Source organism: Mycobacterium sp. 1164985.4 (assembly GCF_001668575.1).
In the GTDB taxonomy this organism is placed as follows: domain Bacteria; phylum Actinomycetota; class Actinomycetes; order Mycobacteriales; family Mycobacteriaceae; genus Mycobacterium.
Genome location: NZ_LZMD01000053.1, coordinates 1 through 57,671, shown reverse-complemented (window position 1 = coordinate 57,671; position 57,671 = coordinate 1). Strand labels below are relative to the sequence as shown.

Here is a 57,671-nt window from a genome sequence, read left to right as displayed (position 1 = left end):
TCGGCCTCCGCGGTTTCGCCCTCGGCGATCTCCCCGACGTCGTGGCGCACCGCGTCGAGGAACGCCTCCTCGAACCGGCCGCGAAGGTGCAGCAGAGCGGGGTTCCACTCCCAGCGGGCACTGACGCCGGCGAAGCCGCGGTAGTGCAGCTCGTAGCAGATGTAGAGGGCGAGCTGGAGGTCGAGACCGTACGGGTCGGCGTCGAACATCGGCACATCGATCGGCCGTAACGGCAACGAGGGGCGGCCTCGCTGAAGGAGGTCGATGACGGTCGCGGAAAGCGGTCCGACGGCCTTCGGCAGGGCAGGCTCGACTAGCGTCGACGGAAGAGTCACGCCCTCATCATTACCCGGCATACGCACCGGTCAAACAGATGTTCGGCTGACGACACCCGCCCACGGTCGATCTGAAGCCGATGCCTTCTTGTCGGGGTGGCGGGATTTGAACCCACGACCTCTTCGTCCCGAACGAAGCGCGCTACCAAGCTGCGCCACACCCCGCGTGAAGCCACGACAGCGTATCGCACCGGCGGGCCGCTAAGCCAAACGCCTACGGTGCGACGCCTCCCCGTTCGCGAGAGCTACACCAGGGCCGTGATTCGACACCGGATTGCGACCGTGGTGTACGCCTCGCGACGGCGATAGACGCGCCGCCGATAGGCGCCCAGCCGAAGTCGTGATTCGCGACACGCCGCGGGAAGCAAAGAGTTGTCGGTGGCGTTGTTCATCATTGAAAGCAAACGACGAAGCGAGGACGAGATGACTGGGCTAGGCGCATCCATCTACCTGGGTTTCTTCGTGCTCGCCGCGGTGTGGCTGTTCCTGACTTCCGACGGCCCGCTGATCGGCGGGGCGGACGATCAGGGCCAGCGGCCGGAGCGTTCGAATTCGGCCAACACCGACGCGAACTCCGAGGGGTCCAACCCCTGGCTGGTCAGCCACTCGTCGCAGAAGTAGGTGTCCGCGTAGCGATCGCCGCTGTCGGCGAGCAACGTGACCACCGATCCGCTTCGTCCCTCCGCGCTCATCTCGGCCAGGAGGCCGAACGCCCCCCACAGATTCGTTCCGGTCGATGGACCCACTCGACGGCCCAACACCCCGCTGGCGTGCTGCGCGGCGGCGACCGAGGCGGCGTCGGGCACGACCACCATCCGGTCGACGACGCCCGGCAGGAACGACGGCTCCACTCGCGGCCGCCCGATGCCCTCGATCCGCGACGACATACCCGTCACCACATCGCCGCGGCCCTGCGCGTAGGACGGAAAGAACGCCGAGTTCTCCGGGTCCACCACACACAACCGCGTGGCGTAGCGCCGGTAGCGGATGTAGCGGCCGATGGTGGCGCTCGTCCCTCCGGTACCGGCCCCGACCACGATCCAGTCGGGCACCGGGTGCGCCTCGTCACGCATCTGCTCGAAGATCGACTCGGCGATGTTGTTGTTGCCGCGCCAGTCGGTGGCCCGCTCGGCGTTGGTGAACTGATCGATGTAATGGCCGCCAGTGTCCGCAGCGAGCCGTTCGGCCTCCGCGTACACCTGGCTCGACTCGGCGACGAAATGGCAACGGCCGCCCTGGGATTCGATCAAGGCGATCTTGCTGGCGCTCGTCGACGACGGCACCACGGCGATGAACGGCAGGCCCAACAGCGCTGCGAAGTACGCCTCGGACACCGCCGTGGATCCCGACGACGCCTCGATGATTGTGGTGTTCTCGTCGATCCACCCATTGCACAGGGCGTAGAGGAACAGCGACCGCGCCAGCCGGTGTTTGAGGCTGCCGGTGATGTGGGTCGTCTCGTCCTTGAGGTACAGCTGCAGATCGCAACCGTCGCACCACGCCGACGGCAGTGGATACCGCAACAGGTGGGTGTCGGCGCTGCGGCGGGCGTCGGCCTCGATCAACCGCACCGCTTCGTCCGCCCACGCGCGTGAGCCGCTACGACTTGCTGTGAGTGCCTTGTCGGTCACCGCACCGAGACACTCGGATGGGACGTACCCTCCCGAGCGCCCGCGTCCCGCCCGCCGATCGGCGCCGCGACCAGTGTCAGCAGCGTCGCCTCGGGGCGGCAGCAGAACCGCAGCGGCGCGTACGGCGAGGTGCCGATGCCCGCCGAAACGTGCAGCTGGGTGCGTGCACCCCAACGCGACGGGCCCTTGACCCGCGAACGGTCCAGGCCGCAGTTGGTGACGAGCGCTCCGTAGAACGGCAGGCACAGCTGCCCACCGTGCGTGTGCCCCGCCATCACCAGCTGGTAGCCGTCGGCGGCGAAGCGGTCGAGGACCCGCGGCTCCGGGGAATGCGTCAGCCCCAGCGTCAGGTTGGCGGCGGGACTCGCCGGGCCGGCGATGGTGTCGTAACGGTCGCGCGACAGGTGGGGGTCGTCGACGCCGGCCGCCGCGATTGTCAGGCCGCGAACCTCGAGCTCGCGGCGGGTGTGGGTGAGATCCAGCCAGCCGCGCTCGGTGAACGCCGCCCGCAGGTCCTGCCAGGGCAGCGGCTCACCGTGAATGCGATGGCTCGGCCGGGTGACGTAATTCAAGGGGTTCTTCGCCCGCGGTGCGAAGTAGTCGTTGCTGCCGAATACGAACACGCCGGGAACCGAGAGCAACTCCGAGAGCGACTGCACCACGGCGGGCACGGCCTTCGGGTGCGCGAGGTTGTCGCCGGTGTTGACCACCAGATCGGGCTTCAGCGTCACCAGGTCACGCAGCCACGCCTGCTTGCGGCGCTGGCCCGGACGCATGTGGATGTCGCTGATGTGCAGCACCTTCAGCGGCGATGACCCGGGCGAGAGCACCGGCATCGTCACTTCCCGCACCACGAAGGCGTTTCGCTCGATCACCGATGCGTAGCCGATGCCGGCGACCAGCGCGCCAGCCGACGCCGCGGCGGAGTTCTTCAGGATCGTCGTCGAACGAGCGGACATGCTGCAGAGCCTACTGCCAGAGCCGCCGACTCAGCGTCCTCGCCCGGCCGGGCGTGGGCAAACGCACAGCATCACGGCGGCGGCGGTGGAGCCGGCGGCGGCGGGCCGAGCACGGGCACCGTGATCGGCGGAAGTCCGGGGATCTCGACCACCGTCTGGCCGACGGGCGCGGGAAGCCCGGGTATCGCGCCGGGCGGAGGCGGCGGCGGTGCCGGCGGGATGCCGTTGGAGACCTGGATTGTGATGATCGAGCCCGGCACCGTCTGCCCGGCGGGCGACGTGCCGACCACGGAGCCGCGGGGTGCGTTGCTGTTCACCGAAGATGCCTGGTCAGCGACCTGGAAGCCGCCGTCGCGCAGACGCTGGCGGGCGGTGCTCTCCGTCATGCCCGACACGCTGGGCACACGCGAGCCGGGGCCGCCATCGACGTAGCGTGGATCCGTCGGCGGCAGCCGGACCTCGCCGAAGTTGGTGGCGATCGGCTTGATCGCGGCGAACCACGTCCGGGCCGGCTCGTTACCGCCATACAGATTGCCGGATCCGCACTTGCGCAGCGGGAACGAACACAGCTCGCCGGGGGCGGTGGAGTCGTCGTAGATGTAGTTCCCGGCGGCGAGCGTATTGGTGAATCCGAGGAACGCCGACGAGCGGTGGGCCTCGGTGGTACCGGTCTTACCCGCCATCGGCAGGTCCCAGCCGACCGAACCGGCCGCCGCGGCCGCGGTGCCCGCACCCTCGTGGTCCTTGCTCATCGCGGTGGCCATCGTGTTGGCCAGGCCCTCAGGTACCACCTGTTCGCAGGTCTCGGTGGTGACGGAGACCTCCTCGCCGTTGCGGTCGATGACCTGGGCGATCGGGTTCGGCGGGCACCACACGCCGCCGGAGGCCAGCGTCGCGCCGACATTGGCGAACTCGAGCGCGTTGACCTCGATCGGGCCCAGCACGAAGGAGCCGAGGTTCTGCCGTTTGACGAAGTCGGCGAGGCTCTCGTTGCTGTTTGGGTCGTAGTCGCGCGCGGTGCCCGGCAGCGCGTAGGACCGCAGCCCCAACCGCACCGCCATGTCGACGCTGCGCTGCACACCGACTTGCGAGATCAGCTTGGCGAAGGCGGTGTTCGGCGACGTCGCCAAAGCGTCGGTGATGTTCATCGTGCCGCGGTAGCCGCCGGCGTTCTTCACACACCACGTCGCCTCCGGACAGCCCGGGGTGTCGCTGCTGCCGAGGCCCTTCGCCTGGAACTGCGCGGGCACGTCGAGCTGTGCGTTGATGCCCATGCCCATCTCCATCGCCGCGGCCGTCGTGAACAGCTTGAACGTCGACCCAGCGCCGTCGCCGACCAGGGAGAACGGCTGGGGTTGCATGGTCTCGCCGGCCTCGGAATTCAGGCCGTAAGTGCGGCTGCTGGCCATCGCCAGCACCGGGTGCGACTCCTTACCCGGTTTGATCACGTTCATCACGCTGGCGACGCCGTTGAGGTCAGGGCTGGCGAACTGATTGACCGCCGCCTTCACGGGCCCTTGGACGTCGGGGTCGAGCGTCGTCCTGATCAAATATCCGCCCCTGGCGACCTGCTCCTTGCTGATCCCGGCGCGCGCCAGGTACTCGAGCACGTAGTCGCAGAAGAACGCCCGATCACCCGCGGCGATGCAGCCGCGCGGCAGCTCCTTGGGCTGCGGAAGAACGCCGAGGGGCTGCTCCTTGGCGGCACGAAGCGCCTCCGCCTCCTCGGGAATGTTTTGGATCATGGTGTCCAGCACCAGGTTTCGCCGAGCCAGCGCCCCCTCGGGATTGGTGTAGGGATTCAGCGTGCTGGTCGACTGCACCATGCCCGCCAACAGGGCCGCCTGCTGCCAGTTCAACTCGGAGGCGTTGACACCGAAGTAGGTCTGCGCGGCGTCCTGTACACCGAATGCGCCGTTGCCGAACGACACCAGGTTCAGATAGCGGGTCAGGATCTCGGACTTGGTGAATGTCTTGTCCAGCGTCAACGCCATCCGGATCTCGCGCAGCTTGCGGGCCGGTGTGGTCTCGATCGCGGCCCGCTTCTCGGCGTCAGTCTGGGCGATCACCAGCAGTTGGTAGTTCTTGACGTACTGCTGCTCGATCGTCGAGCCGCCGCGGGTGTCGAGGTTGCCGGACAGATAGCCGGACAGGCCGGTCAACGTGCCCTGCCAGTCGACTCCGTTGTGTTCGGCGAACCGCTTGTCCTCGATCGAGACGATCGCCAGCTTCATCGTGTTGGCGATCTGATCGCTGGGCACCTCGAAGCGACGCTGGTTGTAGAGCCAGGCGATGACGTTGCCCTTGGCGTCGACCATCGTCGACACCTGCGGCACCTCACCCTCTACGAGCTGCGCCGAACCGTTGGCCACCACATCGGAGGCCCGGTTGGACACCAGGCCGAACCCGCCGACCACGGGGAACAGCAACGCCGCGGTGATCACGCTGGCAAGCAGAACGCACCACGCGAGCTTGATCACCGTGACCGTCCGCGGAGGCACAGTCGGCGATGAACTCGGCGGGCTCTCCGGCATGACCTACAGACTAACGACGTCGCAAAACGGCGACATCCCGCGGTAGACCACAGAGCTGAAACGGCCGCCTCGACCGGCGTGGACGTCAATTCTGCCCCCTGGCGGCACGGGCGTCCCAAAAAAGAGGGTTTCCATGTATTGCGCAGACCGGCTTTGACCATCTAATTTGGTCGGACAGTGCGATACAGGTCACACTGACCCCTCGCAATGTGGCGTAGATCGCATCAGCGTTCTACTACCAGGGAGTGCGCCGCACCGGAGGTTGCCGGAGGCGGTTGGAACGGAGGGAACTCTGGTGTCAGCTACCAAGCCTGCGGCGCGCAGGACCGCGATGACGTCCTCGGCACACACTGTTGTGCACGGCGCCGAGGCCGAAGCACGCATCGCCTGGGTCTCGCAAGCCCGATGCCGCCAGACCGATCCTGATGAGCTGTTCGTCCGGGGGGCCGCACAGCGCAAAGCCGCGGTGATCTGCCGGCATTGCCCGGTGATCCTCGAGTGCGGGGCCGATGCGCTCGACAACCGCGTGGAGTTCGGAGTCTGGGGTGGGATGACCGAGCGGCAACGTCGCGCTCTGCTCAAGCAGCATCCCGAGGTCGTCTCCTGGGCGGAGTTCTTCAACGCCCAGCGCAAGCACCGCAACGCGGTCTAATCCGCGCAGACAAAGTCCGCGTCACCTGCCGCCGCTAAGCGGCGGTCTCGCCGGTGATCTGATCGGCGATGGCCCGCAGCGCCTCTAGGTCCGAGACGTCGAACGGCAGCGAGGGCACTCCCACGATCGACACGTGCGGGTTGGCGCCGGTGAACCGCGACAGCAGCCGGATCTCACGTTTGGCGGTCATCGCCCGGTCGGCGTGAATCCGCAACACCGCGGCCGTCACCGACTCCGGATCGTTCTTCTCGATGGTCTCGGCGGCCTCCTCCGCCTTCTCCGCGTGCAGATCACAGAGGATCGGGTGCGTGCGGTTGAGGATCAGGCCGGCCAACGGCATGTGCTCCTCCGAGAGCCGGTCGACGAAGAAGGACGCCTCGCGAAGCGCGTCCGGTTCGGCCGCCGACACCACCACGAATTGCGTCCCGCGCCGCTTGAGCAATTCGTAGGTGCGATCGGCCTTCTCGCGAAACCCGCCGAACGTCGAATCGAGTGACTGCACGAAAGACGCTGCATCCGAGAGCATTTGCGAGCCCAGGACCGTCGACAGCGCCTTCATCGCCAGCCCCATCGCGCCGGTGACCAACCGGCCGATGCCCCGGCCCGGACCCAGCAGCAGCTTCCAGAGCCGGCTGTCCATGAAGCCGCCCAACCGCTTCGGCGCGTCCAGGAAGTCCAACGCGTTACGCGACGGCGGGGTGTCGACGACGACCAGGTCCCACCGGTCCTCGGCGAGCAGCTGGCCGAGCTTCTCCATGGCCATGTACTCCTGCGTGCCCGCCAGAGACGTGGCCACCGTCTGATAGAACTGGTTGTCCAAAATCTCTTGTGCCCGTTGGGTTCCCGAGTACTGGATGACCATCTCGTCGAACGTGCGGCGCATGTCGAGCATCATCGCGTGCAGTTCGCCCGGCACCTCGGGGGCCAGCGGAACCCGCTGCGGGGTGTTGCCGAGTGTCTTGATGCCCAGCGCCTGGGCGAGCCGCTTGGCGGGGTCGATGGTCAGCACCACGACCGTCCGGCCGTACTCCGCCGCGCGCAGCGCCATCGCCGCCGCGGTGGTGGTCTTGCCGACACCTCCTGCGCCGCAGCACACCACGACGCGGTTCGACGTGTCCTTGAGGATCGTGCCCATGTCGAGGGTCGGTGGAGTGGTGCTCATCGGAGCCGACCCTTCTTCGCGCGAGCGTTCATCAGCGCACCCCCTGCCGTTCGAGTTCTTCGGCGAGTTCGTAGAGGCTGCCGAGGTCGACGCCGTCCACGATCTGCGGCAACTGCAGCCGCGCCACGTCCAGCGCGTCGAGTTGTTCCGCGCTCTCGGCCCGCGCCTGGATCCGGGTCGCGTGCTGGATGGTCTCGGTCAACAGCCCGGCGAAGTCGGAGTCGGACAACGTGATTCCGACCTCGGTAAGCCCGGCGCGCACGGTGTCGGCGTCGATGTCGCCCTCGGCGGCCTTGGCCAGCGCATCGGTGGGTAGGTACGCGGGGATGTTGCGGTTGACGATGACGCTGCCGATCGGCAGGTCGAGTTCCTTGAGTTCCTCGATGGCCTCCAGCGTCTCCTGGATCGGCAGCGCTTCGAGCAGCGTGACCAGATGGATCGCGGTCATATCGGAGTGCAGCACCTTGACCACGCTCTCGGCCTGCCCGTGCACCGGGCCGCCCTTGGCCAGATCCGACACCGCCTTGGTGACATCGAGGAAGCGCGCGATGCGGCCCGTGGGGGGCGAATCGACGACGACCGCGTCGTAAAGCGGCTGCTTGCCCTTCTCGGCGCGGGTCACGATCTCGCGGATCTTGCCGGTCAGCAGCACATCGCGCAGGCCCGGGGCGATCGTTGTCGCGAACTCGACGGCGCCGATCCTGCGCATCGCGCGGCCGGCCAGGCCCAGGTTGTAGAACATCTCGAGGTACTCGAGAAACGCGGCCTCGGTGTCGATCGCCAGCGCGTTGACCTGACCGCCGCCCTCGGCGGTCGCGATCTTGACCTCCTGATAGGGCAGGGGAGGGACGTCGAAAAGCTGCGCGATGCCTTGGCGCCCTTCGACTTCCACCAGCAGGACCTTGCGGCCGCCCGCCGCCAGCGCCAGCGCCAGCGATGCGGCGATCGTGGATTTGCCGGTGCCACCCTTGCCGGTGACGAAGTGCAGGCGAGCTTTGCTCAGCCGGGACGGCCAGCCGACGGATCTACCGCCATTGGTAGTGGAAGCCACTCGTGCATGCTAGCCAACGGGTTCTCGGCGTCCGCAGGTCCGCGGCCCCGAATCGGCCCGGAGATAAGCTCGGCCCATGAGTGAATCCACCCGGTGGGAATACGCCACCGTCCCGCTGCTGACACACGCGACCAAGCAGATCCTCGACCAGTGGGGTGAGGACGGCTGGGAGTTGGTGTCCGTACTGCCGGGCCCCACGGGTGAACAGCACGTCGCATACCTCAAGCGCCCGAAATGACGGCGTCCGCGCGGCTGGCCGAACTGGGCATCGAGTTGCCACCGGTGGTGGCGCCGCTGGCGGCGTACGTGCCGGCGGTGCGCACGGGCAACGTCGTCTACACCGCGGGCCAGTTGCCCATCCGCGACGGCGAGCTGCTGCAGACCGGCAAGGTGGGCGCCGGCGTCAATCCCGAACAGGCCCACGGCCTGGCCCGGGTGTGCGCGCTCAACGCGCTCGCCGCGGTGCACTCGCTGGTCGGCATCGACTCGGTCACCCGGGTGGTCAAGGTGGTCGGATTCGTCGCCTCGGCGCCCGGATTCCACGGCCAGCCGGGTGTGATCAACGGTGCGTCTGAACTGTTCAGTGAGGTGTTCGGGGACGCCGGGGCGCATGCCCGCTCCGCCGTCGGCGTCTCGGAGTTGCCGAGGGACGCCCCGGTCGAGGTCGAAGTGATCGTGGAGGTCGCGTGACGCCGGAGCATCCGGCATACGGGCGGTTGCGCCCGGTCACCGACACCGCCTCCGTGTTGTTGTGCGACAACCCCGGCCTGATGACGCTGGAGGGCACGAACACATGGGTGCTGCGGGGTCCCGGGAGCGACGAGATGGTCGTCGTCGACCCCGGCCCCGAGGACGACGCGCACATCGAGAAGATCCTTGAGCTGGGCACCATCCCGCTCGTGCTGATCAGCCACAAGCACGAGGATCACACCGGCGCCATCGACAAGATCGTCGACAGCACGGGCGCGGTGGTGCGATCGGTGGGCAGCGGATTCCTGCGGGGCCTCGGCGGGCCGCTCACCGACGGGGAGGTCATCGATGCGGCGGGGCTGCGCATCACCGTGATGGCCACACCGGGGCACACCGCCGACTCGGTGTCGTTCCTGCTCGACAACGCCGTGTTGACCGCCGACACCGTGCTTGGCCGCGGGACGACCGTCATCGACAAAGAAGACGGCAGCCTCACCGACTACCTGGAGTCGCTGCGACGACTGCGTGGCCTAGGACGGCGCACCGTGTTGCCGGGGCACGGACCCGATCTCGACGACCTCGAAGCCGTCAGCGACATGTACCTGGCCCACCGCAACGAACGGCTCGAACAGGTGCGTGCGGCGTTGCGGGTGCTCGGCGACGACGCCAGCGCCCGCCAGATCGTTGAACACGTCTACACCGACGTCGACGAGAAGCTGTGGGACGTAGCGGAATGGAGTGTGCAGGCGCAGCTGGACTACCTGCGCTAGCGTTACCTCGCTCGGTACCGGATGCTCGCTCGTTACCTCGCTCGGTGCCGGATGCTCGCTCGTTACCTCGCTCGGTGCCGGATGCTCGCTCGTTACCTCGCTCGGCGGGCCAGTCGCTCCGAATCCGAGATCAGAACGCTCTTGCCCTCCAAGCGAATCCAGCCGCGGTGGGCGAAATCGGCAAGCGCCTTATTGACGGTCTCGCGCGAGGCGCCGACGAGTTGGGCGATCTCCTCCTGGGTGAGGTCGTGCGTCACCCGCAGCGCGCCACCCTCCTGGGTGCCGAAGCGCTGCGCCAGCTGCAGCAGCTGCTTGGCGACGCGGCCGGGCACGTCGGTGAAGATCAGGTCGGCGAGGTTGTTGTTGGTGCGGCGCAGCCGGCGGGCCAGCACCCGCAGCAGCTGCTCGGCGATCTCCGGCCGGTCGGCGATCCACGCGCGCAACGCGTCACGGTCCATCGACACCGCGCGGACCTCGGTGATGGTGGTCGCGCTCGACGTCCGCGGACCCGGGTCGAAGATGGAGAGCTCGCCGAACATGTCCGACGGACCCATGATGGTGAGCAGATTCTCGCGACCGTCCGGCGACCGGCGGCCGATCTTGACCTTGCCCGAGATGATGATGTAGAGCCGATCCCCGGGCTCACCCTCGGCGAACACGGTGTGTCCACGGGGGAAGTCGACTGGCTGCAATTGCTTGGTCAGCGCGGTGACGGCGCTGGGTTCGACCCCCTGGAAGATTCCGGCCCGCGCCAGGATCTCGTCCACGTTGCCCCTCTTAAGCTGTTAGGTGAAGCCGACCTCTATCGGTAAGCGAGATAAGTCTAGAGGTACCCGATTTCGTGACCAGCCCACGCTACACACGATCGGCATGTCGGGTCTGCTGAAATTCCGGATTCATCCGGGGCTGGGCATACGCCCGAACCGGCAGATCCGCGGCCCGAAAATGCGCGGTTGATCCGTTGGCGATCGGATGCTCGACGTGCTGCCGTTGGCGCATACCGTCCAGCGCCCGGCTCATCCCATCCCGCGCGAGCCTGTCGACATCGGACGGTTCGGCCCGCTCGAAGAATTTCGCCACGTCGGTGGCCGAGACCGTATCGGGGTTCAGGCCGGCCTCGAGCCGCTGCAGCCCGAGCGTCGCCGCCATCAGCAACCCCGGAATCAGGCCAACGAGCAACCACGACACAACGCAGAAGTAAACACGCCCAAGGTCTCAGCGGGATCACGAATCGTCACCGGTCCGCACCAGTTCGCGATGGCGGCTGCCACGACCTTTTCGGTGGCTTTGTCTGAGCGTCTCAGTACGCTGGCAGTCGTGACCGTAAGCGAGGCGTCGGCAAAGAAGGCGGGCATGCTCAAGCGTGCCAAGAAGCGCGACGGCGAGACGCGCACCGGGCTCGTTCGCCGCGCGCGACGCATGAATCGCACGCTGGCGCAGGCATTTCCGCACGTGTACTGCGAGCTGGACTTCACCAACCCGCTCGAGCTCACCGTCGCGACGATCCTGTCCGCGCAGAGCACCGACAAGCGGGTCAACCTCACTACCCCCGCGTTGTTCAAGAAGTACCGCACCGCCCTGGATTACGCACAGGCCGACCGCACCGAGCTCGAGGAGCTCATCCGGCCCACCGGCTTCTACCGCAACAAGGCGAACTCGCTCATCCGGCTGGGGCAGGAACTCGTCGAGCGGTTCGACGGCGAAGTACCGGCGACCATGGACGAGCTGGTCACCCTTCCCGGTGTCGGGCGCAAGACCGCCAACGTCATCCTCGGCAACGCGTTCGGCGTCCCGGGAATCACCGTCGACACCCACTTCGGCCGGCTCGTGCGCCGCTGGGGCTGGACCACCGAAGAGGACCCCGTCAAGGTCGAGCACGCGGTCGGTGAGCTCATCGAGCGCCGCGAGTGGACCGACCTCAGCCACCGGGTGATCTTCCACGGCCGGCGGGTCTGCCACGCCCGGAAACCGGCGTGCGGCGTATGCGTACTGGCCAACGACTGCCCGTCGTTCGGCATCGGGCCGACCGATCCCGTGACCGCCGCGGCGCTGGTCAAGGGCCCCGAGACCGACCATCTGCTGGCCATGGCCGGTCTGTAGCCCGTGCCGACCGGCTGACCGTGCGTACCTCGACCCGTTGGACCGTCGTGGTGCTCGTGGTCCTCGTGGCGCTCGGGTGGGCCCTGTGGGCGCAGTTGGATCGCGAAAACGGGTCGACCGGGACACCTTCGCAGTCCACCGCACGTGACCGCCGCGCCGCCGACACCGCCGAAGCGCTGGCGGGTCCCCGCGCCGAGGCCGATCTGCCGCCGTGTCCCGGCCCCGGCGCTGGCGCGGGCCCGGAGGCCCTGCGCGGGATCACGCTGGAATGCGCGGGCGACGGGGCGATGGTCGACGTCGCCAAGGCGTTGGCCGGCCGCGTCGTCGTGCTCAACCTGTGGGCGTACTGGTGTGCGCCGTGCACCGCGGAACTTCCGGCGATGGCCGAATATCAGCGGCGCATGGGTACTGCAGTGACCGTGTTGGCCGTGCACCAGGACGAGAACGAGACCGCGGCGCTGTTGCGGCTGGCCGAACTCGGCGTGCGGCTGCCCACGCTGCAGGACGGCAGGCGGCTGATCGCCGCCGCGCTGCGGGTACCCAACGTCATGCCCGCAACCGTGGTGCTGCGGGCGGACGGTACCGTTGCCGACGTCCTGCCGCGCTCCTTCACCAGCGCCGATGAGATCGCCGCGGCGGTGGGGCCGCAGGTCGGCGTGAGGACGGGAGAGCCGAGGTGAGCTGGGTCAGCGAGGGCAGCGGTCTGACGCCCGGCGCCGCCCCGGCCTGGCTGAAGCCGTTGCTGGACAACGCCGGCGACATCAAACGGGCCTATCGCAGGCGGGTGCCGCCCGAGCTGCTGGCGATGGTCACCAGCGAAGGCAAACCCGCACAGGCCGACGCGCGCGAAGCGGCGGTTCTGGTGTTGTTCTCCGGGCCCGCCGACTCCCCGACCGGTGGCGTACCCGACGACGCCGACCTGCTGGTCACGGTGCGCGCGGGCACGCTGCGGCATCACGCCGGTCAGGCCGCGTTTCCCGGCGGCGCCGTCGAGGCCGGCGACCACAGCCCCGTGCAGACGGCGCTGCGTGAGGCCAACGAGGAGACCGGGATCGACGGCGGGCGGCTGCATCCGCTCACCACGATGGAGCGGCTGTTCATCCCCCCGTCGGGATTCCACGTCGTACCGGTGCTCGCCTACTCACCGGACCCGGGTCCGGTCCGCGTCGTCGACGAGGCCGAGACCGCACACGTCGCCCGGGTGCCGGTGCGCGCGTTCATCAATCCCGAAAACCGCATCATGGTGTACCGCAGCGCGAACACCCGCCGCTACGCGGGTCCGGCGTTCCTGCTCAACGAGATGCTGGTGTGGGGTTTCACCGGTCAAGTGATCTCGGCGATGCTCGACGTCGCCGGCTGGGCGCAGCCGTGGAATACCGACGACGTGCGCGAACTGGAGGACGCAATGGCGCTCGTCGGCCGCGGCGCCGGTTACGGTGATGCACAATCATGACTTCGTCACAGTGGGTGGACCTCGTCGTCCTCGGTATCGCCTTCGTCGCGGGCATCTCGGGCTGGCGCTCGGGCGCGCTGGGCTCGATGTTGTCGTTCCTCGGGGTGGTGCTCGGCGCGGTCGCCGGTGTGCTGTTGGCGCCGCACCTGGTGGCCAACATCGAGGGGCCGCGCACCAAGCTGTTCGTCACCCTGTTTCTGATCCTGGCGTTGGTCGTCGTCGGCGAGATCGCGGGCGTCGTACTCGGCCGCGCTGTGCGCAGCGCCATCCGCAACCGATCGCTGCGGGCGGTCGACTCGCTGATCGGCGTCGCGATCCAGATCGTGGCCGTCCTCGTGGCCGCCTGGATGCTGACCTATCCGTTGCAATCGTCGGATCAGCCGAACCTCGCCGCGGCGGTGCGCGGTTCGAAGGTGCTCAAAGAGGTCAACGACGCCGCACCGGGATGGCTGCGGCAGGTGCCGACCCGCCTTTCCGCGCTGTTGGACACCTCGGGCCTGCCGGATGTGCTGCAACCGTTCGGCCGCACGCCGATCGTCGCGGTCGACGCCCCCGACGCCGCGCTCGCCGCCGATCCGGTGGTGGCGGCGGCCCGGCCCAGCGTCGTCAAGATCCGAGGGGTCGCGCCGGGATGCCAGAAGGTGCTCGAGGGCACCGGCTTCGTCGCCGCCAGCAATCGCGTGATCTCGAACGCCCACGTGGTGGCCGGATCGGAGAGCGTCACCGTCGAGGCCGACGGGCAGACCTACGATGCGTTCGTCGTCTCCTACGACCCCCAGGCCGACATCTCGATCCTCGACGTGCCGGACCTGCCGTCGGCACCGCTGTCGTTCGCCGAGATGCCCGCCACCACCGGCACCGACGCGGTGGTGATGGGTTACCCCGGCGGCGGCAACTTCGTCGCCACACCGGCGCGCGTGCGCGAGATCATCGAGCTGAGCGGTCCCGACATCTACCGCACCACCACCGTCGAGCGCGAGGTCTACACCATCAGAGGCAGTGTGCGACAGGGTAATTCGGGTGGTCCGATGATCGACAAGGACGGTCGGGTGCTGGGCGTGGTGTTTGGCGCAGCGGTCGACGATGCCGACACCGGCTTCGTGCTCACCGCCGATGAGGTGTCGCATCAACTCGCCAAGCTCGGCAACAGCGAGCGGGTGCCAACCGGCGCCTGTGTCGCCTAGCCGTAGACCTGCCTCAGGAACCGCGACAGTTGCGCGTTGACCTTCCCCGGCGCTTCCTCGTGTCCGAAATGGCCTGCGCCGTCGATGGATACGTAACGACCGTGCGGTGCGTAGCGCTGGGTGCGGTATACCGGATCGGCGAGCACGTAAGGGTCGACGTCGCCGCGCATGTGCAGCACGGGCACGTTGATCGGCCGCACCATCGAGCGCATGAAACGGCGTCCTTCGCCGCGTAGTTGGCTGCGGACGGCCCAGCGCTGGTATTCCAGTGCCGAGTGCGCGGCGCCGGGTATCTGGATGGCGCGCCGCATGTGTCCGATGGTCTCGGAGAAGTCTTCGGAGGCAAGCCAATTGCTGCCCGCGCGGCTGCGCACGAGGTGCTCCAATTCCTCGGCGTTCTTTCTCGTCAACGTTCGCTCGGGCCACATCGGCACCTGGTAGCGCAGCATCCACGGCAACAGCGCGCGGCCCTGGTCGCGGCGGCGCAGCGCGGACGCCCGCAGCGCCGCCGGATGCGGGGAGCTCACCACTGCGATCGCGTGGACCGCGCGCGGATGCAGCACCGCGGTGGCCCAGCACACCAGGCCGCCGTCGGCGTGCCCGACCAGGGTGGCGGACTTGTGTCCCAGCGCGCGCACCAGGCCGGCGGTGTCACCGGCCAGCGTCCAGCCGTCGTAACCGCGCGGGGGCTTGTCGCTGGCGCCGTAACCACGTAGGTCGACGGCGACCACCCGGGCGCCGGTCAACCCGCGCAACTGGTGGCGCCACGACCACCAGAACGAGCCGAAGCCGTGCAGCAGGATCACCAGCGGCCGTTCGGGACCCGCGGCCGTGTCGGGCTGCGCTTCAACCACGTGGAAGCGAATCCCGTTGGCGTGCACCTCGAGATGGCGCCACGGCCCGTCGATGCGGACGACCGACGGAGCGGGTGGGGGCATTTACCAGCCCGACGGGTCGGACGTCGCCGCCGGCTTTCCGTCGCCCGAGGCGAGCTCCTTGGACTTGTCGTGGCCCGGCGTCAAGGCCTCGGGGATCTCCTTGACCGACTCGATCGTCTTCTGCGGACCGCGAATGCGGCGCACCTTGAGATAACCCAGGAACGCGAAGATCGCGGTCACGACGACCATCAGGCCGAACACGATGAGGTACGCCGCCCACTTGACCAGCCACAGGTCCAGCAGTTCGCCGAGGAAGAAGAAGAAAAAGAATGTCGAGTAGAACAGCACGACCAGCGCGAGGATGAAGAAGACGCTGCCGGTCAGCCCCTTCTTGACGTCGCGGGTGATCTCGGCCTTGGCCAACTCGACCTCGGCACGCACCAGCGTCGACACCTGGGCGGTCGCGTCCTTGACCAGGTCGCCGATCGACGGATCGGCCTTGGGTGCGTGCGGGTCGATCAGCGGTATCGACGTGACGGTGGTCGGCGCGCCATTCCTGCGATCGCTCACGACGGTTCCTCCCGCATCGGCCGGATCACCGGCTGTCCCGGCGTTGGTTCCACTGCCGGCGCTCGCCGGCGATGGACTCGGTCGCGACTCATGTTGCCATGTGGCGTGCGCTCAAACGATCCCGGCCGACGATAGACTGGCCGGATCAGTGGCAGGGCAGGTCGGGGCGCGTCGATAGGGGAAACGTTCACGTGAAGACCAGCGGCCTGTTCCTGTGCCGTCTCGCCGCCGCGGTCGCCGTCGTCGCGACAGCCCTCATATCGACGCCCGGCGTGGGCCAGGCGCAAGAGCCGGTCCCGCTCGGTGGCGGCTCGGGCCTGGTGGTCGACGGCGAGACGCTGTGCACTCTCACGACGATCGGCCACGACAGCCAGGGGCGGCTCATCGGCTTCACGTCCGCGCACTGCGGCGGTCCTGGCGCCAAGGTCAGCGCCGAGGGCGCCGACGCAGCAGGTGTGGTCGGCACGATGGTGGCGGGCAACGACGCGCTGGACTACGCGGTGATCCAGTTCGATCCGCAGAAGGTGCGCCCGGTCAACAACGTCAACGGATTTCAGATCGACGGGTTGGGTCTCGATCCGGTACCGGGTGACATCGCGTGCAAACTCGGCCGCACGACCGGCTACTCCTGCGGCGTCACCTGGGGCCCGGGCAAGGATCCGGGCACCATCGTCAACCAGGTGTGCGGTCAGCCCGGCGACTCGGGCGCGCCCGTGACGGTCAACAACCGCCTCGTCGGCATGATCCACGGTGCGTTCTCCGAGGCCCTGCCGACGTGCGTCATCAAATACATCCCGCTGCATACGCCCGCGGTGACCATGTCGTTCAACACGCAGCTGGCCGACATCACGGCCAAGAACCGACCGGGAACGGGTTTCGTCCCGATCGGTTCGGCCGGCTGAGCCGATCCGCTACTTGCTGGCCCGGATCGCCTCGAACACGCTGGGATCCACCAAGGTCGAGGTGTCGCCGAGCTCGCGGCCCTCGGCCACGTCGCGCAGCAGCCGACGCATGATCTTGCCGCTGCGGGTCTTCGGCAGCTCGGGCACGACGTGAATCTCCCTGGGCCGGGCGATCTTTCCGATTTCGTTGGCCACCTGCTCGCGTAGCTCGGCCACCATGTCGTCGCCGCTGTCCTTGGCGTGCGATTCGAGGATGACGAACGCGCAGATGCCCTGGCCGGTGGTCTCGTCGCTAGCGCCGACGACCGCGGCCTCGGCGACGCCGGAGTGTCCGACCAGCGCCGACTCGACCTCCGCGGTCGAGATGCGATGTCCGGACACGTTCATCACGTCATCGATGCGGCCGAGCACCCAAATGTCGCCGTCGGCGTCGATCCTGGCTCCGTCGCCGGCGAAATACCAACCCTGCTTCTCGAACCGCTTCCAATACGTTTCCCGGTACCGCTCCGGGTCCTTCCAGATACCGCGCAACATCGCCGGCCACGGCTGGTCCAGAACCAGGTAGCCGGTGACGGGCTCGTCGCCATCCGCGGCGGGCGCCAGTTCCTTGCCCTCGTCGTCGACGATTTTGGCTGTGATGCCCGGCAGTGGCGCCATCGCAGCGCCCGGCTTCGCCGCCGTTGCACCGGGTAGCGGGGAGATCATGATCGCTCCGGTCTCGGTCTGCCACCAGGTGTCGACCACCGGCGTCCGATCGCCGCCGATTACCTCGCGGTACCACCGCCAGGCCTCCGGGTTGATCGGCTCGCCCACCGACCCCAACAGACGCAAGCTGGACAGATCGTGGGCCTCGGGGATCTCGCGGCCCCATTTCATGAAGGTCCGGATCAGCGTCGGCGCCGTGTAATAGATTGTCACACCGTATTTTTCGATGATCTCGAAGTGGCGGTGCTCACTCGGGCAGTTCGGGGTGCCCTCGTACACCACCTGGGTGCACCCGTTCGATAGTGGGCCGAACACGATGTAGCTGTGTCCGGTGACCCAGCCGATGTCGGCGGTGCACCAGTACACGTCGGTTTCCGGCTTCGCGTCGAACACGTAGTAGTGGGTGTAGGACGACTGGGTGAGGAAGCCGCCGGAGGTGTGCACGATGCCCTTGGGCTTGCCGGTGGTGCCCGAGGTGTACAGCAGGAACAGCGGATGCTCGGAATCAAACGCCTCGGGGGTGTGTTCGGTGGAGGCGTCTTCGACGACCTCGTGCCACCACACGTCTCGGCCCTCGGTCCACGGCACGTCGATGCCGGTGCGCGCCACCACCAGCACGTGCTCGACGGATGCCTGGCCCTTCACCGCTTCGTCGGCGGCCTCTTTCAACGGCACCGCTTGGCCGCGGCGATACTGCCCGTCGGTGGTGATGACCAACTTGGCCTCGGCGTCCTCGATGCGGGCCGCCAGCGCCGACGAGGAGAATCCGGCGAAGACCACGCTGTGCAACACGCCGAGGCGCGCGCACGCCAGCATCGCGATGATCGCCTCGGGGATCATCGGCATGTAGATGGCGGCCCGATCACCTGTGCGCAGTCCGAGTTCGGTCAGCGCGTTGGCGGCCTTGCAGACCTCGTCTTTGAGCTGCGCATAGGTCAGCGCGTGTGAGTCGCCAACCGGTTCGCCCTCCCAGTACAGGGCCACGCGGTCGCCGTTACCCGCCTCGACGTGGCGGTCGACACAGTTGTACGCGACGTTGAGCGTGCCGCCGACGAACCATTTGGCGAACGGAGCCTCCGACCAGTCGAGCACCTCGCTGAAGGGGGTCTCCCACGACAGGCGGTTGGCCTGCTCCGCCCAGAACGCGAGCCGGTCCTTCTCGGCCTGGCGGTAGAGATCCTCCGTTGCGTTCGCCTGTGCGGCGAACTCGGGAGAAGGGGGATAGACGGACGGACCGTGAGCGTGCTGCGCCGATGTCTCTGCCATGTCTGTGAGGGTAGTCACCTTGGCTGCCGCACATGTTGGCATGCCACATCGGCTTCGCCGACGGCGCGAAGCATCGTGGCTGGGGCGCTCGACGGTCGGCTAGCGTGTGCGCCGTGACCGGTGGCTTCGCGAGAGACCCGTTGGCGCCGCTGGCGGAACTGCCGGGGGTGGCGGAGGCGGCCGAGGAGGCCCGCGAAGCGCTGGGCCGTGCGCACCGGCACCGTTCCAATCTTCGAGGCTGGCCGAAGAGCGCCGCGGAAGCCGCGCTGCGGGCCGCCCGTGCGTCTTCGGTGCTGGACGGGGGTGCACTGCAACTGTCCGACGACGGCACCGCCGACCCGGTGCTGGCCGGGGCGCTGCGGGTGTCCGAGGCGGTCGAGGGTGGGACCACCGCGCTGGTGGGGGTGTGGCAGCGCGCGCCGCTGCAGGCCGTCGCCCGCCTGCACGCGTTGGCGGCCGCGGACCTCGTCGAGGACGAGCGATTGGGTCGTCCGCGCCAGGAACCGGACGTGAGCACGCGACTGACCCTGCTGGCCGACATCCTCACCGGCGGCACCCGGGTGCCCGCGCCTGTACTGGCCGCCGTCGTGCACGGCGAACTGCTCACGCTCGCGCCGTTCGGTGTCGCCGACGGTGTGGTGGCGCGGGCGGCGTCGCGGCTGGTGACGATCACCACCGGGCTCGATCCGCACGGGCTGGGCGTCCCGGAGGTGCACTGGATGCGCAAGTCGAATGACTACACCGCCGCGGCCCGCGGCTTCTCGTCGGGAACGCCCGACGGCCTCACGGCATGGATCCTGTTGAGCTGCCGCGCATTGCACGACGGCGCCCGCGAAGCGCTGTCGATCGCGCAGGCCGCTGTGTCGTCTTAGCTCTGCGTCGTCTTAGAAGTTTTGCTGGAAAACGCGAAGCGGGCGACGCTCCGAACGTGGTTCGGCTCGTCGCCCGCTAGCACGGACACCGGTTACCATGCGTGCTCGTTTGGGTTGCGTGGGTGGCCTCGGCGTCTTGTCGATGCGCTTCGACTGCAACCCCACCCAAAGGGCCGCTATAGCCGTCCGCTCTTCGCAAATACGCAGGCCCGCAACACTTTTGCCTATTCCGCGGCATGTGCTCCGCGTGGGTGCCGGGTTCCGTGCTGGGGAGCCTGAAGCGGGAGTCCGAGCCTTCTCTTCTGACTCGGCCTTGGCCTCTCCAAGCTTCCGTGATTCCTTTGTACCCCGTGACCGCGGTCACATCAAGGGCCAAATCGGCAGTAGTCCGGATCGTTACGAGTGTCGGTAGCTGGCGTGCGAAGAGTGGGCTAGAAACCGAAGCGCCGCAGCAACGAATACGTCAGTGCGCCGGCGGCCAGGGCGCTGATCCCCACTGCCGCAGTAGTGGCGACCGCAGCACCCGACGGCGCCGGGATCCGGTCCCGTAGCGACACCGGATTGGAGAAGTTGAGCACCGGCCAGCCCCGGGCGACGGCCTCTTTGCGCAACGCGCGGTCGGGGTTCACCACGCTCGGATGACCCACAGCCTCGAGCATCGGAAGGTCGGTGATCGAGTCGGAGTAGGCGTAGGAATGCTCGAGCGCATAGCCCTCGCGCGCGGCCAGTTCCCGGATCGCGGCGACCTTGCCCTCGCCGTAGCAGTAGAAGGCGATCTCTCCGGTGTATTTGCCGTCCTCGACGACCATTCGGGTGGCCATCGCGTGCGTGGCGCCCAGCGCCCGGGCGATCGGCGCCACGATCTCCTCGCCCGAAGCCGACACCATGACCACGTCACGGCCGCACAGTTTGTGGTCGGCGATCAACTCCGCCGCCTCGGCGAAGACCAAGGGGTTGACGATGTCATGCAGGGTTTCGCTGACGATCGACTTGACCTGCTCGACGTCCCAACCGGTGCACATGTTCGTCACATAAGCGCGCATACGGTCCATCTGATCGTGGTCAGCCCCGGACATCAAAAACAGGAATTGGGCGTACGTGGACTTCAAGACAGCCCGCCGATTCAAAAGTCCTTGCTCAAAGAAAGGTTTGCTGAAGGCCAGAGTGCTTGATTTCGCGATGACCGTTTTATCGAGGTCGAAGAAGGCGGCGGTTCGGACCGGGGCGTCCGTCGACGCGGCCGTCTGCGGAGCGTCGCCCGCCTCGGCAGTCGGACCAGATGCGCTCACGCCGCAAGCATAGGTGCCCGCATGTGACAAACGCCGGAGGAGTGTACAAAGTGGCAGGTTATGACAGGTGTCGGAGACACCACACTTCTGTGAAACGGCCCGGTTCTGTACAGGTCCAGCACTTGCGCCGAGGCGGACTTGCGTGTGTATAGTGAGCGTTACCCGGCTTATGTCGGGTGTGCATCAGCCCGACCCCCCGGGGCTGATACACGACGACCTCCGCCTCCTCCCCCCCTGGCGGGGGTCGTCCCTTTTTCGGGGCTTTTCGCAATCCGGATATGTATTGCCATTCGCGACGGTTGCGGAATCTCGTTTTCGGTCCGTGATCGCATTGCCGTGCCATCCCCAAGCCCGGGTTGATGCACAGATCAGGCGCCGTCTGTAGCGCCCCCACAACGGCAGGCCGCAGGGTGAAGGCGTGGCTTCGCTCAGTGGATATCTCGTGGTCGTCGCAGATCCCGTCCTGCGGGACGACGTGGACCGGGTGTGCGCCGCGGCGGGCGTATCGGTCGTTCACGCGCCGGAACCGTCAAGCCGCAAAGTCTGGACCGACGCGGCGGCGATAGTGCTCGACACCACGGGCGCCCAGCGATGTGTCGCCCGCGCGCTGCCCCGTCGCACCCGGGTCGTTGTGGTGGGCCGCGGCGAACCGGCGGAAGCGGACTGGCGGGTGGCGATCGCGGTGGGCGCGCAACGGGTGCTGGCCCTGCCCGCTCAGGATGACGAGCTGATGGCCGAGTTGGCCGAGGCCTCCGAGGGATTGCACGACAAGGCGGACCGCGGCGCGGTCGCCGCGGTCATCGCCGGCCGCGGTGGCGCGGGGGCATCGGTCTTCGCGTCGGCGCTCGCACTGGCCGCCCCCGAAGCCTTGCTGATCGACGTCGACCCGTGGAGCGGTGGACTCGATCTGGTGATAGGCGGCGAAGCCGAGTCCGGGCTGCGCTGGCCGGACCTGCAGCTGCAGGGCGGACGGCTGAACTATGCCGCGCTGCGTGAGGCGCTGCCCCGCGTGCAGCGCGTCAGCGTGTTGTCCGGCAGCCGCGGCGGTGCCGATGTCGATCCGAGACCGCTCGGCGCCATGATCGACGCTGGCAGTCGCAGCGGCGCGACGGTCGTGTGCGACGTCCCGAGGCGGTCGACCGCGGCGGCGGAGACCGCACTGGCCGCCGCCGATCTCGCGGTGGTGATGACGCCGGCGGACGTCCGGTCCTGCGCCGCGGCCGACGTCGTGGCACGGTGGGTGTCGACGCTGAATCCGAACGCTGGTGTTGTGGTGCGAGGCCCGGCACCGGGCGGGCTGAGGTCGACGGACGTCGCCGAGATCGTCGGCCTGCCGCTGCTGGCGAGGATGCGGCCGCAACCGGGTATGGCCGTCACCCTCGAGCGCGGTGGACTGCGGGCCGGTCGACGATCACCGCTCGGCCGCGCCGCACGCAAGGTGTTGGCGATTCTGCATCAGCATCCCGCGGTCGTCCCATGAGCGACTCGTTGATCGACCGGGTTCGCGAGCGGCTCGCCGCGGAGACCGTGCCGCTGCGGCCCACGGTGGTCGCCGCCGCGATCCGCGCGGAATCGGGTGGTGTGCTCGGTGACAGTGAAGTGCTCAGCGGGCTGCGACTACTGGAGACGGAGCTGACCGGCGCGGGGGTGCTCGAACCGTTGCTGTGTGCCCACGACACGACGGACGTCCTGGTCACCGCGCCGGACGCGGTATGGGTGGACGACGGAAACGGGTTGCGCCGCACCGGGATCCGGTTCCCTGATGAGAACTCCGTACGGCGGCTCGCCCAGCGGCTCGCGCTGGCGGCGGGGCGACGCCTCGATGAGGCGCAACCGTGGGTCGACGGGCAGTTGACCGGCCTCGGGACCGGGCAGTTCACCGTGCGTCTGCACGCGGTCCTGCCACCGATCGCTCCGGCGGGGACGTGTCTGTCGCTGCGGGTGCTGCGTCCCGCCACCCAGGATCTGGCGTCGTTGTCGGCGGCGGGGGCGATCGAGCCGGCCGCCGCGTCGCTGCTCGACGGCATCGTCCGTGCCCGGCTGGCATTCCTTGTCTCGGGCGGAACCGGCGCGGGCAAGACGACGTTGCTGGCCGCGCTGCTCGGTACGGTCCCCACCGCCGAACGCATCGTCTGCGTCGAGGACGCCCCCGAACTCGCTCCGCGGCATCCGCACCTGGTGAAGCTGGTCGCTCGCTGCGCCAACGTCGAGGGTGCGGGCGAGGTGAGCATGCGCGACCTGGTCCGGCAAGCGCTGCGGATGAGGCCCGACCGCATCATCGTCGGCGAGGTCCGCGGCGCCGAGGTGGTTGATCTGCTCGGGGCGCTCAACACTGGTCACGACGGTGGCGCCGGCACCGTGCACGCCAACAGTCCTACCGAGGTACCCGCCCGTCTGGAGGCTCTGGCGGCGCTCGGCGGCCTCGACCGGGCCGCGTTGCACAGTCAGCTGGCGGCCGCGGTACAGGTGGTGATCCACGTCGACCGCGATCGGCTGGGAGCGCGGCGGCTCAGCGAGATCGCGGTGTTGACGGGGGGTACCGACGGCCGGGTCGGCGCTGCGACGGCGTGGAGCCTCGGGTCCGGCTTCGGCCAGGGAGCGCCGCGCCTGAACGCTCTCATCCGCGAGCGGGGCGGCTCGTGAGCGTCGCGGCGCTGGCCGTCGCACTGGCGCTTCTGGTCGCACCCGGGCGGCGCCGGCGGGGGGTGCCGGAGCCCCGCCGACGCCGGCGTGCCTTCCGGATACCGCTCGGGCTGTGGCTGATCGGAGTCCTCGCCGCGCCGACGGTTGTCGCCCCGCTCGGTGTCGTCGTCGCAGCCGCGATAGCCGCCGGCACTGTCGCAGCACGCACGCGGCGCCGTCGTCGGAGGCGCGAACGGGCCGCGGAGGCGGCGGCGCTGGAGGGCGCGCTCGACGTCCTGGTCGGAGAGTTGCGCATCGGTGCTCATCCGGTGACCGCGTTCGACACCGCGGCAGCGGAGACCGAAGGGACTGCGGCGGCGTCACTTCGGACGGTGGCGGCCAGGGCACGAATGGGAGCCGACGTCGCGGCCGGGCTGCGGAGTGTGGCGGCGCAGTCGGCGTTGCCCGCGTATTGGCGACGGCTCGCGGTCTGCTGGGAGCTGGCGCAGTCCCACGGACTCGCCATCGCGACGCTGGTGCACACGGCCCAACGCGACATCGTTGCGCGGGAGCGGTTCTCGGCACAGGTGAACGCCGGGATGGCGGGCGCTCGCACCACCGCGACCATCCTCGCCGTACTTCCGCTGCTCGGCGTCGGGTTGGGCGAGCTGATCGGAGCACATCCACTGCGCTTCCTGTTCTCGACCGGCCAGTGGTTGTTGGTCATCGGTGTGACGCTGACGTGTACGGGGTTGGCATGGTCGGACCGCATCACCAGCGGGGTCCTCGAATGACGCTCGCCGCAGCGCTTCTCGCGATAGCCGCGCTGGTCGCGGGTACGGATGCGCGAGCGCGGATCCGAAGTACGCAGGACACGGCCCCGCGGCACCAGGAGACTGTCGGGCCGAACGATCCGCTCGCATTCGCTTCCGCGCTCGACGTGCTCGCGGCTTGCCTGCACTCGGGGATGGCGGTGGCCGGCGCCGCCGCGGCGGCGGTTCCGTCGGCACCGCCGCGGGTAGCCCGTGTGCTGGCCCGTGCCGCGGACCTCCTTGCGCTGGGTGCCGACCCGTCGACCGCGTGGGCGAATGCGCCCGACGGCGACCGCAGCGTCGACGCGCTGCTGCGGTTGGCGCGACGATCGGCGGCCTCGGGAACGGCTCTGGCGCAGAGGGTCACTGCGCTGGCGACCCGATCGCGCGACGACGCGGCGGATGCGGCGCGGGCCGCGGCCGAGCGAGCATCGGTGTTGATCGCCGGTCCGCTGGGGGTGTGTTACCTACCGGCGTTCTTCTGTCTGGGCATCATCCCGGTGATCGCCGGTCTGGCCGGAGACGTATTGCGGTCCGGAATTTTGTGAAGGGTAGCGAATGGGGAGGAAAAGTGAGGGTGGACAACAAGATCCGTGCGCTTCAGGCGCGACTGACGCTGCTGATCGTCGCGGACGACGGGATGTCGACCGTCGAGTATGCGATCGGCACGATCGCTGCCGCGGCCTTCGGCGCGATCCTGTATACGGTCGTCACCGGCGACTCGATCGTCAGCGCGTTGACCAACATCATCACCCGCGCGCTGAAGACAAACGTCTAGCCGGTGAGCGTGGTGGCGCCACCGTCGAGGCGGCGTTCGCGGTGGCCGCGCTGGTCAGCATCCTCATCCTGTGCGTGGCCGGTCTCACGGCGGTGTCGATGCACATCCGATGTGTCGACGCCGCACGCGAGGCCGCGCGCCTCGCCGCCCGTGGTGACGACGGTCGCGACACTGCCCGCGGTCTCGCGCCTGATGGAGCCACCGTCGACATCCGTCGCGACGGTCGATTCGTTGTCTCCACCGTCAGTGCGCGCTCGCCGCTGCTGCCCGTACTCACCGTCGAAGCGCGAGCGGTGGCGGCTGTGGAACCGGGTTCGGGCTGACCGAGGTTCGACGAGCCTGATCGGCGCCGTGATGATCGCCGCGGTGGTGACGACCGCCGTCGGTGCGGGTTACCTCGGAGTGGCGGTGACGGCGCGGCACCGCGCCCAGGCGACGGCGGATCTGGCGGCGCTGGCTGCTGCGCACCGTTTTGCGTCGGGAATCGAAGAGGCATGCACATGGGCCGCCGCCGTGGCCGACGCCATGCGGACCGAGATGGTGCAGTGCGAAGCAGACGATCTCGATATCGTTGTCGCAGTCCAGGTTCCGGTAGTCCTGGGCCGATTCGGTGTCGGCACCGCGCGTGCGCTGGCTCGCGCCGGGCCGGCCGGAACCTAGGCCTCGCGTGCTTTTAAGCTAGAGATCTCGGTGGCAATGGGTCGGCGCAGCGTCGCCAGAGCGGCATACACGTCGTCGTCGAGCTCGACGCGATTCACGGTGACATGCACTGGCGCCCACTCGTGGTCGACGCCGGTCATCCTCAGCACCCCGGAGGCGATGCCGGTGGTGAACTCCGTTGCCATCCGCTCCATTTCGGCGCGGTCGTCGGGATGCACCGCGTGCTCACCGGCCAGGCTCACCCGCCAGTCGAAGAACGGAGCGGGGTCATCGAGCCACTTCAGCAAGGTCCAGTTGTTCGGGTCCACCAGCGCGCGGTGCACACCCGGCTGCGCCAAGCCGTTGAGGATCCGCTGGGCGAGGCGATCCTGTTGCGGCGACTCATCTTCGCGCTCGCTGCGCCAGTTCATCGCTCGGCACAGCAACCGATCCGGGCCGTCGTCCTCGTCGGATTCGGCCACCGTCCGCGTGACGAAGCCGACGCTGATCGGTTCGCCGTGATGGTCGGTGACGTTCCAGGTGCTGCAGAACGTCGCGCCCGGTTCGCGTTTGATCGCCATGGTCAACACCCTGGCTTCGCTCGGGTTGAGTTCACGCATCGGCAGATCGTCGGCGAATGTGCGGTTCAGCGTCGGCTCCGGGGGCGAGTCCCAGCCGCTGTTGGTCAGAGATTCCGGCGTGGCCGTGGCGATACCGGTGTTGAGGTCCCAAACCAGCGGACCGGGCACCGGCCGCTCCGGTGGTTCCATATCGGGCGGGCCGATCCATACGTGCACGCCGTGGATCCGACCGTCGGTCATCTGCACGACCTCGGTGCGAATGACACGGTCGTTCTTCGGCGTGATGCTGCTCAAGCCCTGCCGTGCTCGCACCGTTTCGCCGATCGCGGTTTGAACCGCCATCAGGTGCGGATTACGCCTCAGGAACGCACTGATCGGAACCAGGTCCTGAGTGCGACGACCCTGCGCGACCACCGCGGGCTCGCTGCCTAGCGTCTCCACGAGCAGCCAGTCGTGGCTCATGGGGCCACTTTACCGGCGCGGGTGAACGCGATTCGTGGCGCTCTCGTACGGTTGCGACGGCCTTCACCGAGGCGGTAGTTTTCGCTGCACCGGGCCACTTCCCGGAAATCCGTCAGGCGATCGTCGAGGGGTCGATCGCCCATGTCCACGGCTCACAGCGAGTGATCGGCAATTTCGCCGAGGACCAGCCGCAACACCCGCATCGCACCCTCCTTGTCCAGCGGGTCGTTGCCGTTGCCGCACTTGGGCGACTGCACGCACGACGGGCAGCCCGCAAGGCATTCGCATGCCTCGATCGCATCGGCCGTCGCGGCCCACCACGTGGTGAGCCGGTGGTAGCCGCGGTCGGCGAAACCCGCACCGCCGGGATAACCGTCGTAGACGAAGATCGTCGGCAATCCCTGCACGGGTCCCACCGCCGTCGAGACACCGCCGATGTCGCCACGGTCGCAACTGGCGACCAACGGCAGGAGGCCGATAGCGGCATGTTCTGCGGCATGAAGCGCGCCGGGCACGTGAAGCAAATCGATTCCGTTGTGCTCTAACGCCTCTGGCGTGATCGTGCACATCACCGCCATCGTCTCCAACGTGCGGGTCGGCATCTCGAGCTCGACGAAGTCGATCACCTCGCCGGTCAGTCGACGCCGCAGATATCCGATCACGGTGTTGGTGACCGACACCGGCACGAGTCCAACAGTGACGGCGCCGAACGTCTTTCGCTCGCCGGCACCGGTGACCGAGATGTCGGTGATCTCCCGCGCCGATGTGGTGTAACCCGGGTCGTCCGCGTGCACGAAGGCCACGCCGTCCTCGAAGTCGAGCGAGTCGACGACGTAGGTTTCGCCCTGATGCAGATACACCGCGCCCGGGTGAATCGAAGCCGGCGCCTGCCCCGCGCCAGTGCTGCCGAGCATGCGGCCCGTGCCCGCCTCCAGGATCGCGATCTGACCGCCCGACGACCCCCGGATGTCGACGGCCGGATGCGGGTCCATGCCGGGAGTGGGAAAGTAACCGTTGGCCCGTCGCCGCAACAGTCCGTCGTCCACGAGAGCCGCGGCCACCTCCTCGGCGTTCCACAACCGCACCTCGGCGTCGGTGAGCGGAAGTTCGGCGGCGGCGCAGAGCAATTGTGGCCCAAGCACATACGGGTTCGTCGGATCGATGACCACGCGTTCGATCGGCTTGTCCAGCAGTGCGGACGGATGGTGCACCAGATAGGTGTCGAGCGGATCGTCGCGGGCGATCAACACGATCAGCGCCCCCTGCCCGCGGCGCCCCGAGCGGCCGGCCTGCTGCCAGAACGACGTCACGGTGCCCGGGAACCCGGCGAGCACAACGGCGTCCAGCCCGGCGATGTCGACGCCGAGCTCCAACGCGTTCGTCGTCGCCAACCCCCGCAGCTCACCGTCGGCCAGCGCGCGTTCGAGCGCCCGGCGGTCCTCGGAGAGATAGCCGGCGCGATACGACGCGACCCGGTCGGCGAGATCCGGTGCGAGTTCGCTCAATCGGGTTCGCGCGCCCAATGCGGTGAGTTCGGCACCGCGCCGTGACCGCACGAAGGTGAGCATCCGGGCGCCCTCGGCGACCAGGTCGGCCATCACGCTGGCGGCCTCGGCTCCCGCCGAACGCCTTACCGGCGCCCCGTTTTCACCCACCAGGTCGTCGAGCAGCGGGGGTTCCCACAACGCCACGGTGCGCGCGCCCTGGGGTGAACCGTCCTCGGTCACCTCTTCGACCGTCTGTCCGATCAACTCGGAGGCGGTCTGGGCCGGCGATGCAGTCGTGGCGCTTGCGAATATCACGGTCGGCACGTCACCGTTCGGCGAATATCGCGCACACAGCCGCAGCAGCCGGCGCAGCACCATCGCCACGTTCGAGCCAAAAATCCCGCGGTAGTAATGGCATTCGTCGACCACGATGTAGTGCAGGTTGCGCAGGAACACCGCCCATCGGGCGTGGTTGCGCAACAGCGAGAGATGGATCATGTCGGGGTTGGAGAAGATCCACCGCGACCGCTCCCGCGCGAACCGTCGCACGTCGCTGTGGCTGTCGCCGTCGTAGGCGCACGGCGCGGCATCGGCCAGCCCCACCGCCTCGGTGAGCGTCACCGCGGCGCGCAGTTGGTCATGGCCGAGCGCCTTGGTCGGCGACAGATAGAGCACCCGGGCCCGCGAATTTTCTTTCAGGTCTGTCAATATCGGCAACTGGTAGGCGAGCGACTTGCCCGACGCGGTGCCGGTGCACAGCACGACATGGCGTCCGTCGTGTGCGAGTTCGGCCGCGGCGACCTGATGCGACCACGGAGCCTCGATACCCCGATCAACAAACGCCCGCACCACATCTGGGTCGGCCCAGCGCGGCCACTTCATCGGACGTCCCGTCCGCGGCGGAATATCCGCCACGTGGCGCAGCGGGTTCGGGCCGGCACCGACCGTGCCTTCGACCGCGCACGCGAGCAGCTCGCGGCCGAAATCAGCCATCGATCGTTCCTCCTCGAGACTCCTGTTTAGGTGAATTGTTGCCGATTTGAAACGCCGAGACTGTCGCCGCAGCGACGAACGTGATTGACTTATCGCGGTCGCAGCTTCTGTGTTCGTGTATTAGCACTCGCAGGATCGTCGTTGCGATCGCGGTTCCTGCGAGGGTTGTAGGTCGGGTTGAGTTCCGAGCTTCCACGAAGGAGAGCGGTCGGAACGGGCCCGGTGTACCGAAACACGGTGGACCGCACCCGGTGAATAAGAGAAGGAAACAACAGGAAATGCCACAGGGAACTGTGAAGTGGTTCAACGCGGAGAAGGGCTTCGGCTTCATCGCCCCGGAGGACGGCTCCGCCGACGTTTTTGTCCACTACACGGAGATTCAGGGCAGCGGCTTCCGCACCCTGGAGGAGAACCAGAAGGTCGAGTTCGAGGTTGGCCAGAGCCCCAAGGGGCCCCAGGCCACGGGTGTTCGGGCCGTCTAGAGCGACCAACACGATCGAAAGGCAACACCCCGCGAGCGTCGAGAATCGGCCGCCGCGGGGTGTTCGCTATTCCGGCGCGCTACGGCACGGCCGCCGCGGCAGACGCCGGTGACTGGCTTACTGTCGATTCGTGAGCCAGCTGTCGTTCTTCTCGGCGGAGTCGGTGCCCCCCGCGGTCGCCGACCTCACCGGGCTGCTCGCCGGGCCGGGCCAAGTGGTCCTGGTGGGCTCGGGCGGCGAACAGGGTGCGCGGCTGTCGGTCGTCGTCGAGCGGCTGTGGCGGGCCGAGGCGCTCGCGGAGATGATCGTCGAGGCCGGTCTGCAGCCCGAGATCGCCCGCACCGACGAGAACACCCCGCTGGTGCGCACCGCGGTCGACCCCCGGCTGGTCGGCATCGCCTCGGAGTGGACCCGAGGCGCCGTCAAAACCGTTCCGCCCAACTGGCTGCCGGGCCCGCGTGAGCTGCGAGCCTGGACACTGGCTGCGGGCACGCCGGAGGTCGACCGCTACCTGCTCGGCCTGGACCCGCACGCGCCCGACACGCATTCGCCCCTGGCGTCGGCAATGATGCGGGTGGGGATCGCGCCGACGCTGATCGGGACCCGCGGGTCGCGCCCGGCGCTGAGGATCAGCGGTAGACGACGGCTATCGCGCCTGGTAGAGAACGTGGGGGAACCTCCGGGGAGTGTGGAGGCGTTCCAGGAGTGGCCGCGGGTCTGACGGCCGCTGCAAGGGGGGTCAGTTTGCGTCGGCTCGCGCGGGGTGCGAAATTGTCAGTTGCCGACAGGGTCGAAGCGCCGTCTAGTACGGAATTCTGCGCTGTAGGCGACCGAAGAAGTGGAGCGTAAGTAAAAGGTGGCTGACGGGGACCGCGGAAGCGGCCGTAACGGAAGCGTCCGGCGGCTCGTCATTGTCGAGTCGCCGACAAAGGCGCGCAAAATAGCGGGCTACCTCGGCTCCAACTACATCGTCGAGTCGTCCCGCGGACACATCCGCGACCTGCCGCGCAATGCCGCCGACGTGCCCGCGAAGTACAAATCCGAGCCTTGGGCCCGCCTCGGGGTGGACGTCGACCACAACTTCGAGCCCCTCTACATCATCAGCCCGGAGAAGAAGAGCACCGTCGCCGAGCTGAAAGACCTGCTCAAGAACGTCGACGAGCTGTATCTGGCCACAGACGGCGACCGCGAGGGCGAGGCCATCGCATGGCATCTGCTCGAGACGCTCAAACCGCGCGTCCCCGTCAAGCGGATGGTGTTCCACGAGATCACCGAACCGGCCATCCGGGCCGCCGCCGAGGACCCCCGCGACCTGGACAACGACCTGGTCGACGCGCAGGAGACCCGCCGCATCCTGGACCGGCTGTACGGCTACGAGGTCAGCCCGGTGCTGTGGAAGAAGGTCGCGCCGAAGCTGTCGGCCGGCCGGGTGCAGTCAGTCGCGACGCGGATCATCGTGCAGCGCGAACGCGAACGGATGGCGTTCCGCAGCGCGGGCTACTGGGACGTCACCGCTGAACTGGACGCCAGCGTCTCCGACCCGCAGGCATCGCCGCCTACGTTCACCGCCAAGCTGAACATGGTCGACGGCCGCCGCGTGGCGACCGGACGCGACTTCGACTCGCTGGGCCAGGTCAAAAAGCCCGACGAGGTGCTGGTTCTCGACCAGTCCGCCGCAACGGCGTTGGCAGGCGGTCTGCGCGGCGCGCAGCTGGCGGTCAGCTCGGTCGAGCAGAAGCCCTACACCCGCAGGCCGTACGCGCCGTTCATGACGTCGACGCTGCAACAGGAGGCGGGTCGCAAGCTGCGGTTCTCCTCGGAGCGCACGATGAGCATCGCTCAGCGGCTCTACGAGAACGGCTACATCACCTATATGCGTACCGACTCGACCACGCTGTCGCAGTCGGCCATTGACGCCGCCCGCAACCAGGCTCGCCAGCTCTACGGCGAGGAGTACCTGCATCCGACGCCCCGGCAGTACACGCGCAAGGTCAAGAACGCCCAGGAGGCGCACGAGGCCATCCGCCCCGCCGGTGACGTCTTCCAGACCCCGGGTCAGCTGCATGGAGCACTCGACACCGACGAGTTTCGGCTCTACGAGCTGATCTGGCAGCGCACCGTGGCTTCGCAGATGGCCGATGCGCGCGGTACGACGCTGTCGCTGCGGATCTCCGGAGCGGCGAGTTCGGGCGAGCAGGTCGTGTTCAACGCCAGCGGCCGCACGATCACCTTCGCGGGCTTCTTGAAGGCCTACGTCGAGAGCATCGACGATCAGGCCGGCGGCGAGGCCGACGACGCCGAGAGCCGGCTTCCGAACCTGCAGCAGGGTCAGCGCGTCGACGCCAAGGAACTCACCGCCGACGGGCACAACACCTCGCCGCCCGCTCGCTACACCGAGGCGTCGCTGATCAAGGCGCTCGAGGACCTCGGCATCGGCAGGCCGTCGACGTACTCGTCGATCATCAAGACGATCCAGGATCGCGGTTACGTCGTGAAGCGCGGCAGCGCGCTGGTGCCGTCGTGGGTGGCGTTCGCCGTGATCGGGTTGCTCGAACAGCATTTCAGCCGCCTCGTCGACTACGGCTTCACCGCGGCGATGGAAGACGAGCTCGACGAGATCGCCGCGGGTAACGAGCGACGGACGAACTGGCTCAACAACTTCTACTTCGGCGGCGACCACGGCGTCGAGGATTCGATCGCACGAGCGGGTGGGCTCAAGAAGCTGGTCGGGGTGAACCTCGAGGAGATCGACGCCCGAGAAGTCAACTCCATCAAGCTTTTCGACGACGACCAGGGCCGTCCGATCTACGTCCGGGTGGGCAAGAACGGGGCCTACCTGGAGCGGATGGTCGCCGGCGATGACGGCGAGCTCAAACCGCAGCGGGCCAACCTCAAGGACGAGCTGACGCCCGACGAGCTGACTCTGGAGCTCGCCGAAAAGCTCTTCGCCACACCGCAAGAGGGCCGATCGCTGGGCGTCGACCCGGCGACCGGGCACGAGATCGTCGCGAAGGACGGCCGTTACGGGCCCTACGTCACCGAGGTTCTTCCTGAACCGCCCGACGACGGCGAGGCAGGGTCGACGGCGAAGAAGGGCAAGAAGCCGACGGGCCCGAAGCCACGGACGGGTTCGCTGTTGCGGTCGATGGACCTGGAGACGGTGACGCTCGAGGACGCGCTGCGGTTGTTGTCGCTGCCTCGCGTCGTCGGTGTCGACCCGAACACCGGTGAGGAGATCACCGCCCAGAACGGCCGCTACGGCCCATATCTCAAGCGCGGCACGGATTCTCGGTCATTGGCCACCGAAGAGCAGATGTTCGACATCACGCTCGAGGAGGCTTTGAAGATCTACGCCGAGCCCAAACGCCGCGGCGGTCAACGGGCTGCGGCCCCACCGCTGCGTGAGCTCGGCGAGGATCCCGCGACCGGCAAGCCGATGGTGATCAAAGACGGCCGGTTCGGCCCGTACGTCACCGACGGGGAGACCAACGCCAGCCTGCGCAAGGGCGACGACGTCCTGTCGATCACCGACGAACGCGCCGCCGAACTGCTCGCCGACCGCCGTGCGCGCGGTCCGGTGAAGCGGACGAAGAAGGCGGGCGCGAAGAAGACCACCAAGAAGGCCGCCGCGAAGAAGGCCGCCAAGAAGAGCTAGCCCGCGAACGTGACCTCGCGCTCGAGATCAGCGCGAATCCTCGGACACCACTTCACGTTCGGCGTCCTGTTCGACCTCGGCGTCAGCGTCGTTCCGCTCGGTGCGGTCGGTGGACGCCAGATTCAGCGGCCTGGCCAACTGCGTCGGGGCGACACGGCCCCGCAGTTCGACGATCTCGCCGACGTCCCAGCACAGTGCCTCGGCGTCGAGAGCCCCGCTGACCGCGATCGCCGAGGCGAGCACATGGCCCTCCTCCAGCTTGGCCAACTCGGTCAGGCGCGCCGCTTCGTTGACGGGGTCACCGATGACCGTGTACTCGAAGCGGGCCTGGGCGCCGATGTGCCCGGCGATGGCCCGGCCGGCCGACACCCCGATCCCGAACTCCGTCTGGCCCAGCACCTCGATGAGCTCGTCGTGCAGCTCGCGCGAGGCCGCAAGGGCGGCGCCGCAGGCGTCGGGATGCTCGATCGGGGCGCCGAAGATGGCCAGCGCCGCGTCGCCCTGGAACTTGTTGACGAAGCCGCCGTGCCGGTTGACCGTGTCGACCACCACGCGGAAGAAGTCGTTGAGCAGGTTGACGACCTCGGCGGCGGGGATGGTCGCCGCCAGCTGCGTCGAACCCACCAGGTCGACGAACAGCACCGCCACGTCGCGTTCCTGCCCGCCGAGCTCGGTTCCGCGCTCGAGCGCGCGCCGGGCGACGTCCTCGCCGACGTACCGGCCGAACAGGTCGCGCAGCCGCTGCCGTTCGGCCAGGTCGCGGACCATGTCGTTGAACCCGGCCTGCAGCAGGCCCAGCTCGCTGGCGTCGTAGATCTGCATGTGGGCGTTGTAGTTGCCGCGTTGCACCTCGCCGAGCGCCCAGCGCAGCTGGCGCAGCGGGTCGGCGATCGACATGGCCACCAGCACAGTACCGGCCAACCCGACCACCAGAGCGGAGATCGACAGGATCAGGATCGGGGTGGTCAGCCGGTCGGCGGGCGCGGTGAGGATCTCGAACTTGCTGGCCACGACCGCCAGCACGATCGCGATGATCGGGACCGCGGTGGACAGCACCCACGTCATCACCTGACGCGCGATCACACCGGGGGCACGGAAGTTCTCCGGTACACCGCCGCGCAGGGCGGCCACCGCGACGGGGCGCAGCACGCGTTCGGACTGCAGGTAGCCGATGATCGCCGTCGCGGTGGCGCCCAGCCCCGTGGCGACCGCGACCACCGGCGCCGACTTACTGGCCACCGGCCAACTCGCGACGATGAATACCACCGAGCCCAGGAACCAGTTCGCGACGTTGATCACCGACCGGTAGAACGGCATCTTCAGTGCGCGGGTGCGCGCCACCTCGGTGTCGGCCGGGTCCCGGTCACCGAGCAGCATGTCGCGGCGCTGCCATCGCATGACCGGGATCAGCAGCCGCAGGCTCCAATAGGCCGCCACGGTGAAGGAAACGAACAGGAAGCCGAGGAAGACCGCCAGGTTGAAGGCGGGCAGATCCTGTAGCTGGATGCGGTCCTCGGGTGGCAGGCCGAATCGCAGGAAGCTCAGGACCAGCAGGGCCCCGATGATGTCGGCCTGCACCATGCCCAGCGTGAACACCGGCCACGGGGTGCGCGCGGCCCACCGGACGAATGCGCTGATTCGCCCGATCGGTCGTTCTCCCATAGCCACGCGTCAACCGTATCGGGCATCGGCGACGGGTACGGGTGCTGTGAGACGGACGTGTCGGTTCGCAGCATTACTGTTATCTCCGATGGGCGGTGTTTTCTCGCGTCTCGTGGGTCAGCAGGCCGTTGAGGCCGAGTTGGTGGCCGCGGCGCGCGCGGCGCGTGGTGAGGCGGCTCACAGCGGGGCCGCGATCGGGACCATGACACATGCGTGGCTGATCACCGGTCCGCCCGGTTCGGGTCGGTCGGTGGCCGCGCTGTGCTTTGCCGCGGCGCTGCAGTGCACGTCGGACGGCGTGCCGGGGTGCGGGGAGTGCCGGGCCTGCACGACGACGATGGCCGGTACCCACGCCGACGTGCGGCGGATCGTCCCAGAGGGGCTGTCGATCGGTGTCGACGAGATGCGCACGATCGTGCAGATCGCGTCGCGGCGGCCGGGCACCGGGCGGTGGCAGGTCGTGGTGATCGAGGACGCGGACCGGCTCACCGAGGGCGCGGCGAACGCCCTGCTGAAGGTGGTCGAGGAACCGCCGCCGTCGACGGTGTTCCTGCTGTGCGCGCCGTCGGTCGATCCGGAGGACATCGCGATCACGCTGCGCTCGCGCTGTCGGCACGTGGCGTTGGTGACGCCGACCGTGGACGCAATCGCCGATGTGCTGATGGACAGCGACGGGCTGCCGGAGGCCGACGCGCGCTGGGCCGCGTCGGTCAGCGGCGGCCACGTCGGGCGGGCCCGGCGGTTGGCCACCGACGAGTCGGCCAGGGAGCGCCGGAAACGGGCTCTGGGCCTCGCGCGGGACGCCGCGACACCGTCGCGTGCCTACGCCGCGGCCGAGGAGTTGGTCAAGACCGCCGAGGACGAGGCGCTGGCGTTGACGGTGGAGCGCAACGAGGCCGAGACCGAGGAACTGAGGACCGCGCTCGGGGCCGGCGGCACCGGCAAGGGCACGGCCGGCTCGCTGCGCGGGGCGGCGGGCGCGCTGAGTGCCCTTGAGCGACGGCAGAAGTCGCGCAAGACGCGCGCCTCGCGCGACTCCCTCGACCGGGCGCTGATCGACTTGGCCACCTACTTCCGCGACGCGCTGCTGGTGGCATCGAACGCGGGCGGCGTTGCGCACAACCACCCCGACATGGGCGAGGAGATCGCCAGGTTGGCCGCGCACGCGCCGCCGGACAAGCTGCTGCGGTGCATCGAAGCCGTGCTGGAGTGCCGCGAGGCGCTGGCGGTCAACGTCAAGCCGAAGTTCGCGGTCGACGCGATGGTGGCGACGGTCGGACGGGCGCTGCGCGACTGAGTTGGGTCGGCGGCGGGCCCTGCCGTAGACTCGTCCCGCCTGCGGCTGACACATCTGTGAGCCGGGCACGCCACCTTAGCTCAGTCGGCAGAGCGGCTCACTCGTAATGAGCAGGTCAGGAGTTCGATTCTCCTAGGTGGCTCCAGACCGACGTCCATGCTCACGTGTCCTGCAGCACGTCCTGAGCGATTTTCATCGCCGAGTTGGCGGCCGGGAACCCGGCGTAACCGGTGCAGTGGTAGATCACTTCGGCGATCTCGTCGTCGGTCAGGCCGTTGTTACGGGCGATCTGAACGTGGATCCGCAGCTCGTCATCGGCGCGCAGCGCGATGAGAATGCCGAGCGTCACCAGGCTGCGGTCGCGGCGGCTCAACCCCTCACGGGTCCACAACCGGCCGAACACGTTGTCCATCGCGAGGCCCAGCATCTCGCCGCCGAAAGCACCTGACGGCAGTTCCACGTCGCCGTCGGGGAGGACTCCCGGGAGCAATTCGCGGAAAACCTGCAGCCCTTGTTCGCGTACGTCTGTCATGGCAGACAGCGTGGCATGAACGCTCGCTATTTCGGCGCCACGAAACCGACAGGTCCGGAAGCGATGCACACCGACAACGCCGCGGTGTTCGCGCGCACGTCGATGGCGTCGCCCGCACCCGGCAGCCGGACGAACACCCGGTTCAGTCCCGGCCGCACCGGCACCTTGACCTCATGGCCCTCGGACAACGACATCATCATCGAACCGTCGCTGTTCGCCAGATAGTTGATCTCCGCCGTCCAATCGGCCGGCAGCAGCGGGCCGTCCAACGGCATGCGGACTTCAGTCTCCGGCTGCACCAGATATCCGCAGTCCGGTTGCGGTCCCGGCACGATACTGCGCACCCACGTGACCTTCGCATCGACCACCCGGCCGGTGTGATCGAACATACGCAGTTCAGTTGTGGCCGAGGCGAATTCGGGACGGTTGGGCACCAGCGCGAACATGTGGCTGGCCCGGTTCTCGGGGCCGACCACCCGCTGCAGCACCATCGGGTCGACCTCCTGGTCGAGCATCGGCGCATTCGACATCCTCGCCGCAGTGGTCAAGCCGGACAACGCATTGCGCAGATACTCCTGCGCCGGGTTGTCACGCCACGCGGTCAGGAACGTCGCCGTTGAGTACAGACTGCTGGCGACGAAGGCCGATGTGAGGACACAGATCACCACCGCACGCCGCCGCGAGGCGTCCATCCATCGCGTCCCCTCGCGGTTAGGCGCGCACAGCCCGACCGCCGCCAGCAGCGCTAGCACGATGACGAGGTCGGGTAGATAGCGCAGCGTCTGCGCCAATTCCAAGGCGGTGAACTGTGACGACCGCATGAGATAGATCGGCACCTGGCAGGCCACCGCGTATCCGGCCGCCACCAGCCACACGGCGGCGATCCGCCGTTTACGCAGCACCGTGACCGCGACCGCCGCGGTCAGGGCAGTCCACCCCAGCACCATCACCGTCGCCTGCGGAGTGGCCCACGGCGAGGCCGGCGCCCACCGCTGCCAATCCCACGGACCGCCGACCAGCCCCGGCACGATCCCGTGCGTCACCGACCTCGCGAGCAGATCCCACGTCATCGCCAAATCGAGGGTCCACCGCTTCTGGTCGACCACGATCAGGTACACGCCGACCCAGCCGGCCGTGACCACAAGCGATGGCCCCCAGAGGCGAATGCCGCGACGCCACACCGCTTTCACCGACCCCGAGCCCGTCACGTGGCACAGCAGCGCCGTCACCGCGAACGCGACGAACGGAATCACCGCCGACTTCTCGAAGAACAGCAGCCCCCCGACGTAGACCAGCAGGGCCGTCACCGCGTGGCGACGGTCGCCGGTGCGCACGAGGAGGATCGCGTCGCCGCAGACCCACGCCATCGCCGCCAGCATCGGCAACGAGTTCAATGCCGCTGCCCACCACGCGAAGCCCGGCACCGCCAGCGGTGTGAACAATGCGAATGTCAAGGGCAACAACAGCACTGGTCGCCATCCGAGGATGACGTGCAGGGTGCGCAGCAACGCCAGTGACACCAGCAGCTGCAGAATCAACAGGCTGAGCGCAGGGCCGATCCAGTTCAGCGGCGCTATCAAGGTGATCACGCCGGCGACGAGAAACGCCCCCGGCATGACGTGGCCGTCGTGATCGTCGAACAGGTATGTCGGCGAGAACAGCGACTGGGTGCCCGCGCGCCCGATGAGAATCAGGTCGTCCCAATAGAAATAGCCGCCGAACGCCAGGACCGCCCGGATCGCCAGCTGCACGACGATCAGGGCGACGGCGGTGCGCGCGACCCAGTTGCCCAACGCGTACTTACCGCGGATACGCATCCCCTGCTTGCCGGCGTGCGATCCATGCCGACCGCACCATCTCCTCCAGCGAATGCCGCATCCGCCAGTCGAGGTCGCGCGCGGCCAGGTCTCCCGACGCGACGATACGGGCGGGGTCGCCAGGCCGGCGCGGACCGACGACCGGCTCGAAATCGAACCCGGTGACATCGCGGATGGTGGTCATGATCTCGCGAACGGAGGTGCCGCTGCCGCTGCCGAGGTTGTAGACGGGCTCGATCGGGTCGCCGGCCTCCAACCGCCGCGCGGCGGCGACGTGGGCCAGCGCGAGATCCGATACGTGGACGTAGTCGCGCACGCAGGTGCCGTCCGGCGTGGGGTAGTCGGCGCCGTTGATCCTCGGCGTCTCGTCGCGGCACAGCATGTCGAACACCAGCGGAAAGAGGTTGTGCGGGCTGACGTCGAACAGTTCGTCGGACCCCGAGCCCACGACGTTGAAATACCGCAGGCTGGTGTGGCGCAATCTGGACGCGCGTGCGGCATCGCGAATCATCCACTCGCCCACCAACTTACTGACCCCGTACGGCGACTCGGGCGCAGTGGGCGTCTGCTCCGTGACCGTGTCGACGTCCGGGGTGCCGTACGTGGCGGCGCTGGAGGAGAACACCATCTTGTTGGTGCCGGCGGCTTCCATCGCCTTGAGCAGCGTGACCATCGCTGAGACGTTCTGCTCGTAGGTGTGCAGTGGTCGTTGTACCGAGACACCGGCATACTTGAAACCCGCGATGTGGATGACGCCGTCGACGCGATGTTCGTCGAGCGTGCGGACGACGAGGTCGCTGTCGAGCAGCGTGCCGCGCACCAGCGGAACCGCCGGAGGAACGAACCGCTCGAGGCCGGTCGAAAGGTCGTCGATCACCACCACCGGCATATCGGCGTCCGATAAGGCGCGGACGACATGGGACCCGATGTAGCCCGCCCCGCCAGTCACCAGCCAAGTCATTCGATCTTCCTCACCGTAGAACGGGGCCAGCATACGGATCGGCGGCCTCTGGTCCGAACCGGCGTCATGACGCGCGTTCGTGCGACAGCGCGCTCAGGTGCACCGCGATGCCGACCGCCGGACCGCACAGCAGCGCGATCACGGTCCGCGTCTCGAGGTCGAGGGGCAACAGCAGCAACAGCGTCGACGCGATGGTCGCCGACACCCAGCCCAGCGCGTACGCGCGGTGCAGTGCTGCTGCCACTGCAGCCGCCCCCGTGAGCGTGAGGAGCGCGATAGCGATCGCACCGGCCGTCAACCATGCCAGCAGCGCGCCGTCGGCACGGTAGTCGGGACCGAACGCGCTGCGCAGCAACCACGGCCCCGCGGACCACGCGGCGAGGACGCCGAGCAGGCCGACACCGGTCACGGCGACCGCTGGCGTGAACAGGGCACGCACCCGGTGCGCGCTCTGGTCGACGAAATGGGCGACGAGATTGCCCTGCATCGCGGTGAGCGGCAGGAGCAGGGGCGCCCGTGTGAGTGTGACGGCCAGGATCACGACGCCCCCAACCGCGCCGAGGTCACCCGAGGTCGCCTGCAGCAGCACGGGAAATCCCATCACGAGGATGGCGCTCGCGCCCGCCGCGGTGATCGAGTGGAATGCGCCGCGAAGAAAGGCCGCCGTGCCGACGGCGGTCAGCAGACTCGCGGCCCGCCGGGTGGACGGCGACACGATCAGCATGAGCACCCATGCCACCGAACCGGCCACGGTGGCCCACAGGTACCCGGCCAGGCCCCAGCCGATCAGAAAGGTCGCGACGGCCACCAGCACCCGGATCACACCGTCGGTCACCATCAGCGACCCGTACGCGGTCCATCTGTCCAGCCCCGCCAGCATGCCGAGCAGCGTTGAGTGCAAACAGAATCCGGCGAGCCCGATCGCCAACAGCGCCACCGAGAGCCACTGCGATTCGACGAACACATGGCCTGACCACAACGGTGAGCTGATCGCGATGACCGCGGCCGACACCGCACCGACGCCGGCGGCCACCCACATGGGGCGACTTCGTGGCCCCTCGGCCCCCGTGGCTTGCGTCGCGGACCGCACTTCTCTGGTGGCCTCCTGCAACAGCCCCAACGCAGCACCCGAGGCCAAACCGAAAGCGCCCCAGAACACGGCGAACAGCGAGAATCCGGCGGGCTCGAGATCGCGAGCGGCCAGGTACAGCACGGCATACCCGCACAGTGCGATCACGGCGGTGGCCACTCCGACCCGCACGACGCTGCCGCGTGCCGCAGGACCGGTCGGTGATGCGCCGCTCGCGGTGAGCGGATCGAAGGGCGCGCCGGCGTCGGTCACGGCGCATCCAGCTCCGGAAGATCGGCGGAATACAGCCACGCATCCCACAGAGGGCGCAGCGACTCGTCCGCGTAATGCGATGCCAAACCGGTGAAGTCGTCGGTCACCACCGTGCTGTGGCGGTAGCGCGCGGTCCAGTCCCGCAACAGCGCGAAAAAGCTGTCGTCCCCAAGCTGTCGCCGCAGCACGTGCAGCGTAAGGGCGCCGCGCTTGTACACGCGGTCGTCGAACATGTCGCGCGGACCCGGATCGGCGAGGACGAGGTCTCGCGGCGAGTTGGCGAGCCGCTGGTAGTAGTGCTGCGCCCACTCGTCGGCCGTGCGGCCGCCGGAGTTCTCCGACCACAACCACTCGGCGTAACAGGCGAATCCCTCGTGCAACCAGATGTGCCGCCAGCGCTTGGCGGTCACGCAGTTGCCGAACCACTGGTGCGCGAGTTCGTGTGCGATCAGTCGCCCGGCGCCACCCTTACCGTCGCAGTGGTTGGCCCCGAATATCGAAATTCCCTGTGCCTCAAGCGGAATCTCGAGGTCGTCGTCGGTGACCACGACCGTGTAGCCCTCGCTCAGGGGGTAGTCGCCGAACAGCTTGACGAACAACTCCATCATCTGCGACTGATCGGCGAAGTCGTGGTCGAACTCGTCGCGCAGCCGGTCGGGTAGCACCGCGTGAATCGGAACCCCGTTCTTGGCCAGCCGGCGACGCTCGTACATCCCGATCTGCAGCGTGATCAGATAGGTCGAGGTCGGTTCGGGCAACTCGTAGGTCCATGTCGTCATTCCCGCCCGGGCTCGTCGAGACACCAACTCGCCGTTGGCGATCACCCGATAGGGGCTCTCGGCGGAGATTTGGATACGAAAGCTCGCCTTCGCGCTCGGGTGGTCGTCACAGGGGAACCAGGACTGGGCCCCGTTCGGCTGGCCTGCCACCAGGGCGCCATCGGTCAGCTCCTCGAAGCCCACCTCGCCCCACAGCGAACGGATGGGCCGGGGCGTGCCCCCGTACCGCACGACGACCGTCATCGCCGCCCCGGGCGACAGTGGATCGCGCAACGCGATGTACAGCTTTCCTGCTGAGATGCGGAACTGTTGGGGCCGAGAGCCGTTCACGCTCACCTTCGTCACCGACAGCGTGTCGGCGAGGTCGAGGGTGAAGGTCCGCAGCGTCGCGAGCGTCACCGCGGTGATCGTCGCCGTACCGGTCAGCCGGTTGATCGCCACCTTGTAGGTGAGATCGAGTTCATAGCGCGACACCCGATAACCGAAATTCCCGCTGGAGGGCAGATACGGGTCGATGACCGGTGTCGCCTTCTTCTTACTTCGGGTCACGCGGCGGTTTCTGCGGTCGCGGATGCCGGCGTGTCACCGCGCTTCTTGCGGGGCGCGTGCCACGGTGCGATGGGATTACCCTGCCACCGGGTCGACGCGGGCACCTCGTCGCCGCGCATGACCAGCGACGCCGGACCGACGGTCGCTCCCGCGCCGATGCGGGCGGCGGGCAGGACCACACCATGGGCCCCTAGCGTCGAACCCCGCTCCAGCACAACGCGGTCCATCCGCATGATCCTGTCGTGGAACAGGTGCGTCTGCACCACACAGCCACGGTTGACGGTGGCGCCCTCCTCGAGGGTGACCAGGTCGGCCTCGGGTAGCCAATACGTCTCACACCACACGCCGCGGCCGATCCTGGCGCCGAGCGCCCGCAGCCACAGATTCATCACCGGGGTGCCGCTGGCCGCACGCGCAAACCACGGGGCGGCGACAGTCTCGACGAAGGTGTCGTAGACCTCGTTGCGCCAGACGAACGGCGACCAGAGCGGGTGTTCGTCGGGCTCGATGCGGCCGACCACAAGCCATTTCGCTATCACGGCGGCCGTGCCCGCAACCACCCCGGCGACCAACAGCAACGCGCCGGCGCTCAGAGCGGCCCATACCCAACCGGCTTCAACGGCCAGCGACTGGAGAGCGAGCAGCACCGCGACACCGATCGCGAACGTCACGATCAGCGGTACGATCCGGCACGTCTCGACCAGGCTGCGCAACACCTTCAGGCGAGCGGACGGATGGAACGTGCGCAGCGCGTCAGCGGCGGTCGGTTTGCGGCGCAACCGCACCGGAGGGCTGCCCAACCAGGAGGAGCCCGCCTTGGCCTTGTGCGGGGCCGCCGACAACACGGCCACCAGACCGTCATCGGGAACCTTGCGACCGGGCTGCGTGATGCCCGAGTTACCGAGGAACGCCCGCTTGCCGATCGTGGCCTTCGCGACGTGGATCCAGCCGCCGCCCAACTCATAGGACGCCACCATGGTGTCGTCGGCGAGGAAGGCGCCGTCCTCGACCACCGTGAACTTCGGCGTGAACAGGGCCGTCGAAATCTCGGTTCCGCGACCGACTCTCGCGCCGAGCGCCCGCAGCCACCACGGCGTGAGCAGGCTCGCGTAGATCGGGAACAGGTACGTGCGTGCGGCGTCCATCAGCCGTTCGGTGGCCCAGATCTGCCATCCCGAACGGCTGCGCACCGGGTGATATCCCTCGCGCAGCCCGAGCGAGAGCAGCCGCACTCCGATGACCGTGAGCGCCGCGTAGGTGATGGCGGCCGCCAGGGTTGCCACCGGTGTCCACAGCACCGCGGGCCCGATCGCGGCCGTCACCGAATCCGTATGGCGCACGGCGTATCCGATGACGCCGAGGCCGGCCGCGAGCGCGAGCAGCGGAAGCCCGCTGAAAAGGATGGATGTAACCCCGTAGACCGCCACCCACAGCGGCGCCCGAGGCGGGCGGTCCTGCGGCCAGGGGTGGCGGGCCTTGCCGGACTTCACCGCCGGCGAACCCTTCCAATACTGGCCGTTCTTCACCTTGCCGACGACGCCGGATCCCGGGGCGACATCGGCGTTCTTGCCGACGACGGCGCCGGGCAGCAGCGTCGTCCGTGCGCCGATCGTCGCATCGTTTCCGACGGTGATCGGCCCGACGTGGAACAGGTCGCCATCGACCCAGTGTCCGGACAGGTCGACCTCGGGTTCGATCGAGCTGCGGTGTCCGAGTTTGAGCATCCCGGTGACCGGTGGGGTGGAATGCAGGTCCACGCCCTTGCCGACCTTGTTGCCCAGCGCGCGTGCGTAGTACACCAACCACGGTGCACCGGCGAGGTTTTCGGCGCCGCTGGCCTCGGCGAGCCGTTCGGCGAGCCACACCCGGAGGTGGACGGGCCCGCCGCGCCGGTAGGTTCCCGGTGTCAGCCCGTCGAGCAGTAGTCGGGCGCACAGGGCCGCGATAGCCATTCGGCCCAGCGGCGTGACGAACAGCAGGAAGCCCACGCCGACCCACCACCAGTTCAGGGGGGCGGTCCACGGGACGAACCCCGCCAGCACGTTGTTGGCCGCCGCCATCCACACCACCCACTGCAATCCGGTCAACGCGGCCAGGGGCAGCGACAGCGCCACCTGCACGGCCTGTGTCAGGCGCGACGTCGGCTTCACCTCGCGTGCACGCACCCGCGGCGGTGGATCGAGTTCGTCGAGGTACCCCGCGAGCGAACCCAGACGGGGATGGTCGTAGAGGTCGGCGACGGTCACCTGGGGGTGGCGGCGCCGTAGCGCGGCGACCAGTTGCGCCGCGGACAGCGAGCCGCCGCCGAGGGCGAAGAAGTCGGCCTCTGGACCGTCCACCGGTGCGGCCAGTACGTCGCGCCAGAGGCCGGCCAGCCAGCCCATGGTCCCGGTCAACTCGGCCCCCTCGTCGTCGCCGACGTCGACCGGCCACGGCAGCGCGCCGCGGTCGACCTTGCCGGAGGTGCGGGTCGGTAATTCGTCAACCAGCACGAGGCGGGGCACCAGCGGCGCGGGCAAGGTCTCGGAAAGCGACACCCGGGCCTTCGCGAGGTCGAACGCGGGATCGGTGCTCGCGACGTAGCCGACCAGCAGCGGTGTGCCGCTGGCGGTGCTGCGGACCGCGGCGGCTGCGCCGCTCACGCCAGGCAGGGTGACCAGCGCGGTGTCCACCTCACCGAGCTCGATGCGGCGCCCGCCGACCTTGACCTGGTCGTCGACGCGGCCGACGAAGTAGAGCCCGTCGGATTCCAGGCGCACCAGGTCACCGCTGCGGTAGGCGCGCTTCCAGCCAAGCGTCGGCATCTCCGCGTACTTCTGGGCGTCCCTGTCGGGGTCGAGGTAGCGGGCCAGGCCGACGCCGCCGATGATCAGCTCGCCCACCGCGCCGTACGGCACCGGCTCACCGTGCCAGTCGACGACGGCCAGGTCCCAGCCGACCAGCGGCAGGCCGATGGTCACCGGGCCGGCTGGGGACAACCGGGCGGCACACGCCACGACCGTCGCCTCCGTCGGCCCGTAGGTGTTCCAGACCTCGCGGCCCTCGACGGCGAGCCGCTCGGCCAGTTCGGGCGGGCATGCTTCGCCGCCGAAGATCAGCAGCCGCACCGCCTCGAGCGCCTCCGCCGGCCACAACGCGGCCAGCGTCGGCACCGTCGAGACCACCGTGATGTCGCGCGCGACCAACCAGGGGCCCAGGTCCATCCCGCTGCGCACCATCGAACGCGGCGCGGGCACGAGGCACGCTCCGTGGCGCCAGGTCAGCCACATCTCCTCGCACGACGCGTCGAACGCCACCGACAAACCGGCCAGCACGCGGTCGCCCGGCCCGAGCGGATTGTCCGCAAGGAACAACCGTGCCTCGGCGTCGACGAACGCCGCCGCGCTGCGGTGGGTGACCGCGACCCCTTTGGGGGTGCCGGTCGAGCCGGACGTGAAGATGATCCATGCGTCGTCACGACCGATCGGCGCCGCCGCCCGCCAACCCCGTGACGAACCCGGCCCGCGCGACAGCCCTGCCTCGGTGATGATCGCCACGACGTTGGCCTCGCTGAACACCAGCTCGGCGCGTTCCTGAGGATCGTCGGCGTCCACGGGAACGTAGGCGGCGCCGGTGGCCAGCACGGCGAGTATCGCCACGTACAGCGCGTAGCTGCCCGACGGCATCCGGATCCCGATCCGGTCGCCGCGGCCGATTCCCCGCGCTGCCAGCCAGCGCACGCTGTCCTCGATATCGGTGATCAGCTCGGCATAGGTGAGCTGGACATCGCCGTCGTCGATGGCGGGCGCCTCCGGGTAGCGCCTCGCGGTCTCGTAGAGGATGTCGATGAGCGTGCGCGGCTCCGGCGCGAACGGGGACAACAGATATTGAGGTGGGATCTCCTGCCGCAACTCCCCAGTCACGGCTATAAAGCTACTCAGCCAACCGGCCGCGTCCGCTGAGCCGCACGCAGCGTCGCGATCACGATTACGACACCGCTCGCCGAGGTCGATTGAGCAGCCTCGACAGGTTTGATTTGCTCCGCTTCCGGTCATCCGCAAGTACCTGGCAGAATCGCCTGCGGAGGGGAGTATTCCTTCGCCGCGGTGTCGTCATCACGTCGGCCGTCATCGGACGACCGGTGCTGCGGGCCGACACGAGTGATCGTGGCGGTGGAAGAGACCTCCGGCGCTTTGACGACCGGAGGATCAGTGAACGTTTCCACCCTCGAATGGATCATCACGCTGAGCGTGACGACCGCCATCCTGCTGTTCGACGTCATCGTGATTGGCCGCCGGCCTCACGAGCCGTCGAAACGGGAGACCGGTGTCGCGCTGACGATCTATGTCAGCCTCGCGATCATCTTCGGCCTGTGGACCTGGTTCTTCCACGGCAGCCAGTACGGCGTCGAGTTCTTCGCCGGGTGGCTCACCGAGTACAGCCTGTCAGTGGACAACCTGTTCGTCTTCATCATCATCATGGCGAGCTTCAACGTGCCCAGGAAGTACCAGCAGCAGGCCCTCCTGGTGGGCATCATCCTGGCCCTGATCTTCCGCGGCATCTTCATCGCGCTCGGCGCCGTTGCGATCAACCAGTTCTCCTGGGTGTTCTACATTTTCGCCGCGTTCCTCATCTACACCGCCATCAACCTCGCCCGCGACACCGACCACGACGACGACGGCGACAACATCGTGGTCAGGTTCGCCCGCAACCACCTGAGCATGACCGACAAATGGGACGGGCTGAAGCTGTGGGTGAAGGAGAACGGCAAGCGGCTGATGACGCCGATGTTCCTCGTCATCGTCGCGCTGGGAACCACGGACCTGATCTTCGCGCTCGACTCCATCCCCGCCATCTACGGGCTCACCCAGGAGCCGTACCTGGTCTTCACGGCCAACGTGTTCGCGCTGATGGGTTTGCGCCAGCTGTACTTCCTGCTGGGCGATCTGCTCAAGCGACTGGTCTTCCTGTCCCAGGGCCTGGCGTTCATCCTCGGGTTCATCGGGGTGAAGCTGCTTCTGCACGCCCTGCACGAGAACGAGGTGCCGTTCATCAACGGCGGCGAGCACGTTCCGGTGCCGGAGATCCCGACCCTGCTCTCGCTGGGGGTGATCGTCGTGACGCTGGCCCTCACCACGGCGGCGAGCCTCTACAAGACGCGGGTGCACGACGTGAAGAACGGCACGGACGACACCGAGGAATCGTTGGATTCTCGCTGAGCGCAACGTTCGACGGGAGGTCGCGGCTCTGGAAGCCTTGCCGGGTGCGCCTATTCGTGACCGAAACCCCCGACGGGGGCTGGGATGAACTGACCGAAGGCGGAGTTCCGCCCGTCCGCGTCGCGGCCAAGGACCTACAGCATGCGCGACGGGTCCGCGCGCGGGTGCGTGCCGCCGGCGACGTCGCGGTCATTCTCGACGTCACGGTCGCCGTCGCGGCCGACTTCCGGTCGGTGCGCGACGTTCTCGAACCGGCCGAAGGGGTGCGCTACGCCGGCACCGTCGACGGCCTCGCGGGCCTGATCGCCGATATCGAGTCGGCCGGAGTGGCCGACGGCGTCACGCTCGTACCGGTGTCGCCGCACGGCGATGTGCACTCACTGGGCCGCGCGGTGCTGGACCGGCTGGCATCACGGGCTCAGGCCAAAGCCTCGTAGAGCAGCCCGGCATACCGGTTCGTGCGTTCGGTTCCCGTTGTTCCCGGACCCATCCGGTTCATCACGTAGGCGAACGTCGCGCGGCGGTCCAGATCCATCGCGATCGCCGAACCGCCCCAGCCGCCCCACCAGCAGATCCTGCCCTCGGGTATGGCGGGAACGCTCTCGGGACAAGGCAAGCCGAATCCGACACCGAAGCGCAGTGGGATCATGAGCACCTGGTCGAGGCCGTGCGATTGTTCGTCGAAGATCATGTCGATGGTCGCGGGGCCGAGAAGCTGCACACCGTTGGCCTTGCCGCCCAGCGCGATTGGCGACAGGGCGCGCGCCAGCCCGCGCGCGTTGCCATGGCCGTTCGCACCACCGATGTCGGCGCGCCGCCATGCGGTCGTCTCAGCGATCGAGGCGACATCCTGGTCGGGCCGAATGGTGCCGAACGTCTTGATCATCGGGTGATCCGGCGGTACTAGGTCGTACGGCAGCTCGAGGGGTGGAGGAGCGATGAGCTCGGCTATGCGGTCGTCGTCCTCCGGCCGAGCACCGATCTGGACGTCGGCGCCGAGGGGAGCGGCGATCTCGTCGCGCACGAATTCCCTGAGCGACCTGCCGGTGACGCGCCGGATCACCTCACCGATGAGGTGGCCGTAGTTGAGCGCGTGGTACCCCGACGCCGTGCCGGGAGGCCACCACGGAGCCTGGCCTGCGAGGTGGCTGGTCGAACGCTCCCAGTCGTACATGACCTCCAGGTCGAACGGCGCCTCCCATCCGGACACGCCGGACGTATGCGCCAGCAGATGCCGAATCTCAATGTCCTGCTTGCCATTAGCCGCGAACTCCGGCCAGTACTCGGCCACCCGGGCGGAGGAGTCGAGCAGCCCCCGGTCGATGAGGATCAGGGCGGCCAGCGCGGTGAGGGTTTTGGTGCACGACCAGAAGTTCACGATGGTGTCTTCGCGCCACGGGGTCGTCCTGGCACGGTCGGCGTGGCCGCCCCAGATGTCGACGACGCACTCGCCGTCGACGTCCACCGCGATTGATGCCCCCAGCTCCTCACCCTTGGCGATCTCGTCGGCCAGCGCGTCAGCGAGCCTGTCGAACCGGCTGTCCCAATGGCCGTGAACGGTCTCGTGCATCGGTTCATCATGCCGCTGCCCAGCGGATTTATGGAGAAAACGGCACCGATTCGCGCGCCCGCGCCGGTACCGTGATTGACGTAAGCGTCAATAGTCAGGAGGTATGCGATGCGCAGGTTCGCGACGGCGGTCGCTTTAGGCGCGCTGATCCTGGGTCCGCTCGTGACGGCACAGACCGCGGGTGCGGCGGCGGTAGCCCCCGACACCATCGCGCCGGTCCCGACGGTGCCCACCGCGCCGAGGGTCCAGGCGTTCGACTGCCAGGGCACGACGGGGAACATGGGATGCGGCCCGGGCTGGTTCTGGCGCGACGGCTGGCGGGGCTGGGGGTGCTACCCATGCTGACGTCGACAGCGGTCAAGGCCTCCTGCACAATGGCGGCGACAGCGTGCGCCGCTGCACTCGGAATCGGTTCGGCCGCAGCACAATCCGCTGACTACAGCAGGCTGCCGGTCGACCCGAACTCGATCACCGACTCGTTGGCCTACACCGCGGCTCCGCTCGCGATCAACCCCGACGGTCAGCCGGGCGTGAAGGCCGAGTACACCCACCGCGAGGGTGGCACACGGCAGATCACCACCACCATCCTGGTGCTGGCCGACCCCGCGGCCGCTACGGCGGCGCTCGACGGTGCGGCCGCCGACGTCGTCAACCAGCATTCGCAACCCGCCGATGTGGGCACCGGAGGCACGATGGTCACCGGCACCTCGCCCGACGGCTCCGAGTCCGTGGCCGTGCTGACCTTTACCGAGGGCAACACCGCGACGACGATCGAATTCGAAGGCCCCCCAAACGATCCCGCGCCCGCCGACTTGGTCACCGAACTGGGTCAGAAGCAGGCCGCGGCGATCAAGACCTGGCAGACGGCGTAACTCGGCGGACGGTCCGTCACCAGTTGTCGTAGCCGCCTTCGGGTCCCAGCATGCGTTCGAGCCGGGTGCGGTTGATGCGGGCCAGTTCGTTGCGCACGATCTTGCGTTCGGTCTCGATGTCGTTGTGAATTCGGTCGGTTATCGTCGCCAGCACCTGTGCGGCGTCGTAGCCGTTGACGAACATCACGAAGCCGAAGCCGAAGTGTTCGAGGTAACGCTTCGAGGCGGTGCCGAGCCGCTCCATGAGCTCGGGCTGGTCGCACCAGATCGCGCACTGCTCGGCGGCCGACTTCTCGCTGCCCGGCCGCCGCCCGACGTCCGGGTACGCCTGCAGGATCGTGTCGATCGAGTCCTCGCCGAGGCTGAACAACAACGCGTCGGCTTCACGGAACAACGAGTCGTGGTCGGCGTACGGGCGCCCGCGCGCCAGATCGGCGGCCAGCGGCACGCTGTAGCAGCATTCGTAGACCGCGTGCACCGCCCTGCGCATCGGCATCGCGTTGAACACTTCGAGGCCGATCCCCTGATGCATCAACACGAGAGCAATGATCGATCGCGACGAGAACGTCCAGGTTACGTCGTGTTACAGCGAGGAAAAATCAGCGCGCCCGTCAATCGGGCTCAGTGCTCCTTCTTGAACCGCTCCACCGACGCCTGAACCTCGGCCTCGGCCTCCGAGCGGCCCACCCAGTCGGCAGCCTTCACGTATTTACCGGGTTCGAGGTCCTTGTAGTGCACGAAGAAGTGCTTGATCGCCTCGAGCTCGTGCTCGGGCACGTCGCCGAGATCCTGGATGTGGTCCCAGCGCCCGTCGTCGGCGGGTACGCACAACACCTTGTCGTCGCCACCGGCCTCGTCGGTCATCTTGAACATCGCCACCGGGCGAACCTCGACGATGCAGCCCGGGAACACCGACTCGGGCAGCAGAACCAGCGCGTCGAGCGGATCGCCGTCCTCGCCGAGGGTGTTCTCGAAGAACCCGTAATCGGTCGGATAGGCCATCGACGTGTACAGGTAGCGGTCCAGCTTCACCCGGCCGGAGTCGTGGTCCACCTCGTACTTGTTGCGCGAACCCTTGGGAATCTCGATGACTACGTCGAACTGCACGGCAGCGGCTCCTTGCCCTGTGCTCTGGTCTGGTCGTCCGGTGACAAATCGGGTCAACCTTAATCGAGGGATACGCTGCTGTACGGGGGCGGTCCAGGTTGAGCAGGAGGGTTATGCGGCCCAGTCAGTGGCGGCGATCCACACACGTGGCGGTATCGGTGGCGGTACTGCTGCTGGTTGCCGTGGTCGTGGCCGTGGCCGCCGTGCTCACGACGGGTCGGTCGACCGAGGCCGCGGCGGGTAAGCCGACGCCTCCGGCCGCGACCGCCAATCCCGCCGTCGTCCCGGTGGCCGACGCGGCGCCCAAACCGCTTCCGGACCGGTTGGCCGCCAAGCTGGCGCCCGCGCTGGCCGACCCGAACCTCGGTGACCTCGCAGGACGCGTCACCGACGCGATGACCGCGGCCCCGGTGTGGGAGCAGCGCGCCGACGTGCCGATGCAGCCGGCGTCGACGAATAAGACGTTGACCGCCGCCGCCGCGCTGCTGACCCTGGACCGCGAGGCCCGACTCACCACGCGCGTGTACAGCGGGAGCAGGCCCGGTGTCGTGGTGCTCAAGGGTGGCGGCGATCCGACGCTGTCGGCAGCGCCCGCCGGGGAGGAAACCTGGTACCGAGATGCGGCGCGCATCAGCGATCTCGCCGAGCAGGTCACCGGCAGCGGCATCGAGGTGACGTCGGTGCTGGTCGACACCAGCACCTACAGCGGGCCCACCATGGCGCCGGGCTGGGACCCGCTCGACATCGACGGCGGCGACATCGCGCCGATGGAGTCGGTCATGCTCGACGGCGGCCGCACTCAGCCCGTGAGCGTCGACTCGGCCCGGTCCCGCACTCCGGCGCTCGACGCCGGGCGCGCGCTGGCGGCGGCGCTGAAGATCGACCCCGCGAAGGTCAGCGTGGCTCCGGGTAGCGCGAACGGCGGCGAGGAACTCGGCTCCGTCCAGTCGCCGCCGCTGATGTCGCGGCTGCGCGACATGATGAACGCCTCCGACAACGTGATGGCCGAGGCGATCGGGCGTGAGGTCGCCGCGGCGCTCAACCGCCCGCAGAGCTTCGACGGCGCCGTGCGCGCCGTCCTGGACGCCCTCGGCGACGCCGGGGTCGACACCACCGGCGCGAGGCTGTTCGACTCCAGCGGGCTGTCCGTCGACGACCGCCTCACCGCGGAGACGCTCGACGAGGTGGTGCAGGCCGCGGCCGGGGACGACCACCCCAAGCTGCGGCCGCTGGTCGACCTGCTCCCCATCGCCGGTGGCAGCGGAACCCTGTCCAACCGCTATCTGGACACCGACATCGTCAAACCCGCCGCCGGTTTCCTGCGCGCCAAGACGGGCTCGCTGACCGGCACCAACTCTCTGGCAGGCATCATCACCGACTCCAGCGGCCGGGTGCTCACCTTCGCGCTGATCTCCAACAACGCCGGCCCGACCGGACGCATCGCGCTCGACAACCTGGCGGCCACACTGCGGACGTGCGGATGCAGCGCATGAGCCCGTCCGCCAAGTCCTCGCTGTCGGTCGGGCGCGCCGTCGATTGGAACTTCGCGGCGACCGTGGGGGAGAGGCTGGCGCGGCCAGGTCCGGCGTCGACCGACTACACGCGCCGGCAGGTGATCGAGCAGTTGGCCGAGGCCTCGCGTTCCGCGGAGCTTCCGGTGCGTGAGATCACCGGGATGACGGAGGGTGGTGACATCCCCGAGGCGCGAATCGTCGACCGACCGCAGTGGATTCGCGCGGCCACCCGGTCGATGCGGGTGATGACCGGCGGGTCGGAGAAGCCGCGAGGCGTCATCAGCGGCCGCATCACGGGTGCGCAGACCGGGGCGGTGCTCGCCTTCATCTCCTCGGGGATCCTCGGACAGTACGATCCGTTCGGTCCCGGGGGAGGCGAACTGCTGCTGGTCTACCCGAACGTGATCGCCGTCGAGCGCCAGTTGCGGGTGCAGCCCTATGACTTCCGGCTGTGGGTCTGCTTGCACGAGGTCACCCACCGGGTGCAGTTCCGTGCCAACCCCTGGCTGGCCGACCACATGTCGCGTGCCCTCGGCGTACTCACCGAAGAAGGCTCCGACGACATCACCGAGATGGCGTCCCGGCTCGCCGAGTTCGTGCGCGGCCGCCGGAACGAGACGAACGGCGTTGTCGCCGATGCCAACTCGAACGGCATGATCGGCCTGTTACGCGCTGTGCAGTCCGAACCTCAGCGCGAGGCCCTCGACCAACTGCTGGTGCTCGGCACGCTGCTGGAAGGTCACGCGGACCACGTGATGGACGCCGTCGGCCCGGCTGTGGTGCCGTCCGTCGCGACGATCCGCAAGCGGTTCGACGAGCGGCGCCAACGCAAACAGTCGCCGCTGCAACGCGTGGTGCGGATGCTTCTCGGCATTGACGCCAAGCTCAGCCAGTACACCCGCGGCAAGGCATTCGTCGACCACGTCGTGTCCACCGTCGGGATGAGCCGGTTCAACGCGGTGTGGACGGACGCCGAAACACTGCCCCTGCCAACCGAAATCGACGAGCCGCAACGATGGATCGACAGGGTGCTGTAGCCGCACTCCGAGCGGCCGTCGCGGCGTTCGACCGCGACTTCGGCGTCGGCGACCGCTGGTGCGTTGCGCTGTCGGGAGGCGCGGACTCGCTGGCGCTGACGGCGGTTGCGGCAAGCATCAAACCGACCATCGCGCTCATCGTCGACCACCGACTGCAGTCCGACTCCGGCACCGTGGCGGAAACCGCACGACATCAGGCACTGTCGCTGGGATGCGTTGCGGCGCAGGCGATCACCATTGATATCGGGACGCGGGGCGGGCCCGAGGCCGCCGCGCGCACCGCGCGCTACCGCGCGCTGAACGCGGCGCGGGACGGCATGCCGGTGCTGGTGGGGCACACGCTGGACGATCAGGCCGAGACGGTGCTGATGGGGCTGGGCCGCGGGTCCGGGCCCCGGTCGATCGCCGGCATGCGGCCGTGGGACCCACCGTGGGGCCGGCCGCTGCTCGGTGTCCGGCGGGCGGTGACGCGCGCCGCCTGCGCCGAGCTCGGCCTGACTCCGTGGCAGGACCCGCACAACTTCGACCGCAGGTTCACCCGGGTCCGACTCCGTGAAGAGGTTCTGCCGCTGCTCGAGGACGTGCTCGGCGGTGGGGTCGCCGAGGCGCTGGCCCGCACCGCAGGTGCGCTGCGCGCCGACACCGACACCCTCGACGAACTGGCCGAGCGCGCGCTGAGCGGGATGCGCCGCGACGACGCGCTCGACGGTGCGGAGGTGGCGCAGCTCCCAGAAGCACTGCGGCTGCGGGTGATCCGTCGCTGGCTGCTCGACGGCGGTGCCGCCGGGCTGACCGACAAGCACATCCGAGCCGTCGACGCCCTCGTCACGGCGTGGCGGGGGCAGGGCGGTGTAGCGGTCGGATCACCCCTGCGGGAGCGCCGGCTGATCGCGGGCCGCCGGGACGGCATGTTGACCCTGCACACCGAGCCGGTTCGAACCATGAAAAACTGTGCCCGTGCCTGAGCCATCCGCCGAGCTGTACACCGGCGACATCAAGTCGGTGCTGCTGTCATCCGATGAGATCCAGGCCAAGATCGCCGAACTCGGCGCCCGCATCGCGGAGGAGTATCGCGACGCCGTGGCCGACAATGGCCAAGACCTCCTGCTGGTGACCGTGCTCAAGGGTGCGGTCTTCTTCGTCACGGACCTGGCCCGCGCGATTCCGCTGCCGACACAGCTGGAGTTCATGGCGGTCAGCTCGTACGGTTCGTCGACGTCGTCGTCCGGCGTCGTGCGGATCCTCAAGGACCTCGACCGCGACATCAACGGCCGCGACGTGCTGATCGTCGAAGACATCGTCGACTCAGGGCTCACTCTGTCGTGGCTGCTGCGCAACCTCGCGACCCGCCATCCCCGCTCGCTGCGGGTGTGCGCGCTGCTGCGCAAACCCGACGCGGTGCGCGCCGATGTCGACATCGCCCACGTCGGATTCGACATCCCCAACGAGTTCGTCGTCGGGTACGGCCTGGACTACGCCGAGCGCTACCGCGACCTCGACTACATCGGCACCCTGGATCCGAAGGTGTACGAGCAGCACTGAACGGCGCAAGATGAGGGGCATGCGCGAAACAGCCCTTCGCATCTGTCCCCTGTGTGAGGCCACCTGCGGCTTGGTCCTGACCATCGACGACGGCCGCGTCACCGGCGCCCGCGGTGACCGCGACGACGTGTTCAGCCACGGCTTCATCTGCCCGAAGGGCGCCAGCTTCGCTGAACTCGACAACGACCCCGACCGGTTGGCCCGGCCGATGGTGCGGCGCGACGGCGTGCTGACCGAGGCGAGCTGGGAGGAGGCGTTCGCCGCGGTCGCCGAGGGCCTCGGCGGTGTCATCGCCGAGCACGGTGGTGCGTCCGTCGGGGTCTACCTGGGAAATCCCAACGCCCACACGGTCGCGGGCGGGCTGTACACGCCGCTGGTCGTGAAGGCGCTCGGCACCCGGCAGGTGTATTCGGCGAGCACGCTGGATCAGATGCCCAAGCACGTGTCGCTGGGCCTGATGTTCGGCAGCCCGGTCGCATTCACCGTCCCCGATTTGGACCGCACCGATTACCTCGTGATCATCGGCGCCAATCCTCTTGTCTCCAACGGCAGCCTGGCGACCGCGGCCGACTTCCCCGGCAAGCTGCGCGCGCTGCGCAAGCGCGGCGGCCGGCTCGTGGTCATCGACCCCGCCCGCACCCGCACCGCCGAGCTCGCCGACCGGCATCTGGCCCCGCGGCCGGGCACCGACGCCGCGCTGCTCTTCGCGGTCGTCCACGTGCTGTTCGACGAGGAACTCACCGACCTCAAGCAGCTCGAAGGGCACGTCGATGGTGTCGACGAGGTGCGCGCGCTCGCCGCCGACTTCTCGCCGGAGATCGTTGCCGCGTTTTGCGGGGTGCCCGCAGACGACATCCGCACGCTCGCTCGCGAACTGGCCGCGGCGCCGTCGGCCGCCGTGTACGGCCGCATCGGCACCTCCACCGTGGAGTTCGGCACGTTGGGCAGCTGGCTGGTCGACATGGTCAACGTCCTCACCGGCAACCTGGACCGTTCGGGCGGCGCGATGTTCCCGCTCTCGCCGATCGCCCCCGCACCGCGTCCGCCGAAGCCGGGCCGGGGCTTTCTCACCGGCCGCTGGTACAGCCGCGTTTCGGGCTATCCCGAAGTGCTGTCGGAGTTTCCGGCCGCGGCGTTCGCGGAGGAGATCGACACACCCGGCGACGGACAGATCAAGGCCGTTATCACGATCGCGGGCAATCCGGTGCTCTCGGCGCCCGACGGTGAACGCCTCGACAAGGCGCTCGAGAGCGTCGCGTTCATGTGCAGCGTCGACCCGTATCTGAACGAGACCACCCGGCATGCCGACGTGATCCTGCCGCCGCCTCCGCCGTCGCGCAGCGCGCACTTCGACATCGCGCTCAACGCGCTCGCGGTGCGCAACAACGCGCGGTACTCACCGCCCGCGCTCCCGACGGCCGACCGGCCGGACGAGGCCGAGATCCTCTCGCGCATCGCGCTGATCCTCTACGGCCTCGGCCCCGACGCCGACCCGATGCTGGTCGACGACCAGGTGATCGCCGCGACGCTGGCCAAGGAGACCGCCGACCCGGACTCGCCGGTCGCCGGGCGATCTGTCGACGAACTGACCGCGCTGCTGCCGCCGGGACCGGGTTATGAGCGGCGCCTCGACATGATGCTGCGGCTCGGCGCCTACGGCGATGCGTTCGGCGCCAGGCCCGACGGCCTCACGCTGGCCAAGCTCAAGGCCGCCCCACACGGCATCGACCTCGGGCCGCTGCAGCCGCGCCTGGCCGAGGTGCTGCGGACGCCGTCGGGCCGGATCGAGCTCGCGCCGCCTCAGTTGACCGCCGATGTCGCACGCCTGCGCGAAGCGCTCGGGACGCGCCCCGACGGGTTCGTGCTCATCGGGCGACGGCACCTGCGGTCGAACAACAGCTGGATGCACAACCTGCCCGCGCTCTCGGGCGGGTCGAACCAGTGCACGCTGCGGATCCACCCCGACGACGCGGCCGAGCTCGGCCTGACGGACACGGCGGTCGTCAAGGGTCCCGGCGGCGAGCTGCTCGCGCCCATCGAGATCACACCGGACATGCGACGGGGCGTGGTGTCGCTGCCGCACGGCTGGGGCCACGACCGCGACGGCACTGGCCAGCGCGTGGCCGCCGGCGCGCCCGGCGTGAACGTCAACCAGCTCAACGACGGAAACCACCTCGACCCGCTGTCGGGAACCGCGGTGCTCAACGGGATCCCGGTCGACATCGCGCCCGCCGGCTGAGCCGGCGAATCGACGGAAGCCGGCTGAGCCGGCGAATCGACGGAAGCCGGCTGAGCCGGCCAGCTGATATAGCTCGAGTTAGTCCTTCTCAAATGCCTCCGGAGGTGTCAGGAAGGGATCTGTAACTGATTCCTTTTCG

General features: G+C 68.4%; 54 protein-coding genes and 2 tRNA genes (1 of these 56 running past the window's edge). 31 read left to right on the top strand and 25 right to left on the bottom strand.

The annotated features are described in order from the left end of the window. The 5 genes from A5650_RS08595 to ponA2 all read right to left on the bottom strand — a co-directional run. A protein-coding gene (locus A5650_RS08595) for an iron-containing redox enzyme family protein (protein ID WP_197501821.1) crosses the window boundary here: on the bottom strand, window positions 1-335 show its beginning. 685 nt of this gene lie to the left of the window's left edge; only the first 335 of its 1,020 coding nucleotides appear in the window; it begins with the start codon at window positions 333-335; the stop codon falls past the left edge of the window. Between the two features lie 91 nt (window positions 336-426). Beyond that, a tRNA-Pro gene (locus A5650_RS08590) sits at window positions 427-500 on the bottom strand. A 359-nt stretch (window positions 501-859) separates the two neighbouring features. Further along, a complete protein-coding gene (gene cds1, locus A5650_RS08585; RefSeq protein ID WP_067289000.1) occupies window positions 860-1,966 on the bottom strand; it encodes an L-cysteine desulfhydrase Cds1 in 1,107 nt (368 codons plus the stop codon). Next, window positions 1,963-2,925 (bottom strand): metallophosphoesterase, encoded by a 963-nt coding sequence (locus A5650_RS08580; protein WP_067288996.1) that lies wholly within the window; start codon window positions 2,923-2,925, stop codon window positions 1,963-1,965. The genes cds1 and A5650_RS08580 overlap by 4 nt, the downstream gene beginning before the upstream one ends. A gap of 71 nt (window positions 2,926-2,996) precedes the next feature. Next, entirely contained in the window at window positions 2,997-5,459 is a 2,463-nt protein-coding gene (gene ponA2, locus A5650_RS08575; protein WP_067288993.1) for a transglycosylase/D,D-transpeptidase PonA2, read from the bottom strand. 295 nt (window positions 5,460-5,754) lie between these two features. Here ponA2 and A5650_RS08570 point away from each other — a divergent pair, with 295 nt between their 5' ends. After that, window positions 5,755-6,111: a WhiB family transcriptional regulator gene (locus tag A5650_RS08570; protein WP_067288989.1), complete on the top strand. Its 357-nt coding sequence runs from the start codon at window positions 5,755-5,757 to the stop codon at window positions 6,109-6,111. Between the two features lie 34 nt (window positions 6,112-6,145). On the opposite strand, the gene bagB is transcribed toward A5650_RS08570, so the two are convergent. Together bagB and bagA are read right to left on the bottom strand one after the other, a co-directional pair. Next, window positions 6,146-7,273 carry an ATPase BagB gene (gene bagB / locus A5650_RS08565; protein ID WP_067288984.1) on the bottom strand — a complete coding sequence of 376 codons (1,128 nt, stop codon included), beginning with the start codon at window positions 7,271-7,273 and terminating at the stop codon, window positions 6,146-6,148. A gap of 31 nt (window positions 7,274-7,304) precedes the next feature. Then, on the bottom strand, window positions 7,305-8,324 hold the full coding sequence (bagA, locus tag A5650_RS08560) for an ATPase BagA (protein ID WP_067288981.1): 1,020 nt from the start codon (window positions 8,322-8,324) through the stop codon (window positions 7,305-7,307). A 76-nt stretch (window positions 8,325-8,400) separates the two neighbouring features. Between bagA and sp36 the strand changes: the two genes are divergently transcribed. Genes sp36 through A5650_RS08550 form a run of 3 tightly spaced genes read left to right on the top strand, consistent with a single transcriptional unit; the run spans window position 8,401 to window position 9,784 of the window. Further along, window positions 8,401-8,562 (top strand): Sp36 family protein, encoded by a 162-nt coding sequence (gene sp36 / locus A5650_RS26730; protein WP_090278496.1) that lies wholly within the window; start codon window positions 8,401-8,403, stop codon window positions 8,560-8,562. Continuing rightward, on the top strand, window positions 8,559-9,014 hold the full coding sequence (locus A5650_RS08555; protein WP_067288959.1) for a RidA family protein: 456 nt from the start codon (window positions 8,559-8,561) through the stop codon (window positions 9,012-9,014). Before sp36 ends, A5650_RS08555 begins: the two co-directional genes overlap by 4 nt. Continuing rightward, the gene (locus tag A5650_RS08550; RefSeq protein ID WP_067288956.1) at window positions 9,011-9,784 is read left to right on the top strand and encodes an MBL fold metallo-hydrolase; all 774 of its coding nucleotides are present in this window, start codon (window positions 9,011-9,013) and stop codon (window positions 9,782-9,784) included. Before A5650_RS08555 ends, A5650_RS08550 begins: the two co-directional genes overlap by 4 nt. 92 nt (window positions 9,785-9,876) lie before the next feature. Here the strand turns inward: A5650_RS08550 and crp are convergent, their stop codons facing one another. Next, window positions 9,877-10,551 (bottom strand): cAMP-activated global transcriptional regulator CRP, encoded by a 675-nt coding sequence (gene crp / locus A5650_RS08545; protein ID WP_064347819.1) that lies wholly within the window; start codon window positions 10,549-10,551, stop codon window positions 9,877-9,879. A gap of 88 nt (window positions 10,552-10,639) precedes the next feature. Further along, a complete protein-coding gene (locus A5650_RS08540; protein ID WP_067288953.1) occupies window positions 10,640-10,972 on the bottom strand; it encodes a hypothetical protein in 333 nt (110 codons plus the stop codon). A gap of 165 nt (window positions 10,973-11,137) precedes the next feature. Here A5650_RS08540 and nth point away from each other — a divergent pair, with 165 nt between their 5' ends. From nth to marP, 4 genes are read left to right on the top strand one after another with little or no spacing between them, the layout of a single operon-like run. Beyond that, a complete protein-coding gene (nth, locus tag A5650_RS08535) occupies window positions 11,138-11,884 on the top strand; it encodes an endonuclease III (RefSeq protein ID WP_067289161.1) in 747 nt (248 codons plus the stop codon). A gap of 20 nt (window positions 11,885-11,904) precedes the next feature. Continuing rightward, a complete protein-coding gene (locus tag A5650_RS08530; protein WP_067288949.1) occupies window positions 11,905-12,564 on the top strand; it encodes a TlpA family protein disulfide reductase in 660 nt (219 codons plus the stop codon). Further along, window positions 12,561-13,337 (top strand): NUDIX hydrolase, encoded by a 777-nt coding sequence (locus A5650_RS08525; protein ID WP_067288946.1) that lies wholly within the window; start codon window positions 12,561-12,563, stop codon window positions 13,335-13,337. The genes A5650_RS08530 and A5650_RS08525 overlap by 4 nt, the downstream gene beginning before the upstream one ends. Next, window positions 13,334-14,521: an acid resistance serine protease MarP gene (gene marP / locus A5650_RS08520; protein WP_067288944.1), complete on the top strand. Its 1,188-nt coding sequence runs from the start codon at window positions 13,334-13,336 to the stop codon at window positions 14,519-14,521. The genes A5650_RS08525 and marP overlap by 4 nt, the downstream gene beginning before the upstream one ends. On the opposite strand, the gene A5650_RS08515 is transcribed toward marP, so the two are convergent. Further along, window positions 14,518-15,459: an alpha/beta fold hydrolase gene (locus A5650_RS08515; RefSeq protein ID WP_067288941.1), complete on the bottom strand. Its 942-nt coding sequence runs from the start codon at window positions 15,457-15,459 to the stop codon at window positions 14,518-14,520. The two genes, marP and A5650_RS08515, sit on opposite strands and share 4 nt — an antisense overlap. Beyond that, window positions 15,460-15,969 carry a phage holin family protein gene (locus A5650_RS08510; RefSeq protein ID WP_067288937.1) on the bottom strand — a complete coding sequence of 170 codons (510 nt, stop codon included), beginning with the start codon at window positions 15,967-15,969 and terminating at the stop codon, window positions 15,460-15,462. It lies immediately after the preceding gene. A 257-nt stretch (window positions 15,970-16,226) separates the two neighbouring features. Between A5650_RS08510 and A5650_RS08505 the strand changes: the two genes are divergently transcribed. Beyond that, a complete protein-coding gene (locus A5650_RS08505) occupies window positions 16,227-16,871 on the top strand; it encodes a S1 family peptidase (RefSeq protein WP_231992571.1) in 645 nt (214 codons plus the stop codon). 9 nt (window positions 16,872-16,880) lie between these two features. Here the strand turns inward: A5650_RS08505 and acs are convergent, their stop codons facing one another. After that, window positions 16,881-18,842 (bottom strand): acetate--CoA ligase, encoded by a 1,962-nt coding sequence (acs, locus tag A5650_RS08500; protein WP_067288931.1) that lies wholly within the window; start codon window positions 18,840-18,842, stop codon window positions 16,881-16,883. A 104-nt stretch (window positions 18,843-18,946) separates the two neighbouring features. On the opposite strand from acs, the gene A5650_RS08495 reads away from it, so the two are divergent. Continuing rightward, on the top strand, window positions 18,947-19,714 hold the full coding sequence (locus A5650_RS08495; RefSeq protein WP_197501820.1) for a Fic family protein: 768 nt from the start codon (window positions 18,947-18,949) through the stop codon (window positions 19,712-19,714). A gap of 431 nt (window positions 19,715-20,145) precedes the next feature. Here A5650_RS08495 and A5650_RS08490 read toward each other — a convergent pair whose 3' ends face one another. Continuing rightward, window positions 20,146-21,003 carry an HAD-IB family hydrolase gene (locus A5650_RS08490; RefSeq protein ID WP_067288927.1) on the bottom strand — a complete coding sequence of 286 codons (858 nt, stop codon included), beginning with the start codon at window positions 21,001-21,003 and terminating at the stop codon, window positions 20,146-20,148. Between the two features lie 418 nt (window positions 21,004-21,421). On the opposite strand from A5650_RS08490, the gene ssd reads away from it, so the two are divergent. Genes ssd through A5650_RS08455 form a run of 7 tightly spaced genes read left to right on the top strand, consistent with a single transcriptional unit; the run spans window position 21,422 to window position 25,875 of the window. After that, window positions 21,422-22,483, top strand: a complete 1,062-nt coding sequence (gene ssd / locus A5650_RS08485; RefSeq protein ID WP_067288924.1) for a septum site-determining protein Ssd — start codon at window positions 21,422-21,424, stop codon at window positions 22,481-22,483. Continuing rightward, on the top strand, window positions 22,480-23,646 hold the full coding sequence (locus A5650_RS08480) for a TadA family conjugal transfer-associated ATPase (protein ID WP_067288921.1): 1,167 nt from the start codon (window positions 22,480-22,482) through the stop codon (window positions 23,644-23,646). The genes ssd and A5650_RS08480 overlap by 4 nt, the downstream gene beginning before the upstream one ends. Next, window positions 23,643-24,419, top strand: coding sequence for a type II secretion system F family protein (locus A5650_RS08475; protein ID WP_067288918.1), 777 nt, complete (start codon window positions 23,643-23,645; stop codon window positions 24,417-24,419). The genes A5650_RS08480 and A5650_RS08475 overlap by 4 nt, the downstream gene beginning before the upstream one ends. Next, window positions 24,416-24,985: a type II secretion system F family protein gene (locus A5650_RS08470; RefSeq protein ID WP_067288911.1), complete on the top strand. Its 570-nt coding sequence runs from the start codon at window positions 24,416-24,418 to the stop codon at window positions 24,983-24,985. The genes A5650_RS08475 and A5650_RS08470 overlap by 4 nt, the downstream gene beginning before the upstream one ends. Before the next feature lie 23 nt (window positions 24,986-25,008). After that, on the top strand, window positions 25,009-25,215 hold the full coding sequence (locus tag A5650_RS08465) for a DUF4244 domain-containing protein (protein WP_067288909.1): 207 nt from the start codon (window positions 25,009-25,011) through the stop codon (window positions 25,213-25,215). Between the two features lie 41 nt (window positions 25,216-25,256). After that, a complete protein-coding gene (locus A5650_RS08460; RefSeq protein ID WP_082950665.1) occupies window positions 25,257-25,538 on the top strand; it encodes a TadE family type IV pilus minor pilin in 282 nt (93 codons plus the stop codon). Further along, window positions 25,516-25,875 (top strand): Rv3654c family TadE-like protein, encoded by a 360-nt coding sequence (locus tag A5650_RS08455; protein WP_286150365.1) that lies wholly within the window; start codon window positions 25,516-25,518, stop codon window positions 25,873-25,875. The genes A5650_RS08460 and A5650_RS08455 overlap by 23 nt, the downstream gene beginning before the upstream one ends. Here the strand turns inward: A5650_RS08455 and A5650_RS08450 are convergent. Together A5650_RS08450 and A5650_RS08445 are read right to left on the bottom strand one after the other, a co-directional pair. Then, complete coding sequence (locus A5650_RS08450) at window positions 25,872-26,897, bottom strand: PAS domain-containing protein (RefSeq protein ID WP_067288903.1); 1,026 nt, start codon at window positions 26,895-26,897, stop codon at window positions 25,872-25,874. The genes A5650_RS08455 and A5650_RS08450 overlap by 4 nt on opposite strands. 152 nt (window positions 26,898-27,049) lie before the next feature. Beyond that, complete coding sequence (locus tag A5650_RS08445; RefSeq protein ID WP_067288898.1) at window positions 27,050-29,377, bottom strand: DEAD/DEAH box helicase; 2,328 nt, start codon at window positions 29,375-29,377, stop codon at window positions 27,050-27,052. 278 nt (window positions 29,378-29,655) lie between these two features. Between A5650_RS08445 and A5650_RS08440 the strand changes: the two genes are divergently transcribed. From A5650_RS08440 to topA, 3 genes are all read left to right on the top strand, one after another. Then, a complete protein-coding gene (locus tag A5650_RS08440; protein WP_006243848.1) occupies window positions 29,656-29,859 on the top strand; it encodes a cold-shock protein in 204 nt (67 codons plus the stop codon). A gap of 130 nt (window positions 29,860-29,989) precedes the next feature. Next, entirely contained in the window at window positions 29,990-30,580 is a 591-nt protein-coding gene (locus A5650_RS08435; protein WP_067288895.1) for a hypothetical protein, read from the top strand. A 135-nt stretch (window positions 30,581-30,715) separates the two neighbouring features. Continuing rightward, window positions 30,716-33,514: a type I DNA topoisomerase gene (gene topA / locus A5650_RS08430; RefSeq protein WP_067288891.1), complete on the top strand. Its 2,799-nt coding sequence runs from the start codon at window positions 30,716-30,718 to the stop codon at window positions 33,512-33,514. Window positions 33,515-33,541: 27 nt separating this feature from the next. Here the strand turns inward: topA and A5650_RS08425 are convergent, their stop codons facing one another. Beyond that, window positions 33,542-35,176 carry an adenylate/guanylate cyclase domain-containing protein gene (locus A5650_RS08425; RefSeq protein ID WP_067288881.1) on the bottom strand — a complete coding sequence of 545 codons (1,635 nt, stop codon included), beginning with the start codon at window positions 35,174-35,176 and terminating at the stop codon, window positions 33,542-33,544. 88 nt (window positions 35,177-35,264) lie between these two features. Here A5650_RS08425 and A5650_RS08420 point away from each other — a divergent pair, with 88 nt between their 5' ends. Both A5650_RS08420 and A5650_RS08415 read left to right on the top strand, forming a co-directional pair. Then, window positions 35,265-36,473, top strand: a complete 1,209-nt coding sequence (locus tag A5650_RS08420; RefSeq protein ID WP_067288878.1) for a DNA polymerase III subunit delta' — start codon at window positions 35,265-35,267, stop codon at window positions 36,471-36,473. 69 nt (window positions 36,474-36,542) lie between these two features. Continuing rightward, window positions 36,543-36,618: transfer RNA gene (locus A5650_RS08415), tRNA-Thr, on the top strand. Between the two features lie 15 nt (window positions 36,619-36,633). On the opposite strand, the gene A5650_RS08410 is transcribed toward A5650_RS08415, so the two are convergent. The 6 genes from A5650_RS08410 to A5650_RS08385 form a co-directional block, all read right to left on the bottom strand. Next, a complete protein-coding gene (locus A5650_RS08410; RefSeq protein WP_067288875.1) occupies window positions 36,634-37,005 on the bottom strand; it encodes a carboxymuconolactone decarboxylase family protein in 372 nt (123 codons plus the stop codon). A gap of 26 nt (window positions 37,006-37,031) precedes the next feature. Continuing rightward, window positions 37,032-38,822, bottom strand: a complete 1,791-nt coding sequence (locus A5650_RS08405; protein ID WP_082950664.1) for a hypothetical protein — start codon at window positions 38,820-38,822, stop codon at window positions 37,032-37,034. Continuing rightward, on the bottom strand, window positions 38,806-39,783 hold the full coding sequence (gene galE / locus A5650_RS08400; protein ID WP_067289150.1) for a UDP-glucose 4-epimerase GalE: 978 nt from the start codon (window positions 39,781-39,783) through the stop codon (window positions 38,806-38,808). Before galE ends, A5650_RS08405 begins: the two co-directional genes overlap by 17 nt. Window positions 39,784-39,847: 64 nt before the next feature. After that, complete coding sequence (locus tag A5650_RS08395; protein ID WP_067288871.1) at window positions 39,848-41,125, bottom strand: polysaccharide biosynthesis protein; 1,278 nt, start codon at window positions 41,123-41,125, stop codon at window positions 39,848-39,850. After that, on the bottom strand, window positions 41,122-42,453 hold the full coding sequence (locus A5650_RS08390) for a M1 family metallopeptidase (protein WP_067288868.1): 1,332 nt from the start codon (window positions 42,451-42,453) through the stop codon (window positions 41,122-41,124). Before A5650_RS08390 ends, A5650_RS08395 begins: the two co-directional genes overlap by 4 nt. Next, complete coding sequence (locus A5650_RS08385) at window positions 42,450-46,355, bottom strand: Pls/PosA family non-ribosomal peptide synthetase (RefSeq protein WP_231992568.1); 3,906 nt, start codon at window positions 46,353-46,355, stop codon at window positions 42,450-42,452. The genes A5650_RS08390 and A5650_RS08385 overlap by 4 nt, the downstream gene beginning before the upstream one ends. 288 nt (window positions 46,356-46,643) lie before the next feature. Here A5650_RS08385 and A5650_RS08380 point away from each other — a divergent pair, with 288 nt between their 5' ends. Both A5650_RS08380 and A5650_RS08375 read left to right on the top strand, forming a co-directional pair. After that, window positions 46,644-47,651 carry a TerC family protein gene (locus A5650_RS08380; protein WP_067289142.1) on the top strand — a complete coding sequence of 336 codons (1,008 nt, stop codon included), beginning with the start codon at window positions 46,644-46,646 and terminating at the stop codon, window positions 47,649-47,651. A 44-nt stretch (window positions 47,652-47,695) separates the two neighbouring features. Beyond that, a complete protein-coding gene (locus A5650_RS08375; RefSeq protein WP_067288865.1) occupies window positions 47,696-48,088 on the top strand; it encodes a hypothetical protein in 393 nt (130 codons plus the stop codon). Here the strand turns inward: A5650_RS08375 and A5650_RS08370 are convergent. Then, on the bottom strand, window positions 48,070-49,221 hold the full coding sequence (locus A5650_RS08370; RefSeq protein WP_067288861.1) for a serine hydrolase domain-containing protein: 1,152 nt from the start codon (window positions 49,219-49,221) through the stop codon (window positions 48,070-48,072). The genes A5650_RS08375 and A5650_RS08370 overlap by 19 nt on opposite strands. Window positions 49,222-49,329: 108 nt before the next feature. Between A5650_RS08370 and A5650_RS08365 the strand changes: the two genes are divergently transcribed. Together A5650_RS08365 and A5650_RS08360 are read left to right on the top strand one after the other, a co-directional pair. After that, complete coding sequence (locus A5650_RS08365; protein WP_067288858.1) at window positions 49,330-49,566, top strand: hypothetical protein; 237 nt, start codon at window positions 49,330-49,332, stop codon at window positions 49,564-49,566. After that, window positions 49,560-50,093, top strand: coding sequence for a hypothetical protein (locus tag A5650_RS08360; RefSeq protein WP_067288854.1), 534 nt, complete (start codon window positions 49,560-49,562; stop codon window positions 50,091-50,093). The genes A5650_RS08365 and A5650_RS08360 overlap by 7 nt, the downstream gene beginning before the upstream one ends. A 16-nt stretch (window positions 50,094-50,109) precedes the next feature. Here A5650_RS08360 and A5650_RS08355 read toward each other — a convergent pair whose 3' ends face one another. Beyond that, a complete protein-coding gene (locus tag A5650_RS08355; protein WP_067289138.1) occupies window positions 50,110-50,625 on the bottom strand; it encodes a 2-oxo-4-hydroxy-4-carboxy-5-ureidoimidazoline decarboxylase in 516 nt (171 codons plus the stop codon). A gap of 89 nt (window positions 50,626-50,714) precedes the next feature. After that, window positions 50,715-51,200 carry an inorganic diphosphatase gene (locus tag A5650_RS08350; RefSeq protein ID WP_067288852.1) on the bottom strand — a complete coding sequence of 162 codons (486 nt, stop codon included), beginning with the start codon at window positions 51,198-51,200 and terminating at the stop codon, window positions 50,715-50,717. A gap of 113 nt (window positions 51,201-51,313) precedes the next feature. On the opposite strand from A5650_RS08350, the gene dacB reads away from it, so the two are divergent. The 5 genes from dacB to A5650_RS08325 are packed head-to-tail and all read left to right on the top strand — an operon-like array spanning window position 51,314 to window position 57,532. Then, window positions 51,314-52,693 carry a D-alanyl-D-alanine carboxypeptidase/D-alanyl-D-alanine endopeptidase gene (dacB, locus tag A5650_RS08345; RefSeq protein ID WP_067288850.1) on the top strand — a complete coding sequence of 460 codons (1,380 nt, stop codon included), beginning with the start codon at window positions 51,314-51,316 and terminating at the stop codon, window positions 52,691-52,693. After that, window positions 52,681-53,751, top strand: a complete 1,071-nt coding sequence (locus A5650_RS08340; RefSeq protein WP_067289135.1) for an Rv3626c family coenzyme F420 biosynthesis-associated protein — start codon at window positions 52,681-52,683, stop codon at window positions 53,749-53,751. The genes dacB and A5650_RS08340 overlap by 13 nt, the downstream gene beginning before the upstream one ends. Continuing rightward, window positions 53,730-54,716 (top strand): tRNA lysidine(34) synthetase TilS, encoded by a 987-nt coding sequence (gene tilS, locus A5650_RS08335; RefSeq protein WP_067288848.1) that lies wholly within the window; start codon window positions 53,730-53,732, stop codon window positions 54,714-54,716. Before A5650_RS08340 ends, tilS begins: the two co-directional genes overlap by 22 nt. Further along, window positions 54,703-55,293 (top strand): hypoxanthine phosphoribosyltransferase, encoded by a 591-nt coding sequence (hpt, locus tag A5650_RS08330; RefSeq protein ID WP_067288844.1) that lies wholly within the window; start codon window positions 54,703-54,705, stop codon window positions 55,291-55,293. Before tilS ends, hpt begins: the two co-directional genes overlap by 14 nt. Before the next feature lie 19 nt (window positions 55,294-55,312). Beyond that, a complete protein-coding gene (locus tag A5650_RS08325; RefSeq protein ID WP_067288841.1) occupies window positions 55,313-57,532 on the top strand; it encodes a molybdopterin-dependent oxidoreductase in 2,220 nt (739 codons plus the stop codon). Window positions 57,533-57,671: the final 139 nt, after the last annotated feature.

Excerpts from the sequence above, each read along its gene's own strand:
- A5650_RS08355 (WP_067289138.1), bottom strand. The coding sequence starts at position 50,625 with ATGCATCAGGGGATCGGCCTCGAAGTGTTCAACGCGATGCCGATGCGC.
- A5650_RS08405 (WP_082950664.1), bottom strand. The coding sequence starts at position 38,822 with ATGCGTATCCGCGGTAAGTACGCGTTGGGCAACTGGGTCGCGCGCACC.
- A5650_RS08440 (WP_006243848.1), top strand. The coding sequence starts at position 29,656 with ATGCCACAGGGAACTGTGAAGTGGTTCAACGCGGAGAAGGGCTTCGGC.
- A5650_RS08450 (WP_067288903.1), bottom strand. The coding sequence starts at position 26,897 with ATGAGCCACGACTGGCTGCTCGTGGAGACGCTAGGCAGCGAGCCCGCG.
- ponA2 (WP_067288993.1), bottom strand. The coding sequence starts at position 5,459 with ATGCCGGAGAGCCCGCCGAGTTCATCGCCGACTGTGCCTCCGCGGACG.
- acs (WP_067288931.1), bottom strand. The coding sequence starts at position 18,842 with ATGGCAGAGACATCGGCGCAGCACGCTCACGGTCCGTCCGTCTATCCC.
- nth (WP_067289161.1), top strand. The coding sequence starts at position 11,138 with ATGCTCAAGCGTGCCAAGAAGCGCGACGGCGAGACGCGCACCGGGCTC.
- bagB (WP_067288984.1), bottom strand. The coding sequence starts at position 7,273 with ATGAGCACCACTCCACCGACCCTCGACATGGGCACGATCCTCAAGGAC.
- A5650_RS08580 (WP_067288996.1), bottom strand. The coding sequence starts at position 2,925 with ATGTCCGCTCGTTCGACGACGATCCTGAAGAACTCCGCCGCGGCGTCG.
- A5650_RS08340 (WP_067289135.1), top strand. The coding sequence starts at position 52,681 with ATGCAGCGCATGAGCCCGTCCGCCAAGTCCTCGCTGTCGGTCGGGCGC.
- A5650_RS08410 (WP_067288875.1), bottom strand. The coding sequence starts at position 37,005 with ATGACAGACGTACGCGAACAAGGGCTGCAGGTTTTCCGCGAATTGCTC.
- A5650_RS08370 (WP_067288861.1), bottom strand. The coding sequence starts at position 49,221 with ATGCACGAGACCGTTCACGGCCATTGGGACAGCCGGTTCGACAGGCTC.
- marP (WP_067288944.1), top strand. The coding sequence starts at position 13,334 with ATGACTTCGTCACAGTGGGTGGACCTCGTCGTCCTCGGTATCGCCTTC.
- A5650_RS08555 (WP_067288959.1), top strand. The coding sequence starts at position 8,559 with ATGACGGCGTCCGCGCGGCTGGCCGAACTGGGCATCGAGTTGCCACCG.
- A5650_RS08365 (WP_067288858.1), top strand. The coding sequence starts at position 49,330 with ATGCGCAGGTTCGCGACGGCGGTCGCTTTAGGCGCGCTGATCCTGGGT.
- A5650_RS08445 (WP_067288898.1), bottom strand. The coding sequence starts at position 29,377 with ATGGCTGATTTCGGCCGCGAGCTGCTCGCGTGCGCGGTCGAAGGCACG.
- galE (WP_067289150.1), bottom strand. The coding sequence starts at position 39,783 with ATGACTTGGCTGGTGACTGGCGGGGCGGGCTACATCGGGTCCCATGTC.
- dacB (WP_067288850.1), top strand. The coding sequence starts at position 51,314 with ATGCGGCCCAGTCAGTGGCGGCGATCCACACACGTGGCGGTATCGGTG.
- A5650_RS08360 (WP_067288854.1), top strand. The coding sequence starts at position 49,560 with ATGCTGACGTCGACAGCGGTCAAGGCCTCCTGCACAATGGCGGCGACA.
- A5650_RS08480 (WP_067288921.1), top strand. The coding sequence starts at position 22,480 with ATGAGCGACTCGTTGATCGACCGGGTTCGCGAGCGGCTCGCCGCGGAG.
- tilS (WP_067288848.1), top strand. The coding sequence starts at position 53,730 with ATGGATCGACAGGGTGCTGTAGCCGCACTCCGAGCGGCCGTCGCGGCG.
- A5650_RS08515 (WP_067288941.1), bottom strand. The coding sequence starts at position 15,459 with ATGCCCCCACCCGCTCCGTCGGTCGTCCGCATCGACGGGCCGTGGCGC.
- A5650_RS08325 (WP_067288841.1), top strand. The coding sequence starts at position 55,313 with ATGCGCGAAACAGCCCTTCGCATCTGTCCCCTGTGTGAGGCCACCTGC.
- A5650_RS08470 (WP_067288911.1), top strand. The coding sequence starts at position 24,416 with ATGACGCTCGCCGCAGCGCTTCTCGCGATAGCCGCGCTGGTCGCGGGT.
- A5650_RS08420 (WP_067288878.1), top strand. The coding sequence starts at position 35,265 with ATGGGCGGTGTTTTCTCGCGTCTCGTGGGTCAGCAGGCCGTTGAGGCC.
- A5650_RS08425 (WP_067288881.1), bottom strand. The coding sequence starts at position 35,176 with ATGGGAGAACGACCGATCGGGCGAATCAGCGCATTCGTCCGGTGGGCC.
- sp36 (WP_090278496.1), top strand. The coding sequence starts at position 8,401 with ATGAGTGAATCCACCCGGTGGGAATACGCCACCGTCCCGCTGCTGACA.